Origin of the sequence: Corynebacterium sp. BF-R-2, from assembly GCF_024586525.1 — a bacterium.
Lineage (GTDB): Bacteria > Actinomycetota > Actinomycetes > Mycobacteriales > Mycobacteriaceae > Corynebacterium > Corynebacterium singulare.
On the sequence record NZ_JAMFTP010000012.1, the window covers coordinates 57,672 to 115,342 of the forward strand.

Consider the following 57,671-nt stretch of genomic DNA (forward strand, 5'->3'; position numbering starts at 1 on the left):
TACGTTCGCGACTGGTTGCCCGTGAGGGCAGAGAGCTCGAGTGGTTCCATATCCCTATCAGTAAACCATTAGGAGCGGTCCACGACCCAAGCCACGGGCAGTTCCTCACCCACAGAAGCCACCCGCTTCAGCAGAACCGGCCGGGTAATCGTTAGCGTATAGCCCTCTGGGCCATAGGACACTTCAAGCCCTGTCTCCTCTGAGACCGCGACCGCGCGGGCACGGAGGAAGGCGTGGTCGGAGGGATCGACGAGGACGTCGTCAAGCGCAATGTGGCAACGCTCACCGTCGTTAAGCTCGGCAATGCGGGACGCCAGGAACCGTGCGGGTACCGTTTCGGAGCGGTGTGGGGTCTGCTCAAAAGGATTATCGCCGCGCGGGGCAGTGGTGAGGTGGCGCTCCGCCTCAGCGCGGGCACGCTGCAAAATAGGGGAAAGCGGTGCGTTGGACTCCAACTTATCGGCGATGAGCAGTGCTTCCTTCCACGCCATCGCATCGAGGGCACCCGTAAGAAGCGCGGCGAGCAACTCTGAGGCCGGGTATCGCGGCAAGGATGCGATTGCGCTGCTGATCAGAAAACGTCTGGCTCCACCAGGGCAGGAGGCCATAGGCCTTGAGAAGAGAGAACATGTCCGCGAGTTTACTGTGCGGCTGTAACGCTGGGCACCGAACCGTCACATACCCAGTGAGCCCATCAGTAATCTGGAGTTTTAGTGACTGTTTTTTCTTTGCCTGGTTCGCGGAAGCGGGAATTCTCCCGGCTGTTCCGTGAGCATTACCCGGCGGTGCTGGCCTACCTTCGCCGCCGCGTTCCACCAAGCCATGCCGAAGAGCTGGCTGCTGACGTCTTTGAGCGGGCCTGGACCGGCTTCGACTCGCTGCGTGGCACGCCGCTGCCCTGGTTGTATGGCATCGCCCGCAACGTCATGCGCGAGTTCTACCGAACGCGCCGCGAGACGGAGAACCTCGACGACCACGAGCTGGAGTCCTACGCCGGCTACGACGCCGTCGACTTAAGCCTCGATATCAGTGAGGCCTTCCTGCGCTTGCCCTCCGCCGAGCAGGAAATACTGACCCTCCATGCGTGGGAGGGGCTCGACCACCCGGAAATAGCCGAAGTTCTGGGCATTTCCCGCACCAACGTCCGCGTGCGTCTACACCGCGCCCGTACTCATCTATCCGAACTCACAGGAGAATCCGATGTCTAACTCTCTCGACCGGCTCCGTGCGGCGAACCCCGTACCGGACGCCTCGCTTTCCGACGATTCCCTCAAGCACTCCGAAGCCACCCTCGCCCGCATCACGAAGGGGCGTCCGACGTGGACCTATGCCGCAGCCGGCGTAGCGGTCCTGGCGCTGGTGGGCGGCGCGATTCCGCTGCTCAATAACTCGGAGCCGGTGGCCTCCGCCTCGGAGATCCTGACCCAAGCCGGCGAGGCGGCTGGCGCTCAGCCTGATGCTCTGGATAAAGGCGTCACGGCGAAGGAGTACATGAAGCGAGTGGACACGGTGGGCGATGCCATGGCGGTAACCGAATATTCGGTGGACGCGGGTGGTGCCGTTGAGGTGTCCTCGCAAGGCGAGGTCCCCGGCTTTGACCCGCAGCCTTCGGTGGACCCGGAAGATCTGGTCATCGCGACTGACCGCGCCGGGTTGGAAAAGCTGGCTGATACCTTCCCCAACCGTGCGCTCGGTGCGCTGGAGCTCCTGCTCCAACCCGGTCTGACCAGCGATCAGCAGAAGATCACCTACGAGATCCTCGCGGATACTGACGGCAACGACGTCGGTAGCGTCGAAGGCGAGGGGGAGGACGAGCTGGTCACCGTGATTCGCGATTCCGACCATGTCAGCTTCTCCGTCCTCCCAGCCACCGGACAGCTCGTGCGCGTTGTTGGCCTCGTGGGCCCAGACGTGGAAACCACCGTCGATGCCACCGCCATCCTGGACTGCGTCTCCGTGACGGGCCTCGACGGGCCCGAACGAATCTCGCTAGCGTGCGCCGACAACAACTACTTGGTCAACCAGCTGAAGTGGTCAAACTGGGGTGCAGAAACTGCGGAGGCGGATGGTGTGGCCATCGAGAATGACTGTGACCCGAACTGCGCGGAGGGAACGTTTAAGGAAGAGAAGGTTAAGGTGGTCGTCGATAAGCGCGAGGCGTGCGGCTACCACGCTGAGGTGTACTCCCGTGTCCGAGTGCAGTACGAGGATGGGCGCGAAGAGGAGCAGGCCATCGGCTGCGCGCCTTAGGTGAGCTGGCGCAGGGCGAACTGGCCATACATCTCGCCCAATTCCTCGGCGGTGAGATCACCGTCGGGGGAGAACCATTGGGCTACGCCGATGCCCATATCGATGAGTGCCCAGCAGGCGATTTTGAGGCTTTCGGCATGGAAATCGCCCTCGTTGACCACGGCCATCCAGCGTGCCACATAGTCGCGGCGTAGCTGGAGGACCACCGACTTATGGGGCTCTTCGAGGTTAGTGAGCTCGTTGTTGACCACGCGGACGCGCCGGGCATGGGTGGCGTGGTAGACAACGTGCGCTTTCATCGTGGCGACGAGCTTTTCGCGCGGTTCTTTCAGTCCCGCCAGCCCGGCAGCGTTGGCGCGGAGGAGATCCTCCATGGCGGTGATGGTGACCTCGGCGAGAAGCTCCTGCTTTGAGGAAAAGTGGTTATAAAGGCTGGAGGCGCGCATGCCGACGGCCTTGGCGATGTCCTCCATGCCGGTGGCGTGGTAGCCGCGTTGGTCGAAGAGGTCGAGCGCGGCGGCGGCGATCTGGTCGCGGCGTTTCTGGTTGGCCATTGTGGCGTCCTCCTCTTTGTGGCTAATGGTGGTTAGTGTACAGGGCAGCTGCTTGACAGGGGGGCGAGAGTCAGGTCACAATTGAGGCTAATAGTCATTCGTATTACCTGGAGAAGCAACCATGTCCCACAACCTCTTCGAGCGCACCACCGACTTCCTCGGCGTCTTCGACGATCTGTCCTCGTCCGACGCCGAGGGCTGGGAGCGCGCGGCTCAGTTCCGCGAGTACTCCGACCCGGTGATCAACAAGCACTGGCAAGCCTCCGAGTACCCGCTGGACCTGGTCTCACGCTTGGGTTCTCTGGACGTGATGACGGATGGGCTGGCTGTCGACGGCCACAAGAAGATGTCCACCCTCGAGGCAGGATTGACGCTCATGGAAATTACCCGCGCAGACGCCTCGATGGGAACGGTCATCGCAGTTCAAGCAGGTTTGGCCATGCGCTCGATTGCGATGCTGGGCTCGGAGGAGCAGAAATCTGAGTATTTGCCGCAGATGGCCTCGTGCTCTCTGCTCGGTGCTTTTGGCCTCACCGAACCGGACCACGGTTCGGATTCCATCGCCTTGGAAACCACCGCGGTTCGTGATGGCGACGAGTGGGTCCTCAACGGCGAAAAGAAGTGGATTGGCAACGGCGCTTCCGGCGGAATCACCATCATCTACGCCCGCATGGAAGACGGCAACGTCAGCGGTTTCATCGTCCCACAGGAGACTCCCGGCTACTCCGCCACCGTGATTGAGGGCAAGCTTTCTCTTCGCGCCATCCACCAGGCACACATCACGCTAAAGGATTGCCGCATCCCCGCCGCCAACCAGCTTCCAGGTTGTCGCAGCTTCAAGGATGTTTCTCGCGTGCTCACCGCTACCCGCATCGGTGTGTCCTGGATGGCGCTCGGCTCCGCCGTCGCCTGCTACGAGATTGCCCGCTCCTACGTACTCGAACGCGTCCAGTTCGGCCGCGAGCTGGCCAAGGCGCAGATTATTCAGCAGCGCTTGGCCAACATGGTCCTCGATCTCAGCCAGATGATGCTCACCTGCCGCGAGGTCTCCCAGCGCGAGGATGCTGGCACCTTGGCCCCGGAGCAAGCCTCGGCGGCTAAGCTTCACAACACCCGCGCGGCCCGCCGCATCGCCGCTGATGCCCGCGACATGCTCGGTGGAGTGGGCATCCTGCTGGAAAACGACATCGCCCGCCACTTCGCGGACATCGAGGCCATGCACACCTATGAAGGCACCGATACCGTGCAGTCCCTCATCATGGGCAAGAAGATTACGGGCTTCTCGGCGTATAAGTAGCCCAGCGTGCGCGGGGGAAGGCTCGCTTGGTGGCCCCTCTGGTTTGGTCCTCTTACTTTGGTCCCTTTGCTTGGTAAAGGGACCATTTGGCTGAGTATCTATGGTCGTAGATGGTCCCTTTTCGGAGTTAAGGGACCAAACTAAAGAGACCACCGAAGAGGGACCTTATAGCCCGTTATGTTGATACGGTCAACCAGTTATCCACAGGTTTTGGAGGAGGCTCTGGATGGACGGAGGCTGCTCGTCTAACAGTTGAGATATGACAGACTTAGCTCAACTCATTTACCTTCGAACTCTTCCCCAGCATGATCCGACGTGGCAGAAGATTGCCACGGGTGACCTCGTCCGAATTACTACGTGGTTTGCCTATCCCGCCGAAAAGTATAAACAGCTACCTTCTTTTCGCAGGAAGGTGGTAGACATAACTGCCATAGCGCGAGGAACATCTAAGGCCGTGGTTGCCGGAAAATCAGCAGCAAGGCTGCTTGGACTTTGGGTCCTGCCGCCGAAGAACGAATCCATCACGCTGGTGAGGAAATCAAAGTCTCTTCCCACAAAAGCTGCCCAGGATCCGCGAGTCCGCTACAGGAAAATGTGGCTGCCGGCAGAACACATCGTGGACGTTGATGGTGTGAGGAGTACCAACGTCGCGCGGACGTGCGTTGACATCGCGCGAATGGTGTCCTTGGAAGAAGGAATCATGGCGATGGACTCAGCGCTGGTGCACAAGCTGGTGACCCACGATGAGCTAAGCGGCATGGTGCTGCAGCTAAGCCGTGCCAAGGGAATAGCACGGGCGAGGTTGGCAGTTCAGTTCGCATCTGCGCTGGCTGAGTCGCCTTATGAGTCGTACGCTCGCGGAATTCTCATAGCTGAAGGGCTAGGAAGCAAGATCATTGCTCAGTATTCTTTTGCGAACGGGTACAGGGTGGACCTATGTATCGATGATGCCGTTGTCATTGAGATTGATGGGCATGTGAAATATGACGGAACCACGTACGGCAAACCGGTGGACGAGGTCATCCGAGCGGAGCGGCAGCGTGAAAAGCACATCCAGAATCTAGGCTTTGTTGTCTTGCGGTATTCCCCGAGCGAATTGCTTTATGAAAGGCCTCGAGTGGTCAGTGAGGTGCGGGCAGCGCTCAAGGCTGTGAGGTTGCGCCGCAGCGCATAGTGGTTGGGGTGGAAAGCGAGCCTCATCAAGCACTGAGTTTAGATGGTCCTTCTACTTTGGTTTCTTAGCGCTGATAAGGGACCATCTCCACACCAAAAACCTCATACAAATGGTCCCTTTGCTGAGTAAAGGGACCAGAGTAAGGGGACCATTTGCGATGAGGTTGGCGCAGGCTAGTTGTTGAGCGGCTTGCGGGTCGCGGCCATGTGCTTGGCGCGCTCGACATTGGCTGGCAGCATGACGAGCGGCACGTCGTACTCGACTTCGCGGTCGCAGAACTCGGTGAAGCTCAGCGAGCCGGAGCCGGTGTACATCTCGGCGAGCTTGGCCACGATGACGTGGTCGTTCTCGGTGGTGCCCTCGATTGGCCAGTCACGGTCGAGGGCAGGGTCGCCGGAGTACATGTCGATCTGCTCATCGGCCGGTGGGGTGTACGAGCCTGCCAGGTTGCCGGCCTCCTGCAGAGCGCGGGCCAGAACGTGGTCGTAGGACATGAGAACGACATCATCCGAAGAAAGGAACCCTGCCTTCTGGGCCTCGAAAGCGGAGGAGAAGTTGCGGGCCGAGGCGATGAAGTCGAAGGCCTTCTGGTGGTAGTCTTCAACGCCGGCTGCTTTGAGACGCTCCAGCGAGGAGATGGTGCCGGTCCAGCCGGGGTAGAGGCCCACCGTGCGCTCCGGGAAACCGAGGCGAGTATCGGCGTGGGCCACGATGCGGTCGCAGGCCAGGGCGGTTTCGAAGCCGCCGCCCAGGGCCACGCCACGCACAGCAGCCACGACCGGAACCGGGGCGAACTTGAGTGCACGCAGGGTCTTCGAGCCATCCGCGATGAGTTCTTCAACACGTGCAGCAGAACCGGATTCGCCGGCGGCAGCGATGGATCCAAGGTCGGCGCCCGCGCAAAAGACCGGCTTATCGTTGCCGATGACCAGCGCGACGAGATTCTCCGAGGTTACAGCGCCAAGAGCGGCGCGGATGACCTCGAGGGCGGGCGTCGGCATGGAGTTCATCGGGGTGTGTAGGTCGATGATGCCGATGCGCCCGGCCGGCGTGGAGACCGCATGGACAGCACCCGCGTCCAGGGAAACGATGGTCTCCGCATCCAGCGAAGCCAAGGTCACGACACCCTCACGCGGCGCGAGCTCCTGGCGTTCTCCGGTAGAGGAGAGCACCGAACCCTTGCCGTAGAAACCGCCTGCCGAGGCAGCGGCGGAGACCAAGGCAGGAACGTCGGAGCCGTAGGCGGAGGCGACCCAGTCGATGCCGATGGCGTCGGCAAGCGCGAAGATGCCCTTCTTCCAACCGAAGCCCAAGGTCAGGCCTTCGTCGATGAGGCCCACGTGGTCAGCGATATCAGGTGCGACCTCGCAGCAGTATGCCAGGGTGTCGAGGAACACGGCGCGGGCGAAGCGGCCGCCCGGCGAATCGGTCTCCATGACCTCGCGCGGATCCTTGAGGCCCACGACCGGGTCAGTCGGCTGCGTGCGCGGCACGTATTCATAAGACTCGTTGATGACCTCGTCACGGCCGCGGTAGAAGCCACCGTCACCGGTGCGGCCTGTGAGGCCACGCTCTACCAGGCCGGCGATGAACTCGTCATCGCCAAGCGGTACTGAGAGGAGCGGATCGCCTGCGGGCAGGGCTGTCTCCAAAGACGTCCAAATCGGCTTGACCAGCTGGAGACCGATGTAGTCGAGCAGGCCGAAAATGCCGGTGCGGGGGATGCCGAAGGCCCGGCCGAAGGAGGCGTCGGCAAGCTCGTAGCTCACCTCGAACTCGCGGGCGCGGGCCACGCCGGCGGCCATCCAGTAGCAGCCCACGCGGTTGGCAATGAAGCCCGGGGTGTCGCGGCACTCGAGCGCAATCTTGCCCAGGGTCTGTTCGATGGTCGTGCGCAGCGTGTCTTCCGTCGAGCCGGAGGCGATGAGCTCCACCAGACGCATAATCTTCGGCGGGTTGAAGAAGTGAGTAATGGCGAACTTATCGCGGCGAGTCTCCGCGACGCCCTCGAGGAGGGATTCGAGCGGCAGGGTAGAGGTGTTCGAGCTCAGGATGGCGTCCTCGGACAGGTGTGGCTCGATGGCCTCGTAGAGGGAGTGCTTCGCGCCGAGGTCCTCGAAGATGGCCTCGATGACCCACTCGCGGTCCTCCAGCAGCGCGTAGTCATCGCTGGCGGTGACGCGCTCTGCAAACTCCGGCAGGTGGAAGCCCTTGCGCTTGAGCTGGATATCGACACCGCGCTGGGCGCCTTCTGCGTTCTGATCAAGCAGGACAACGTCCATGCCGGCGGACGCGCAGAGCGCGGCGATGCCGGAACCCATCGAACCTGCGCCGATGACGGCTACCTTGGTGATGCTCATTTACTTTGCTCCATTCTCAATAATCATGGCGATTCCCTGACCGCCGCCGATGCACATGGTGACCAGGCCGTAGCGCTTGTCCTGGTGGCGCAGTGCGTACGCCAGCTTGGTGAGCAGGATGACGCCGGTGGCACCCACCGGGTGGCCGTGCGCAACCGCGCCGCCGTAGACGTTGGTCTTGGCCGGGTCGAAACCGAGTTCGTCCTGCACGGCGATAGCCTGGGCGGCGAAGGCCTCGTTAGATTCGATGAGGTCAATGTCTTCCAGCTTCAGACCGGCCTTCTCCAGGGCCTTTGGCACGGCGGCGATAGGGCCGATGCCCATGCGAGTCGGGTCCACGCCCGCGATGGACCAGGACACAATCTTCGCCAGCGGGTCGAGGCCGCGCTTCTCAACTTCCTCTTCGGTGGCCAGCACGGCGGCGGCCGCACCATCGTTGATGCCGGAGGCATTGCCGGCGGTGACGGTGCCGTCCTTGACAAAGACAGGCTTGAGCTTTGCCAGCTTATCGACGTTCGTCTCCCGCACTCCCTCATCAAAGTCCAGTTCGCCGACCGGGACGATCTCCTCTGCATGCACGCCTTCCTCGCGGGCCTTGGCGGCGCGCTCTTGGGACTCGGCGGAGAATTCGTCCTGGCGCTCACGGGAAATGTTGTTATCCGCAGCAACGTTTTCTGCGGTCACGCCCATGTGGCCGGTGCCGAAGGGGCAGGAGAGTGCGCCGGTGAGCCAGTCATAGAGCTTGCCGTCACCCATGCGTTTGCCAAAGCGGGCGCCTTCGACGGAATAGGGCGCGTTGCTCATGGATTCCGCGCCAACGGCGAGTGCGAGGGTGCCGTCGCCGGACTGCAGCAGCTGGGCCGCGCTGATGACGGCCTGGACACCGGAGCCGCAGAGGCGGTTGACGCCCATGGCGGTGGAGGAGTCCGGCATGCCGACATTCTTGGCGATAGTCCGTGACAGGTACAGATCCTTCGGGACGACGGGCATGACGTTGGAGGCTACCGCCGTGTCGAGGTCGGCGCCGCTAAGCCCCGAACGCTCAATAGCCGCTTCGGCGGCGAGCGAGCCGAGTTCCGTGAGGGAGAGGCGGGCGAGGCTTCCACCGAATTTGCCGATGGGCAAGCGTGCAGCGCCCGCGATGTAGATGTCCTGAGTCATGGGATCCTCCGTGGGTTATACGAATGACTATTAGTTAACTCCGTATCCTAGGTCACTTTTCCGTTCCGTGCAATGTCCCGTCACGTCCGGGGTGCGGGTGCACCCGACCTCCGCGCTATTTACAGATTGTTGAACAACCTCTATGCTTTCACCATTCAGCAATGCGACCTGCGTCACGAAAGGTTCTCTCTAGTGAGCTCTGAATCAACTAACGCCTCTGCGGTTCCAGCTTCCGGCCAGGAGACCCAGCAGGCGAAGCCGCCCAAGGGGATCGGTGCCATGGCGGGCGCCATGTTCCTCATGGCCACCTCCGCCATCGGCCCAGGCTTCCTTACCCAGACTTCGGTCTTTACCGTCAAGATGGGTGCGGCGCTGGCCTTCGCTATCGTGCTGTCGATCATCGTGGACATCGCTATCCAGCTCAACGTCTGGCGCGTCCTCGCTATCTCCGGCATGCGCGCCAACGAACTGGGCAACACCGTCCTCCCCGGCCTGGGCTGGTTCATGGCCATCATGGTCTTTATTGGTGGCATGGTCTTCAATATCGGCAACATCGCCGGTTCCGGCCTCGGCCTCAACGCACTGCTCGGCATCGAAGCACGCTGGGGCGGCGTCATCGCCGCAGCCATTGCGGTCTTCATCTTCCTGTCCAAGCGCGCCGGTGTGGCGCTGGACCGCATCGTCGCGGCTCTTGGCGCGGTGATGATCCTGCTGATGCTTTACGTTGCCATCGTCTCCCAGCCGCCGGTGGGTGAGGCCCTGAAGAACACCGTCATGCCGGAGTCCGTGGACTTTTTCGTTATCACCACGCTGATTGGCGGTACCGTCGGCGGCTACATCACCTTTGCCGGTGCGCACCGCCTTATTGATTCTGGTCTCTCTGGCCCCGAGAACGTCGGCGCGATTACGCGAACCTCCGTGCTGGGCATCATCGTCACCGGCATCATGCGCGTGCTGCTCTTCCTTGCCGTCCTCGGCGTCGTCGCCACCGGCGTGGCCCTGTCTGAAGACAACACGGCTGCCGATGCCTTCTACAACGCCGCCGGCGAGTTTGGCCTCCGCGCCTTCGGTGTGGTCCTCTTCGCTGCTGGTCTGTCCTCCGTTATCGGCGCCTCCTACACCTCAATTACCTTCGTGACCACCCAGAAGGTCTCCCCGCGTACCCGCAACTTCCTCACCGTTGGCTTCATCGTTGTCTGCACCATCCTCTTCGTGCTGCTTAACTCCGCCCCGCAAAAGCTGCTGATCTTCGCCGGCGCCTTCAACGGCATCATCCTGCCCATTGCCTTCGCCATGGTCATGTGGGTCGCCTTCTGCCGCCATGACCTGACCCACGGCGTCAAACAGCCGCTGTGGCTGCTCATTCTGGGCGTGCTGGCCCTGGGGCTGGAAATTGTTATCGGCGTTAGGTCGTTTTCTGGAATCGTTGAACTGTGGGCATAATGCAGAACCCGGCCGAGGTGCGTACCTTTGCCCGCACGCACGCCATGGCCACCACCGCGGGCCATGCGCGCGGCTTCATGCAGGCCAACCTTATCGCCCTGCCCCGCGAGTACGCTTTCGACTTCCTCCTTTTTGCCCAGCGCAATCCCAAGCCGTGCCCCATCGTTGGCGTGCTGGAAGCAGGGGAGTTCACCTCGGACCTCATTCCAGGTGGGGACATCCGCACCGACATTCCCGCGTACAACATCTACGAGGACGGAAAGCTCACGCATACGCTTGCCGACGCCACCCCCTTCTACTCCCCAGACATCATCTCCTTCCTCATCGGCTGCTCGTTCACTTTTGAGAACGCCCTTCTGGAGAACGGCATCTCTATCGCTCACATCGACCAAGGCCGCAACGTGCCGATGTATCGCACCACCATTGCCACGACTCCCGCCGGGATTTTCTCTGGACCGATGGTGGTGTCCATGCGCCCCATTCCCGCGAGCCAGGTGTCCGATGCCGTGCGCATCACCTCCCGCTACCCCGCCGTGCATGGAGCGCCTGTCCATGTGGGCGACCCGGCAGCCATTGGCATCGAAGACCTCTCTCAGCCTGATTTCGGCGAGGCCATCGACATCCCAGAGGGCACCATCCCCGTCTTCTGGGCCTGTGGCGTGACCCCGCAAGCCATTGTCATGAACTCGCGGCCTAGCCTCGCCATCACACATGCGCCGGGCAAGATGCTGGTCACTGATATCCCGGACCGCGACTACCTCATCCCCTAAACACCGCCCATTCGGGTGTTGGGCGAAAGGGCTAGGCGGCCCCGACACTGTGGTGCCCTTAGTTTGGTCCCTTTAGTTTGGTCCCTTGTCGCTGTAAAGGGACCACTTGGGGGCCAAAAATCCGGGATACATGGTCCCTTTTCGCTGCAAAGGGACCGGAGTAAAGGGACCTTGTGGAAATGCTGTGCGGCGGGAAGCAACGGCAAGCAACGGGACGGCTGATATGGCCTTCGACGAGGCTAGAGCACGCGGAGAATGGAGTCCATCGCTCGCATGAGGTCGGCGCGGCAGGCGTCGGCGGCGGCATCGCGCTCGCCTTGGGCAATGAGGTGCGCTAAGTCGACATTGGATTGCACATGCTCATCGTGGATATGCGGGTTGCGCTCTAGCGTCAGCAAGAAGGTCACGCGCATGCGGGCCAGCAGGTGGGACATCGTGCGGTTGAGGGTGACAGAGCCGAGGCCCGCAACCAGCTGCTGGTGGAAGCGCTGGTTGAGAAGGGGACGGGGTGCGCCGGCTTGCACGGCGGATTCGGTGAGGCGGATGAGCTCGCCCGGGTCTGGGAACGTGCCATACCGGGCCGCAGCAGGCTCGATGGCGGCGCGGGCGAGGTAGAGGTCGCGCACGAAATCCTCGTCTGGGGTCGCGATGAAGACACCGCGGTGGGGGATGCGCTCAACGATGCGTTCCGCCGCGAGCATGGCGAAGGACTCCCGCAGCGTATTGCGAGAGCACTCGAAGCGCTCGGCCGCGCGGACCTCGTTGAGCTGTTGGCCGGGCATGTAGTCGCCCTCGGAGATGGCAGCGCGGAGCGCGGATGCGACGGAATCTGCAAGCATGCGACTCACAGTAGCCTGCTGGCTAATTGATAGTGGCGATCACCGCGCCTGGTTCCAAGCGGTCGCCTTCCTTGGCCACGAGGGATACCTTGCCCGCGGCCGGAGCCTTGACTGAGGATTCCATCTTCATTGCCTCGATGGTGGCGATGGGCTGGCCTTCCTCAACCGTCTCGCCATCGGACACGTTCCATGCCACGAGGTTGGCCTCGTAGGGGCAGGTCACGTCGCCGGCACCGCCACTCGCGCTTGCCGACGCCCCCTTCGCCCCCGCAGCCCCCGCCGCCAAGAGGTCGGCTGGGAAGCCCACGCTGACCAGCTTGCCGTCGATTTCGAGGGCAACGCGGGTGCGCTTGGCATAAATGGCTTCCACCGGGGCAACGGCGCTCGTGGCCTGTGCGGACGGGCGGTAGTTGTGGTCGAGCCAATCGGTATAAATGCCGGCCTCGGCAGAAGAATCGCCGTGGTCGACGAGGACCTGGGAGGCCACCATGTCGCGGTGGAAAGGCAGCACGGTGCGCACGCCCTCGATGTCGAATTCTTCGAGGGCCTGCTTCGCGCGGTTCAGCGCGATCTCACGGGTCGGCCCCCAAACCAACAGCTTGGCCACGAGCGAGTCATAGTACGGCGGCACGATGGAGCCCGAGCGCACTCCTGAATCCACGCGGATACCTGGGCCGGTCGGTGGTTCGAAGCGCACGACGGTGCCCGGGCACGGCGCGAAGCCGTTGAGGATGTCCTCGGCGTTGATGCGGAACTCGAAGGCGTGGCCGTTGGCCTCGGGGTCCGATGCTTTCGCATCGGACGAAGATGAGGAATCAGACGGGGAATCTGACGCGGGAGCGTCAGATAGGAAAGACAAGGGTTCACCGGAGGCGATGCGGAACTGCTCCGCGATGATGTCCACGCCGGTCACAACCTCGGTGACGGGGTGCTCGACCTGGACACGGGTGTTGACCTCGAGGAAGGAAATCGTGCCGTCCTCGGAGACGATGTACTCCACGGTTCCGGCACCGGTGTAGCCCACCTTCGCGCAGATGGCGCGGGCACCTTCATGGATGCCGTGGCGCTGGTCGTCGCTAAGCGCAGGCGCCGGTGCTTCCTCAATGAGCTTCTGGAAGCGGCGCTGGGTGGAGCAATCGCGGGTGCCGAGGACAGCGACGTTGCCATGGGTATCGGCAAGAATCTGGGCCTCAACGTGGCGCGGGTGGGTCAGGAACTTCTCCACGTAGCACTCCGCGCGGCCGAAGGCCTCCTTGGCTTCGCGGCCAGCGGAGTTGAAGGCAGCCTCGATGTCCTCGAGGTTTTCCACCACCTTGAGGCCGCGGCCACCGCCGCCGTAGGCAGCTTTGATGGCGATGGGCAGGCCATGCTCCTCCGCGAAGGCGCGGGCCTCCTGCCAGTCATCGATGGGATCGGAGGTGCCCGGGGCCAGCGGGGCGCCGACCTCCTCGGCTACGCGGCGCGCAGCAATCTTGTCACCGAGCAGCTCGATGGATTCCGGGGAGGGGCCAATCCAGGTCAGGCCGGCGTCGGCCACTGTACGGGCAAAGTCAGCGTTCTCGGAGAGAAAGCCGTAGCCTGGGTGGATGGCGTCGGCGCCGGCGCGCACGGCGATATCCAGAATCGCGGGAACGTTCATGTAGGTATCCGCCGCGGAGTTTCCGGGCAGCGCATAGGCTTCATCAGCCACCTGGGTGTGCAGGGCGCCGGCATCGGCCTCCGAGTAGATAGCGATAGAGCGGATGCCCAGGTCACGTGCGGTACGGGCGATGCGTACGGCGATCTCGCCGCGGTTAGCAATAAGGACTGCAGAAATCATGGTTAACCTTCAGAGTGTTTAAGCGAGTTCGAAACGGACCGTGGCTCCCGGCGGGAGCTGCGCGGCAATGTCAATATCTTCTTCGAGAACAGTGGCGATGACGGGATAGCCGCCGGTAACAGCGTGGTCACGGAGGAAAATGACCGGCTCACCGCTGGGCGGGACCTGGACCGAGCCGGCCACCATGCCCTCGGAGGGCAGCTCGCCCTCGCGGGAACGGCTCAGGCCCGTGTCCTCCGAGGGGCCAAGCAGTCGCACGCCCACTCGGTTGGACTGCGGGGTGACCGTCCACTCGGTCGCCAGGAAGACATTGAGGCTATCCGGGGTGAACCAGTCATCACGCGGTCCCAGTACGCAGCGCAGAACGCCGTGCGTTTGGCCGTGTGCTCCTTCGCTGACGCGCAGCGGGTTGGACAACTGGCCGTCGGTCATGGCGGTGGAGCGGGGGAGGACACCGATGACGTCGCCAAGCCGCACCGGTGAGGGCCCCAACCCGGAGAGCACGTCCGTGGACGCCGAGCCCAGCTCCGCATCCGCCACGATGCCGCCGCGGATGGCAATGTAATTGCGCAGGCCCACCGTTGCAGGCTCGACCGTTACCGTTGAGCCCGCGGTAACCAACACGGGACGAGCCAGTGCCACGGGCATATCTTCCAACAAGACGCGGGACTGGGCGCCGGTGACGCACATGACGGCGTCGGTCAGCGCGCGCAGGCGAATGCCGCCGATGTTTTCCAGCACCGTGGCGCCACGCGGGTTACCCACGGCGACGTTCGCCGTGGCCGCCGCCGCAAGGTCCGCTGCGCCCGAAGGGGTGACACCCAGGTTGCCGCGGCCGGGGCGGCCCTGATCCTGGAATAGAGTAAGCAGACCGGCATCGAGGACCTCCATGCGCGGCAGGCGCGCCGGGGTGCGGCGGCCAAATGGCGTGGTGGAGACGAAATCGGGAAGCGAACTCACCGCGCGGTAGCGCACGCGGTCACCCGGCTGCACCAGCGCGGGCGGCTGGGCATCCGACTCCCACATTGGCGTGCTCGTCGTGCCCAGCAGCTGCCAGCCGCCGGGCGACACCCGCGGATACACCGCAGAAAAACCACCGGCGATACCAACCGCGCCCGCCGGAACGGCGGTACGTGGCGTGGCTCGGCGTTCGATGTCGAAATTGTGCGCAGGGTCCGCCGGAGTGCAATAGGTAAAGCCGGGAGCGAAGCCACCGAACGCCGCGAGCCACTCCGTTGACGTGTGCCAATCAATCAGACCCTCACGAGACATGTCCATCAATTCGGCAGCCTCATCCAGATCCTCGCCGTCATACAGCACATCAATCTCCACCAAGCGCGGATCCTCGCCCGCATGCGCAGTGGGGCGGAAATCCTGCAGCCTCTCGGCGGCCGCCGCGGCCGAGTTCGGGGTGGCAAACGTCAGAAGCAGCGTGGTGGCCGCTGCGATGGCGTCGACTTGGTCTTTGAGCGGCTGGGCATCGAGCGCCGCATGCCACGCCATGACCTGGGACAAATCCTCCAGTTCAATGAGTAGCGCGCGGGTTCCCACAGGGTGGATATGCATTAGACAACGCTCCGAATCTCAATACCGCGCGCCTTAAGCTCATCGACCACGCCGCGCAGGAGCGCAACCGCGCCGGGCGAATCGCCATGCGTGCATACCGACTGCGCATCGACGTTGAGCACGGTTCCATCGATGGCGGTGATGGAGCCGGTTTCGGCAACGTCGAGCACGCGCTTGACGACGTCCCCCTCATCACCCATCACTGCATTCGCTTCTCGCCGCGACACCAGGGTTCCATCGGGGTTGTAATTGCGGTCTGCGAAGGCCTCACGGATAACGGTCAGCCCCTTCTTCTCTGCGATATCGACGGCCACGCCGCCCGGCAGAAGCATGACCGGCAGATCGCCGAAGGCTTTGATCCCGTCGATGACAGCGTGTGCTTGGGCCTCATGGTGGACGATGGCGTTGTACATCGCGCCATGTGGCTTAACGTAGGCGACCTTCGTGCCATTGGCCTGCGCCAATGCCTGCAGAGCGCCGATTTGGTAGGTGACCTCGTCTGCCAGCTCAGCGGCGTTGTAATCAATAAAACGGCGGCCGAAGGCTGCCGGATCGTTATAGCCCACGTGCGCGCCCACCGTCACACCAGCCTCCGCGGCTGCCTTCAGCGTGCCCGCGATGGAGTGCGGGTCACCCGCATGGAAGCCAGTGGCCACGTTGGCGGAAGAGACAAGCTGGAGCATGGCCGCATCGTCGGCGACGGGGTTGCCCGCGGTGGTCTCGCCGAGGTCGGCGTTGAGGTCTATGTGCAGCGCGCTCATGATTCTCCCTACATCCCGAATTGTTGAACAATCTTAGGGTGTTTAGTGTAGCCCGCGTCACGTGCATTTGTGAAGTGTGTCCCTCATTTGCGTGAGGATGGGGGAGTGATCTGTTCCGTCCGGGCCGCCAAAGGCACGAGCGGTGGTGTTTCGTCGAGAGATGTGCCAGTGGTGACGCCGACGTTTCGCTGATGGTTCTCATCACAACGGTTCACCCATCGGGTTTGCTTGGCCCACATTGACCGTATGCCTCAAACCGGATGTTCTCCATCGTTGCCATGTCGAGAGAGGAAAACACCCGCTCCGCACGACGGTGCGCGGAGCGGGCGTGGTAGTGTCAGCCGTTACTTCTTAAAAAGGAAGCTTGATGTTGAGAGCGTCCTTGACGAACGGGAAGGCAGCTGCGATGGCAGCAAGTACGCCACCGACGATTGCAACGATGCCCAGCGTGGAGGGCTTGCCGTCCTCGGAAGACAGTGCGTCCTTAAAGGAGCTCTTCTTGTCCTTGTTCTGGTCGTCGCCGCCCTTGCCAGCATCAGCGTCGTCGCCGCCCTTGCCAGCATCAGCATCGTCGCCGCCCTTGCCAGCATCAGCGTCATCGCCGCCCTTGCCAGCATCAGCGTCATCATCCTCGTGCTCGTTATCGTTGGAACCGCTGTCGCTGTTGCCGGTTCCCCAATCGCCGATGTCGATAGGCTCAGAAGAGCACACGTCCGCCCCCTCCTTAGCCATCTGGAAAATCTCAGCGCGGTTTAGCGTGACGTCTTCATCGTCGGTGGCCTGCCAAAGAAACTCGCTGACTTTCTTGAAAGTGTGCTCTTTGCCATCAACGGAGGCAGTGAACTCAGCAGACGGGGAGCCGCAGTCAGCGGCGGAAGCGACGGTGGTGCCGGAAAGGGCGAGGGAACCAGTCAGGGTGGCGGCAAGCAGGCCGCGTGAAAGGGTAGACATAAAAACTCCGGGGGATAGGTAGTAAGTGAAAAAGATCGTGAAAGGTGGATTAAACCTTTCCGTTAACCGATATCGGTTGGGTTCGGAGTGTAACCCAGATCCCACGGCTGTGATTGGTGTTAGGTTAAAAACCGCGATTTTCGGGAATACTCCCCATGAACTCACAAAGGCACCCCCAATCCACGCGATGGTGGTGGGGGTGCCTGCGCGCTTATAGACGTCCCTTAGGACGTTCAAGCCTCAGTAATTAGAACGGAAGCTTGATGTTCAGGGCCTGAGCAGCAGCCGGAACAACAGCGGCGATTGCGGCGAGAACGCCAGCAACGATGCCTGCGATACCCAGCTTGGTCGGCTTGCCATCCTCGGAAGACAGCTTGGCCTTGAAGTCGTCGAAGGAGCTCTTCTCCTTGTTGTCATCGCCTTCGCCCGGCTTCTTGTTGTCGCCTTCGCCCGGCTTCTTGTTGTCGCCTTCGCCCGGCTTCTTGTTGTCGCCTTCGCCCGGCTTCTTGTTGTCGCCTTCGTCCGGCTTCTTGTTGTCGCCTTCGTCCGGCTTCTTGTTGTCGCCTTCGCCCGGCTTCTTGTTGTCGCCTTCGCCCGGCTTGTTCTCGTCCTTGCCTGGCTTGTTCTCGCCCGGCTTCTTGTTGTCGCCTTCACCTGGCTTGTTCTCGTCGCCCGGCTTCTCATCGTCGCCCGGGGTGCCCGGCTTCTCGTCGTCGCCTGGGGTGCCCTCACCATCGGTATTGTCGCCGGTCTCGGTTCCGTCGGTGTTGTCGTCAGGTGCAGAGATCGGGATGATCTTGTCGTTGCCTGCAGTGTTGTCGGTCTCCTCAGCGGAAGCGGCAGCAACGCCGGCCATGGTCAGGGAGCTGGCCAGAGCGGCAGCAGTGAGGTTGCGGGAAATGCGCTTCATATTTCTTCTCCTAGGGAATTCGGGGACGTTGTATGAAAAGTCAATGTCGACATCAGTAGCGTGACCGCGTATTGAAATCGACTTCACACATGCTAACGAAAGTCGGCAAAGGATTGGCCAAGCTGTGAATAGTTATATGGGTATTCCACGGCAGCTATCAAGGGCTTGTCAGTGAGCGGTAATGTTCGCTGTCGCCGCTATGGTGCTACGAAAAAGCAAAAAGGTCTGCAAGGTGGTGGTGCAGTCGGGGAGAAGTCGTGGGGTAGATGCCGAGGGTGTTGACAGGCTTTACATAGGGAACATGCGAAAGGTTTTGACGGTGAGGGGTCCGACTATCGCGTGAAGTGCAACATATTGACGCATGGTTATGAGACAATTCACACACCTGCAACCCCCTAAGGAGAACTCATGCAATGGACAAGAGTGGGCGCGAGCCTCGCCGCCGTTATCGCAGCAGCGGGCCTGACCGCATGCGGAGGAGACGGATCGGGTGATATGTCGGATGTTGATTTCATCAGTACTAACTCCACCGAACCTCAAAAGCCGCTCATCCCTGCTGACACCAGCGATGTGCCGGGAGCAACGCTCATTGATCTCATCTACTCGGGGCTCGTCTACTTCGATGAGAACGGTGAGGTTCACAATGACCAAGCAGAAAGTATCGAGAAGACCGATGATGTGACGTACACGGTCACGATCAAGGAAGACGCGGTCTTCTCCGATGGTTCCCCGGTACGTGCGCAGGACTACGTCGATACGTGGAATAACGCGGTAGAAAACAGCATGATCTCTGCTTACTTCTTCGAGCCCATCAAAGGTTATGAAGAAGGAGCAGAAAGCATGGAAGGGCTCACGGTCGTCGATGAGAAGACGTTCACCATTGAGCTCGATGAGCCTACAGCTGATTTCGAAACGCGCTTAGGCTATTCCGTCTTCTTCCCGATGCACGAATCGGCCTTCGAGGACATCGCCGCTTACGGCCAGAACCCAGTGGGAAGTGGCCCGTATAAATTGCAGGAATGGAATCACAATCAGAACGCGATTCTCGTTCCTAATGAGAAGTATGAAGGTGATCGTAAGGCGCAGAATGATGGTCTGAACTTTGTCTTCTACGCCGATGCCAGCGCAGCTTATGCGGATTTACTTTCGGGAAATCTTGATGTTTTGGAATCGATTCCGTCCTCGGCAATGGCCAACTTCGAAACGGACCTCGGCGAGCGTGCAGTGAATGAACCCGCCGCTATCTTCCAGTCCATCACTATTCCCGCGGGGGATGAGAACTTTAGCGGGGAGGCGGGAGCGTTGCGTCGACAAGCACTGTCCATGGCCATTGACCGCGAAGAGATTACCCAGACCATTTTCCAAGGGACGAACACTCCGGCGGTGGACTTCACGTCGCCTGTGCTTAACGACGGCGCCACGGACATCCCTGGCAACGACGTCCTGACCTATAACCCGGACAAGGCGCGCGAGTTGTGGGCCAAGGCGGAAGAGATGAAACCGTTTGAGGGGCCGTTTACCGTGGCGTATAACTCCGATGGCAGCCACAAGGAGTGGGTCGATGCCGTCGTGAACTTTATTCGGAACACCCTTAAAATTGATGCGCAGCCAGCACCCTATCCGGATTTCAAATCGCTGCGCGATGAGGTCACCAACAAGACGATCGAGGGTGCATTCCGCACCGGCTGGCAGTCGGTGTACCCGTCGCCGTCGAGTTTCTTAGAGCCGCTGTATGCCACAGGTGCTGCGACTAACGACGCCGACTATTCCAACCCAGAGTTCGATTCGCTCCTGAAGAAGGCTGCTGCGGCATCCAACGGCCAGGAGAGCGTTGAGCGTGTCAATGACGCCCAGGCGGTACTCATGAAGGACCTTCCGGCAATCCCGCTGTGGTACACCAACTCCACCGGTGGCTACTCCGAGCGTGTTGATAATGTGATCTTCACGTGGAAGTCGAAGCCGCTGTATTACAAGGTGACTCTGAAGTAGAAGGTTTCACGTCCTGCTACATGAAAGCGCTCCGCCACGATTTGTGGTGAGGAGCGCTTTTGGGAGAATTCGAAGCTGTTAGAACGGCAGCTTGATGCCCAGGGACTTAGCCACGCTCGGAGCGACGGCGGCGATAGCACCCACAACACCGAGGACAGCCGCGATGATGGCGGCAATACCCAGATCGGTCGGCTCACCGTCTTCGGAGCTCAGTGACTCATCAAAGGAGCTGGACTCGGCAGTCGGGGTCTCACTCTGAGTTGGGGTCTCGGACGTCGTGGAAGGAGTTTCAGAGGCCGGGGTCTCCGACGTCGGGGTCTCCGAAGTCGTGGTGGTGGACGTAGCGGTGGTGGACGTCGGCGGGTTGTTGATGATGGATTCCTGGATCTTCGCCGCATCCTCATCCTGTTCGCCGCAGGCCTGAGTGTCGGCCTTAGCAATCTCCATGACCTCAGCGCGGTTGAGCGTCAGGTCCTCGTTGTCAGCAGCGCGCCATAGGCCGAAGGATTCCTGCTTAAAGGTGTGCTCTTTTTCGTCGACAGTGGTGGTGAACTCCGCGGCCGGTGCCCAGCAGATATTGATCTTGGTGTCGTGCTCCTGAGTAGCCTCTTCATCGGCGGAAGCGATGGTGGTGCCGGCCAAGACGAGGCAACCAGTCAGAGCGGTGGTGGCGAGAGTGAGCGAAGTCTTCTTCATATTCTTCTCCTAGGAAAATCAGCGATAGACGCAGGGAAAACGAGACGATTTTAGATTAGCGGATATGGATGTGAATGGTGTGCTCAACGGCGGCTTGTTGTGCTCTGAGCTCCGAGGTGTCATCAAAGACACACAAACCGCATGCCATCACTCGCGAATAAGGGGGATGGCATGCGGTACTCCCGCGGCTTAGTGCGGAAATTGGTGCGTCAGTGTTTTAGATGAAGAGCTTGCGGCGAGCAACGAAGGCGCCGGCAGCAATCATGGCTGCGATAGCCAGTGCAGCGAGGCCGCGGGCCACGGTGTTGGAGCCGGTCTCGGCGGAGATACCACGGGACTGAGCCTGGGTCTTCTCAGCGGTACTCTCGGCAACCTTGCCGCCCTGGGCGATGACCTCGTCCTTGTTCTCCTTGAGCATCTGCTCAGAAGCTGCCTTCTCCTCAGCGGAAGGAGTGTCCTTCTGAGCAGCCTCTTCGGTCTTAACGTAGGTCTTGCCGTCCTTAGCCAGGTACCAGGTCACGCCACCGATGATGAGGGCAGCCGGGAGTGCCAGCCATGCCAGCTGTTTAGTGTCGAAGTCAGCATCATCTGCAGGGGTGGAAGGGGCCTGGGAGCCACCCGTCGGTGCTGTCTCGGTACCGGAAGGCTTAGCAGGTTCTTCCTTGCCAGCCTCCGGCTTTTCCGAGCCCGGGGTTTCAGGTTTTTCAGAGCCAGGAGCCTCCGGCTTTGCGGAACCCTGCTCGGATCCGCCAGTGCCGTTGTCGATCGGGGTATCAACCTTGGACGGGCCAGCCGGAGCCGGATCCGGGTTTTCCGGTGCCGGTGCCGGGGCTTCCTCTTCGTCGCCGAGCTGAATGGTGGTCGTGGGGCCTTCATCGTGATTGTCTGCAGGAGCTTCCTTCTCCTGCAGACGCTCCCAAGCGACCTGGGCCTGCTCAGCGGTGAGGGACGTGGAGCCCAGCTCGTTGGTGCTCTTGTAGGATCCGTCAGGCTGACGCTGGTAGGTGGTGCCATCGAGCTCGAACACGGCCGGGGCCGGGATCTGCGCAGAGGCAACGGCGGTGCCGCCCAGTGCGAGGGAACCAGCCAGGACAGCTGCGGTCAGAGTGCGGTTGATGCGCTTTATGTGTTTCTCCTTGTGGGATTGTGAGAGGGATTCACCCGACTTGAACCACAATAGTCACAGATTTCACATTAGTCACAGGGGTTACGGTGTGACTTCCCGTAACTTTTTAGGTATATGCGGAGTCATGTACGCAGCGTGTTCGATGCGGTGAAGCTTTCGGATAGGGCACAAATAATCCGCTTACACTGCGGGAATGTGGCAGTGTTTGAAACCATGACCTGCGAAAATGTTCGACAAAGGCCCCTGGAAGTCGGGATCCCCCTGCATGGGGGGATGGCCGAGGGGGAGCTTAGCTCTGATCGGCGGCAGTTTCTGGTGCTGCAGTTACGCCTTCAAACTGCCAGCCCACGACCGCATTGCGTACGGCGGAAGCGAGCGGATTGGCCGGCTGGATACAGCTGATGGTGAGCAGGCGGCCAGGTTTGGCATCGGTGCCCCAGATGCTTTCATCCTGCTCAAGGCCTTCCTTGGACGGGTCATGCAGATCGGTAGCGGTGTATACCAGCCACTGTTCGCCGGAGTTCTGCGTGCGCAAGAACAACTTGTCGCCCACGGAGGCCTTGTGTGTATCGGCGCGACCGTCGTAGAGGTTATTGAACACTGCTGGTACACCCGCGCCGGTATGCCCGGCAATGACCACGATGTCTGGCGAGTCCGTGCCGGGAAGCGCATAAGGTTTATCGTCCGCAGTGTAGGTGCAGGCCTTATTCATCGAATCCGGGTTGATTTTATTGTCCTTGACCCGGCAGGAACCTTCCTCGAATTCTGCGCGCACATCAATCGCTGGGATGTACATTTCCACTGCGGGGGAGGGCTCGATGACGGCGGCGGGCTCCGCCACCACCTCTGTTGGCTGAGGCGCCGGTGCATCTGAATCCTGATTGAGGTTGAGCGCGGCAATGATACCGACGAACACCAGCGCCAGAATAAGGAGCATCCCCATCCCGCGGCGACTGCTGGGCTTGCGGTGACGCGCTGCTTGGCGACGTCCCCCGGTTCCACTCCTCACCCCGCCTGACACCGTACGGGCGGGCGCCTTCCGAGCGGACGCCGAAAGGGAAGCGGACCTCCGGGATGGGGTCGGCGTGGTCAGGGTAGAAGGGGAAGAAGCTATGCGCGTGTGGTCGGGACGCCGACGCGGCCGGAAGGGTGCGCGCTCCGTGGCAGAGCCCTCGTGGGCTTGGGAAGAGCGGGCGCGACGGCGGGCGCGTTCTTTCTGAAGATCAATGCGGATCCCCTCTTCCGGCAGGCGGTAGTCGTCGCGCCGCGCCGAGTAGCGAGAATCCATGGGCAAGCTCCTGATAGTGAGGTGATTAAAGAAATAGGGTACTACTTCGTAGCAAGCTGATAACGCAGCGCATACGTGATGAGCCAGTGGGTAGACATGAAGTCGCCCTCGATAAGCTGAGGCGCCGTACTAGCCGCCAGCGCCTGGGCGCGCGGTAGGGCGGAATCATCGAAATGCTCGGCGAGTTCAACAAGCATCCACGCCCTCGACAGGGCTAGACCGTAGAGGTGAGCCAGGCGGCCATCGGTGGGGTCGAGGACCTCCGGGATCTTTGTCAGAAAGTCCATTGCTTCGGCGCGGTGAGGAAGGAAGCCATCGAACCACTCGTCGAAATCCGGTAACACGCGGGACATGAGTAGCGCTTCTGATAACCCGTTGGATAAGAAGTCGTGTCCGGAAAGCTCCCACTCGAGCGGATAGTCACGGTCATTACCGAACAATCGAACGGCAGCTTCGCGCACTGAAGCTGCTAGGGAATTTAGCTGGAGTTTCTCTGCTGCTTCGAGGATGAGGAAGAGGTTGAATGCGGTATTGGAATGCATGCCGTGGCGCACCGGTTGGTTCAACGAGGCAAGCCAGCTTTGGCAATGCTGGGCGGTCAGCTCAGCTAGAGCCAGCAGTGGTTCGGTGGGCCGAACCGACGCCAACTGGAGCAGCCAGGCACGCCCATAAGGCATTTCATAGCCCGGATGCAGCGTAAGGTACTCATGTTCCACGGCGAGGGCTTTGGGGCTGAGGCGTTCGTCGAGAAGCGCAGCAAGTTCAGTCGGGGACTCTGGGCCGAGAGCTGCGTCCAGAAGCACCCCTGAATATTGCATATGGACACTGGAATGCCAGTCGAAACACCCGTAGAAACTCGGGTGCAGCTCCCGCGGGCGCACGTGGCAATCATCAGCGGACGCGCTCGTATGGTGCATGGCGGCGGGAAACTCGCGCTCGAGGACGCCCACAATCCCACTCGCCCATGCGCTAGCCATGGTCTCAAACTCTGTCATGAATCAAGTATGACAGAGGCCCCGGACATCTATTGTGACCTGTAGTTTCGTGGTTGTTCGCTACAGGGAAAGAGCAGCCTTCAACTGCGGGAGGAAAAACTCTGCTGCCTTAACAAGCCCAGCCACCGCCGCGGTGGCGAGAGCAACGACGCCACCGGCTGCGAGCAAGGAGAGGCGCTTTTCCTTCGCATCAATCTGTTCAAGCTCGCGCTCGTGCTCGTCGCGCAGCGCGTCTTTGACGTTGATATCCATGCTGAACTCGCCCCACGCCTGGGAGGCGAGCCGGTATTCCTCTTCGGCAGCTTTTATCTCTTCCGCTGAAGCGCCGGAATTCTTCAATTCTTCTAGCTTGAGGCGGGCGTCTTCAGCGTCCTGCCACATCTCTTTAGCCCGGGCTTCATCTTCTTCAGATGGCTTGTACTCTTCGGTCTCGTCTGCCTTGCTGCTAAAAGCGCTGAAGCAGTCTTCGCGCAAGCACCGAGAGGATTCCACGTTGAGCTCCTGTGCTGTCGCAGTAGGAACCGCTACGAGGCCTGCGGCGATGACTGTCGCCATTCCAAGGCAGGACCGACGATGCCACGAAATCATAGAAGTCTCCTTTAATAGGGAAAGTAGGGAAGTGGCTTTACTGTATCGCGGGACGCGTCCGAGCGCTGAAAAGTGGGAGGGTTCTGTTGGTCAATATGCCAGTCTTTCCTATCCGTATAGCCAGTATTCGTGTGATATCTATCGGCTTAATCGCACATGTGAGCGAGTATGTGAGTTATTGTCTTAGCTTCTTTCTAATGTGTAAAGCAGACATCTGAAGCGTTGGGGAATCGGTTCATTGTGGGACGCAAGGGTGTCTACAGCGCAGGATGCAGTTCACAGAAACGGACTGCTGCACAACTCACGAGGGGGAGCCATGAGGTTCTTAGAACAAAAGCCGACAACTTTTAGTAAAGGGCAGATACATCGAATAGGCAGTGCGCTGCGCGCTGGGAAAGAGATCGATGAGGGGCTATACCGGCTCATATTGGTTCAACAGTCTGCCCTATGCGACCATCTTGAGTCCTTGGCCGTGTCAGCGTTGGGCGAATCGGGCGTGCCACTGGAGCGTTCGACAAATGCCGTTGTGGAGCCGGATTCGAATCGTTTCTTCATAGGCTCGAGGGTTAAGACCCGACCAGTGCTTGTTGAGAAACTAAGGAGAATGCCGAGCTTTCCCCTGGAGAGCATCCAGGATTTTTCGGGAGTGCGAATGGACTTTGATGTCTCGCTTTCGGAGCAAACAAAAGTCGCTGAATTACTTGCCCAATACCTTGAAGAGCAAGGCGCTGCTCGCGTCAAAATTCAGGATATGAGAGAAAAGCCGCACTCTGGGTATCGGGCGATTCATCTGCACATTTATTCTCCGGCAGGCCGTGCCGAGTTCCAACTACGTACAGCACTCCAATCACGTTGGGCCAACCTCTACGAACTGGCTGGTGACTTATACGGTCGTGGCATTCGGTACTTGGAGTTTGGTGAGCAAGTACCGCGGCAATTCAATACCCAGGTCCGCTCACTCCATGAGCTTTCAGACGTTGTGTATAAAGTGGAGAGGTATTTCGATGTGCTTTCCCCTCCGTTTGCCGAGCATATCGTCGAAACAGTAGAGCTGCGTGAAGCCCGTTTATTGCGACAAAAGACTTCTACGATGTTGGATAGACTCATTAGTGAGCTCGACAAGCGACGGGCAGACAATGAGTCGGAAAGGAGCGAATAAAATGCCGGCTTTTCTCATCAAGTATCACCGCCCGACGGGTGCATTGAATGTCACCGAGTTTGAAACCTTGACTGAGGCAACCCTTGCCCGCCATGACCTCGATCAAATCAACGATGACCCCGATGTTGAACTCGTTGCTATTGGTGCTAAGAACTTGGAATCCGTCCGGCACACGCATGCGCGTTACTTCTTCCGTGAGAAAACCGCGCCGCCGTACCCTTTCGTGGCTTAAGTCCGGAGGCTCTGAATAGCGCAGCGAGAAGAGTTTAGCTGCGCAGTATCTTCTCCATGGCCTTGCCTTTGGCGAGCTCGTCAACGAGCTTGTCCATGTATCGGATGTTTTGCATCAGCGGGTCCTCGATGTCCTGCACCTTGTATCCGCAAATCCTCCCGGTGATAAGTGAGCGGGACGGGTTGAGATGTGGTGCCTGTTCGAAGAATTCCTCGAGGGTGACCTTCTCCTCTCGCGCCCGCTCTAAGCCCTCAACTGAGTAGCCAGTGAGCCAGGAGATAACTTTGTGGAGCTCGCTGACAGTTCTACCTTTGCGCTCTACCTTGTTGACGTAGTGCGGGTAGATGTCAGCGAAGGGTACGGAAAAGATCCGGTGGGACATGTGGCGCAGTGTATCGATATCGGTTGCCACTGATTCAACCGTGCCACAGCGTGGAAATGGGCATTGCCCATAGGTTCTTGCCCATTGGTAGGACGTCTTTGCCCGTATATAGGACGATTCCTGCGCGGAAGGAAGCGCCTGCAACCTGCTGAAGGTAGCGCAGTCCGGCAAAGTCTTTTGGCTGGATCGACATTGCGGCTTTGACCTCCACACCAACAATGTCCCGGGATCGCGATTCCAACACGAGGTCCACTTCTTTGCCAGTGGACGTACGAAAGTGGAAGAGGCGATAGTCAATCGAAGACCAGGCCTTCTGCTTCAAGAGCTCGTTGGCGACGAAAGCTTCGCAGATACCTCCAGTAATCGTGCTGGAGATATTCATCTCCAAAGCCTCTGGATCGAGTCCTGCAAGGCTTGTAGCAAGTGCGGTATCCGAAAGAAAGACCTTGGGCTTAGAAATAGCCCGCTTCTCTAGATTGGTTCCCCAAGACGGCAACTGGTTGATCAAGAAGACATCACTCAATGCAGTCACATAGGTAGGGACCGAGCGTTGAGGAATATCGAGCGCGCGCCCAATGTGTGCCGCTACAAGCTCGGCAGTTCCCTGTGCTGCCAATTTGTTGAGAAGATTGCTCAAACGGTCGGGGAATTGAATACCGTAGAGCTCAGCAGCATCCTTCGACAGTACTCGTTCAATGTAGGCGTCGAACCAGCGGTGCTGTCGCCGCCGGCTAGCATCTCTAAGTCCTGGGAAACTTGGTGTGCAGAAGAGTTGAAAGTAGTCACTCCGGGAAGGGGTAAAGGCGGGATTCAGCCCTGAATCCCCTAATGACCACACCCGTCCGGCAAAGTCATCGTAGATGCCCAAGCGTTCACCCACGCTAAGGCCGTGAAGACGAATTGTTTCTGCACGGCCAGCGAGAGACTCTTCAGCTCCTGTGAGACTGAGGAGATTGGAGGAACCAGTGAGGACAAAGCGCCCGGGTCGTCGATCTTCCTCTAGTGCGCCTTTGATGGCACGAAAGAGCTCGGGCGCGCGTTGAATTTCATCAATGGCTAGTGTCCCCTCGGGGAACTGCCTGACAAACCCGTCTGGGTCCTCTTGTGCAGATGCCAGCGAAGCGCTCTCATCAAGGTTAAAGAATCTATGCTCTCTATCTTCGAGCAATTGATGAACGAGGGTGCTCTTTCCCACCTGGCGTGCGCCAGAAATAGTCAGCACAGGCGTATCCGACAGGATTTCCTCCGCCAGATCTTGTGCGTTTCTATGTAGAAAAGAATCAGTCATGACACTCAATCTACCTGCGATATTGCGGTTCTGCAATGCCTGTGTTGCCGTTCTGCAAGGGTTCCGTTGCCGTTCTGCAAGGGTTCCGTTGCCGTTCTGCAATGCTCTCGTTGCCGTTTGATCACGCCTTAAAACGCCAAAAAGAGGGCACCCGCGGCCGTCGTAAAGGAGCGCGAGGGTGCCCTCTGTGGTGGGGCTCAGGGAGGTGAGCTAGTTCAGTTAGTTCCAGACGGGAGCGTCACCAAGCTGCAGCTCGGAGTAGCGCGCCTCCGGAACCGTGGCGGAGTAGGGCTTGCCCACGGGCTCCCATTCTTGGTCGGAGTTGCAGCGCACGTCCTGGCCGTCCGTGTCGAGCATGGTGAAGCCCCACACCAGCTTGCCCTGGGAGTTGGCCGGCAGCTCATAGGGGCCGACCTCTTGGTTGAGCTTCCAGTGCTGCTCATTGACGTAGTGGAAGCCGTAGGTCTGGGTGAGCACCTTGGCGAGCTCGCCCTCGCCCTTCATAGACCCAGAAACCTCGATGGTCTGGGTGCGGGCCTGGGTGACGGTGTGGCTGACCGGAACGGACTCATCGTTGCGGTTGGCCACGCTCGTGGCGTCGGTCTGCTTGAACCAGCGGCGGGTAGCGGTGACATAGGTGCCGTTCTCACCGGGCGTCGAGCAGCTAGAGCCGGGCTCGTAGTCAGTGTTCCAGCGCTGGGGCAGCTCGAAGTCCCCGCCGAAGTCGGCGGCGTGGGCAACAGGAGCGGCCGCCAGCAGGCTCAGTGCGGCAAAGGTGCTCGCGATGGACTTCTTCAGCACGCTTTAGCCCCAATCGTTGTTATCGCGGGTGGAGACCTCGATGTGGCGCTCCTTCGGCAGGGTAGCGGTGAAGGTGCCGCCGTTGGGCTGCCAGGTGTTATCGGAACCGCAGATGGTCTTCTGGCCCTCGAAGTCGGAGACTACCCAGCCGGCGCGCAGCACGGCGGTCTTGCCCGGAGCGATGTTGTACGGACCAACCTGCTCACCAACCTCGTAGGACTGGGAATCGGTGTAGCTGGAGGAGAAGGTGAAGTTGATGAGGTCCATCAGCTTGAAGTCAACGCCAGCGGACACGTTCCAGGTCTTGGTCTTGGTCTCCGTGATGGAGCGGGTAACCGGCAGCGGCTCGTCGTTGTAGTTGGACACGGTCCAGGAGCCAGCGGAGCCGTCGAAGTAGGTGCGCTTGATCTCTACGGTCTGGCCGGTATCACCCGGGTTGGTGCAGTGCTCGCCGATGGTGGTCGGGTTCGCCGGACCCAGGTCACGTGCCGGCAGGGCGTTGGCGGCCGGTGCGAGGAGGATGCCGGAGGCGACGGCCAGGGCAGCAGTGGTGGAAGCAATCTTGGTCTTGAACATGGTGTGGTCTCCTTGGTGGATGTGAGGGGTGAATGTGAGCGGGGGATTAGTAGACAGTCTGGGTCACCACGGGCAGGTCGCGGTACTCGTCCGGGGTGATGTCCTCGGTGCGAGTGGAGCCGTCCTTACCCGTGATGGTGGCCTCAGCCCAGAAACCGCTAGGAGCGGAGGTCTGCTTGTAGTTGGAGGTCAGGCTGTACTTTCCGTCCTTGCCGCAGTGAATCTCGCGGTAGTTGATGCGGGTCATGGTGGTGCCGTACTCCACGCGGACGCGCTCACCCGGGGCAAGGTCGATGTGCTTGAGCTCCGTACCGACTGGCATGTAGGCGCGCTTGACCGCACCAACGGACTCCAGCCAGCCCTTCGGAATGTCGCCGCGGTTGCCCTGCCAGTTGGTGTACGGCGAGTGCTCAGCGCCCACGACGAAGTCCGTGACCGGCGCATACTCGTAGTCACCCTTGGACCAGTTGAGGAAGTCCGTGGAGTAACCCGGCTTGCGGTAGGTCGGTGTGACGGCAGTGATGTCCAGCGGGTACCAGGAGCTGTCGCCGCCCTCACAGGTCTCGCCTTCCTTAGGCCAGGAGGGATCGCGCTGAAGCTCCTCGGAAGGCTGCATGATTTCATCCTTCTTCGGGTCCGCAATCTTTTCCAGGCTCGGGCCGGAAACGGAGGTGTAGTTGCCCTCGATCGGCTTGGAGTTGGCGCCCGGGGAGCGGGTGGGAATCTCCATGGCGAGGTCCGAAATCGACCCATCGGCCTTGATGATGTAGGCAAAGGCATAGCGCTCGGCCGGGCCCTTGCCGCGAATGACGTTGGCGCCTGGGATGTTCTCCAAGCGGTCATCGTTGCAGCCGACGAACATGGAGATGAAGTCCTTCTCTACCACGCCGTACTCCACGCGGAAAGACTCGCCCGGCTTGAGCTTAATAGGGCCGAAGGTTTCCTTCTCCTGCCAACCGTTGGTCATCTTGAGGCCGATATCGGACTTAGCAGTCGTGTCCCATCCGGAAGGCATGGCTGCCTTGGAGTTGGCCTCAATCTTGTGATTGGTGCCAGTCTCCACCTCAGCGGTGTAGGGCACCTCCTGATCAGTGGTGTTCTTAAACTGCAGCGTGCCATCGCTCAAGTAGCGACGGCCCGTCTCTGCAAAGCGCCATTCGCGCTCGGCGTTGTCACCGGCCGCGTTACAGCTCTTGTAGAGGTTCGTGATTGGGTAGGCCTGCGGCATGGGCGGAATGTCAGCCGCCTGTGCCACGGGCGCGATAAATGCGGCCGCCGCAGCCGCCGTGGCCGCTAGCGGCGCGAGCGCGCGCAGTCCCTTGATGTGCACCTGGATACCGTCCTTAAAGAAAGTTAAAGAATAAAAGCAAGCTTCTTGAAGTCCCGCACAATCCTAGGTTCTGCACAGCGCACTCTCAACGGCGTAAAAAATATTTTCCAACTTTGCAAGAAAGTTAGGGTTGTTAAGCTTCCGTTTACCAGCGATGATGCGTTCTCACCTGTTGGAACAATTTACCCCCATCTGGGGCTGTTTTGGTTCTGTGTCAAAGTTAACGACGCTGGCAGAAAGCTTAAAGGCGCATGTATGTCGCTCCCAGACTTTGGTTCGCCCTCAGCGTTTCCTGTCTGCAAAATCTAGCCCTTAGGCCCTGTGGTGGGGGCGTCGAGTAGCAATGTGGGCGTGTGGGGGCAATGCTTGGCGACGTCTCCCCCCTCCCAATCCCGAGCGAGAAAGTCACGAACATGCGTGCGTCATCACGGGAGGCCTCGGTCTGGGGCGCAGGTGAAAGGGCGTGATGCTGATGGCCTAGAAGAGATCCCAGATGGTGATTCCGAGGATGATGGAGCCGAGGGTGAAGACGAAGTAATTCCACGGATCACCACGGAACTTCTTGTATTCCTTGACCTTGTAGAACATATAGACCGGCAAAAGGAAAATGAGGATGGCATCGAAGACGCCGCCCACCAGGTAAATGAGGTCAAGGATCGGGGGATTGAACACGGAGACCAACGTGCCGGACATGAAGATGACGATGTAGACGATGGTCAGCAGGCTGCGGCGGTTCAGCCGGTTCGCCGTACGCGGTGCTAGGAGGCGAACCATGTAGGCGGTTCCTTCTTCAGCGCCGAGCATGGTGCCGAAGTAGGACGTGATGACAGCGAAGATAACGATCAACGGTGCCAGCAGGGCAAGAACCTGCATGCCGGTGACGTTGGCGAAATAGGACAGAACCGGAAGGTTCTGCTCAGAGGCTTCGCGCATACCCTCAGCGCCCAGTGCGAGCACGCATGACCAGACGAAGAACATGGTGAAAACAACCAGCAACGCGGCGGTGTAGAGCTCAATGCGGGAGACGCGCTTTTCGGTGTTCTCTCCGTAGGTTGGCTGCATGTCCACCGACATCTGTGACAGCGCAGCCATGTGGGAAAAGGAAAACGCAAGCACGGGCAGGATGAGTACTGCACCAAGCAAAATATGGGGCCAGCTGCCGCCCTGGTATTTCACCTCCACGAAGGACTGGAAGTCCCATTGTGGAATGAGATAAATCGACGTCGCCGCAAGGGAGAAGATCAGGGGATAGACCAATGCCTGCGCCAGCCACAGCATGGGTTTGCGCCCAAAGGCGAACACGCCGGTCAGAGTACCCACGCACACCACGGAGAGCACCCAGCGGTTAATGGACGGGCCGTGGAGCTGATTAACAATGAAACTATCGATGGCGTTGGTCAACGAGATGGCGTAGATGAACACCGTGGGCACGTTGGCCAGGGAATACATCAACGCCACAAAGAGGCCAGTGTTGCGCCCCAGGTATTTGCGCACCAGCTCCAAAATATCCAAGCCATAATCCTGGGAGGGTGCGCCAGCAACAATGCGGGCGTAGGTGCGGTGGGAGAAATACACCAGAGGAAAGATGATCACCGTGGCAAAGGCCAGTGGCCAGAATCCGAAGGAGCCCGCCTGTAGAGGCAGGAACAGGATGCCGGCACCCATTGCCGTCCCAAACAGCGCCAGCACCCAGCTCAAGGCGGTGCCTTCGGATTTGCGTGCGTCACCGTTCATCAGAGAGGAGTAGGGTACAGCGTTGCAGCTGCCCGTCACGAGAGGCTTGGAATTAGTCATCACCTCTACTTTCTAATATTCGATGGCCTCGCGGATAATCGGGCAGGTCATGCAGTGGCCGCCGCCGCGGCCGCGGCCAAGTTCAGCCGAGCCAATCTCTACTACTTCTATGCCCGCGGCTCTCAATTTCTTATTGGTGTGCTTGTTGCGGTCATAAGCCACCACCACGCCGGGTTCGATGGCCACGACATTGTTGGCATCGTCCCACTGCTCGCGGGCGGCAGTGTAAGAATCGCCGCCGGTTTCGATGACGTCGAAGGCGCCAATGCCCAGTGCCTTGGCGACGACCTCAAGGAAGGGTGCGGTGGGCAGTTCGACGTCGAACGGCGCCGTGCTTGTTGAAGGATGCAGAACTATCGGCCGGATAGTGTCTATCACCTTGGGGTAGGCGGTGACCTTGTCGGCGTCAAGGAAAGTAAAGACCGTGTCGAGGTGCATGGAGGCACGGTCCTTAGCCATGGCCGCAATGATGACCTTAGTGGCTGCGCCTTCCTCAAACAGCCGCATGGCTAGTTGGCTTACTCCTTGCCAGGTGGTGCGCTCACCCATGCCTACCAGCACGATGCCCTTGCCAATCGGCATGATGTCACCGCCTTCGAGTGCCGCAAGCCCCGGATCCTCGTCAGTGTTGCCGTACCAGAATGTGAAGTCTGCCTGCGCAAACCGTGGGTGGTAGTTGTAGATCGCGCGGGTCAGCAGCGTTTCCTGGTGGCGCGCCGGCATCCGCATGGGGTTAAGTGATACTCCGCCATAAATCCATGCGGAATTATCCCGCGCGTACTGGGTATTGGGCAGCGGGCGCAGCGCAAACGCGGACGGGCCGTAGACCTCACGCATGGCATCGATGGTGCCGTGGCCCAGGCCTTGGGGAACTTCGGCGAAGGGCAGTCCGCCAATGAGCACTTCCGCAAGCCGTGCGGCGGGCATCTCGTTGAACAAGTGGCGCAGCTCGCCGCCGATGCCGACGCCGACGTTCTTATCCAAAAGCTTGAAATCGAGGATGAAATCCCGCCCGTCCGGGGTATCCAGGGTCTCCTCTAGCAGTGTGTGCATCTCCAGTACGTCAACGCCGTAGCCACGCAGCTGGGCTACGAACTCCGCATGGTGCTTCTTGGCTTCATCGACCCACAGGACGTCGTCGAAAAGCAGCTCCGCACAGTTGCTGGGAGTGAGCCGCTCGTGCGCGAGTCCGGGCGCACACACCATGACCTGGTGAAGCTTGCCTACCTCGGACCAAACGCCCAGCGGGGGAGTAGTCATGTGCGTGAGCCTTTCTTGGCGCTGGTACGGCGCCATCGTGCACCGTGGTGAATTGAACCACCAGAATTACTGGATTGTGAACTACGTGACAAGTTTATGGAAGGCGAGCATTTTTTCAAGTCTCCGTGGGTGGCAGAAAGCCCATGTAGGTGCAGGTTTTGCGACATCATGCATAATATCATTCACTTTTATTCATGTATCTACGATGAGGGAAGTGGGCACTCTGCTGCCGTGCTTGCCGACGCCCCATCCCTCCACCACTGCGAGGACCCCACGGTGGTGGACACCGCAGCCCGACGGTGAACCGGGTGCATAACTTTGGGTGGGGTGGAAACTCTGCGCGAATATTAGGGATCAGGGTGCGGGGGTAGGTGTGGAGTGCAGCGTACGGGAGAGTAGGGCGTTCCCGCTACTGAGAATCGAAGTCCTCAACGATGAGGCTTGCTGCATGTTCGCGGAGGTAGTCGCGCATGTATGGCAAAGCGAAGTCGACTTCGCCGTGGCCGGTGGTGGTGATCATTTCGGCGTCGAGAAGTCGGCGGCGATAGTTGCCCACGTAGGAATCAGTCTGTTTAAAACGGGCTTTGATGTCCGACATTTTGGTAGGGCCATCATTCTGGGCCATGTAAACTAAGAAGCTTCGGTCAATGGTCGAGAGGTCCGACAGTGCCGGCTCGTGGACAAGTTGGCCGAGCTTGCGCTGCGCAGTTGTGACTCCTCGCTGTGCAGCGTCGACGGAGATTTCGGCGCCTCCATCCGAAGCACGTTCCCTTTCCCTAAATGAGCATTGACCTACGAGTTGAATCATGAATGGGTAACCATGACATGCCTCCACTGCAGTGTCCAAAGCGTCTTTCGACCACGCGGTTGCAGCGGTGTGGAGGGGCTCTTCCAATGCTTTGCGAACATCCGAATCAGAGACTCTACCCAGCTCAATGCGGTTTGCGCGGCGAAGGAAAGTGACTGGATTGGCATCGCCGTGGCTGTTTAGCTTCCCGGAAAGCAGTGGCCTGATTGAGGTTGGGATTCCCGCCATGACTACGGAAATGTCTTCCCCCTCACGGACCAGGTGTTGGATTGTAGCGCCGAACTCTATGAGCTCCTGGCTGCGTTGGTGGTGCATCTCATCCAGCGTGACGAGCACTCCGCCAGGCTCCTGGTGGGCCTTCCGGTCCAGTTCGCGTTTGTAAGCCAGCAGATCCTTAAGCGCATTGCGCAGCGAGTATGTTGATTCCGCGATAGCGCGGGTATCCCAATTCAGTCCGCCGCCAATGCTAAGGATGGAGACGTTGAGCCCCTTGAGCTGCTTCCTGTCCTGGGATAGACGTTGGATAATGCTGCTGCGCAAGCGCTCAACAAAACCGGTTGTTGCGGTATCGCTGAGCGTGAGCCAACCGCGCGCGAGCGCCTCGTCTTCGAAAGCGTTGAGTAGGACCGTTTTCCCGATGCCGCGGGGGCCAATGATGAGAGAGATTCTCTCATGGGCGCCGGGGCCCTCATCGAGTGCAAAACCAAAATCACGAATGGCATCACTGCGGCCAACCAGCAACGGGGGAGTGGCGCCAAGGGTAGCCGTAAAGGGATTGGTGTGCTTCGGTTTCATGCTCTCACTATAATCCACAAGGCTTTTGAAGTCTTGTGAAGTTTATGAAGTTTTTGAATTCTTTGAAGTTTATGAAGAGCTTTGAAATTTGAAAGAGGGGCCGCGCCGCTAAGCAATGGGAAGTGGCGGCGCGACCCCAGAGTGATAGGGAAGAAGGGCGGATTCCCAGCCTTCTGTGTAGGGGCATCTTTGACATTAGGGATGGTGATGGACATCGCTGCGATTGATTCGAACACGGGGCTCGAACAGCCCGCTCGGGATAAAGAGTGAACGGTTGTTGAGGATTAGGTCAGCGCTACTCGGCTGGTTAGGAAGAGGAGGTGCTAGTAAACATGTGGACCTCGAAAGTTCATCTCGATTTCCCTTCTATGTCTACAATCCTCCAACCAGACAAGGCACAATTTCTCTATGCGAAATCGTCACACCATTCTTGCTTTGACCTGCCTCTTCTCACTTAACGCAGCAAGCGCCGTCGCAGCTGAATCTGTTCCCACTGAACCGGCTGTGGCTTCTGGAGACGTTGTCTACTTCCAAGACATGAAGGAGTTTGAGCCTCGTACGTGGGATGATGGCAGCCAGCAGGGTGGTATCGCCTACTTGGCAACCGCTATCAAAACGCTCCGTGAGGAAGAAGGCGACCCCATCGTCGCATTTGGTGGCGAACTTGCAGCCGGCAGCTTGTTCGGGTCCGTCTTCCGTGGTGAGCCATTTGTAGAGGCCTTTAATGAACTTGGTGTGGATGTTGGTAACTTTGGCAACCACGACTTTGATTACGGCTTGGACCACACCCGCAGCCTTATTGAGAAGGCTGAGTTTCCGTGGATTTCCAGCAATCTGACTACTGAGAATGGTGAGCCGATCAGTGAGGATGGGACTACGTTCACTGCGAAATCCGGTGAACTCACCGTCGGTTTTGTGTCCCTCACGGCGGATCTTGATCGCACTGTAGCTGCTAAGGATGTTGTGATGGGGGATTTCGTCGATTCCGCACGCGCCGGGGTCAAAAAGCTGCAAGAAGAAGACGTGGATGCAATTGTGCTGCTGAGCCAGATTTCAAAGGAAGACACTACGCGGGTGATGGAAGAGGTTCCTGAGCTCGCAGTGGCGTTGCGTGAAGAAAACGAGGCGCAGTCACCGGAAGAAATTACCTACACCGTCGATGATCGACCTATTGTCGCACCGCGCGCTGATTACGGAACGTTGGTCCACCTCGACATTACAGTTGACCGTTCCACACAAAAGCAGACAGTGAAGGTGGTGAATCATCCGGTCAACCCATCGCTCACCGCTAGTGACGAGTGGAAGAAGCGCTCAGAACAACTCTACGGTGAATTAGACCGCCAGCTCGCTGAGGAACTTGGTACTGCGACGCAGCCTTTATCAAAGGCTGAGCTGGGACCCTTAGTAGCGGATTCCTATCGCGAACACTTTGATACTCAGCTCGGATGGCAGAACGGTGGTGGTCAGCGAGCTGACATTAAAGAAGGAACCCTGACCCGTCGTGATGCGCAGTCGGTACTTCCTTTTGGTAACTCACCAATCTCAATTCAAGCGACCGGCGCGCAGATCAAGGACGCGCTGGAAAAAGGGATTGAATCGAACCCAGACGGCGGAAACGGCTTTCCACGGACTGCTGGATTCACCTTTGAGTACGACATTTCTGCACCCTCTGGTGAACGTGTCACGGATATAAGACTGGATGACGGTACTTCTATGGACATGGAGTCCACCTACTCGCTCGCTATTAGCAATTATGTTGTGAATGGTGGCGACAAGGTTGATTCATTCACCGATGCACCTGTCATATCTACCGGCACGGCAATTGACGTCGATGTCTTTGCCGAATACATCAAACGGCATCGTGAGCTTTCACCTTTGAAGATTCCTGAAAAGTCAAACAGCCCAGCACATGGTGGAAAGGCAGGAGAATCGTCGGTTGGTTCTTCGCATGGGGCAGCCATTGCCTTTGGGGTGATTGCTGCATTGGCGGGAGCCTTCATCGCGTTGACCCCTAAGTCTGTACTCGATGGGATGGTTCGCTACCTGAGGACCTTCGTGCCGGGCTCCTAGCGCAACACCTAGCAACGAGATTCCCGGTGGGGCTGATTCCTTTTGCACGCAATGCGTTCTGTCCCGTTGCTGCCGACGAAGCCCACCGGCTCAGTGTTGTGGATTGTTGTGAGTTCCGTGCGACTAACGAACAGCTGTTTGGCGCAACTTTTCTCTTGTCCGAAGACTCCGATAAGTTAGCTTCTGTTGAATCTCTCTTAGACTCTCTCACTCTCTCGGAGGAATCGTGGCAATCACGCTAACTGAAGAGTTTCGTTATGCTCTTGGTTTAATCGGCGCAGGACGAAACGTTCTCATCTCAGGTAAAGCCGGAACCGGTAAGTCCACGCTGTTGCGGGAATTCCTTGAAAACACGGGTCACAAGGAAGTGCTCGTTACCGCACCCACCGGTGTTGCTGCGTTGAACATCGAGGGCTTCACCATCCACCGAGCTTTTGGTTTTCGGCCATCGATGGTCCTTAGTGATCTAGAAAAGGGCGGCTCGTGGCATCCATCCACCCTGACATGGAATGTGCTTAAGAAGACCGACATTCTCGTCGTGGACGAGATCTCGATGGTTCGTTCCGATCTATTCGACATGATGGACCATGCTCTTCGCCGCATCCGCGGGAATGGGAAGCCCTTTGGTGGTGTGCAGCTTGTTCTCGTCGGTGACCTGCTGCAGTTGCCGCCTGTCGTTACTCCGAATGAGGCCGAGCTTTTCAACTCAGTGTGGGAGAGTCCCTATTTCTTCTCCGCCCAGGTGTACACGCAGCTGGACCTAGAAGAAGTGAACCTAACGCAGGTCTGGCGTCAGGCTGACCCAACGTTTATTGATCTTCTCAACGAGGTGCGTGAGGGAAGTGTCGGTGAAGAATCACTGGAAATTCTGAACCAACTGGTAGTTCCTGACTTCGATGCGCCCGATGACTGGGTGACGTTGACGTCGCGAAAGTCGACGGTGGCAAGGATTAACCGGCAAAAGCTAGCTAACCTTCCTACAGAAAAATTCGTATCGGTTGCGGAAGGAACCGGAGAACTTCCAGCCAATTCCTTCAGCGGTGAGGATGAACTTCACTATGCCGAGGGCGCACGCGTGATGACTGTGATTAATGATCCACAGGGCCGATTCGTCAACGGTAGTTTTGGCCAGATCGTGCGGGCAACTGAACGCGAGATCGATGTGCGGATTGATGCAACGGGTGAAGTAGTCACCCTGACTCCGCACACGTGGGAAATTAACCGGCCGGGCGTTGACGGATCGCGCTTGGTTAGCCAGACAATTGGAACGATTAAGCAGTTCCCAGTCATCTTGGCTTGGGCCATTACCATCCATAAGAGCCAAGGCAAGACAATCCCAAAGCTCTATATTGACCTTGCCGGCGGTACTGCCACCGATGGGCAGTTCTATGTTGCACTATCACGTGCAGTTGATGTGGAACACCTGCGCTTTTCTACTCCGGTGGAGCCTCGTCATATACGTGCCAACAACGCCCTTGTCCGTCGTGTCAGACGAGAAGTAAGTAGCGGCGTCAATACCGACCGTGTGGTGCTCGTGGCATTCAACGGCGTGAACTTTGGCATGAGTGAACACATCGCACGAATTCATGCGATTGTGTATCACAACGGTGCTCGGGTAGCGAGCTTTGGATCGTGGATTAATCCGATGGCTGACCTTGGGGAATTTGGACAACGGTATAAAATTCCGGTCGGTGGGCTCGCTATGGCGCCGACGTTAGGAGATTTCTGGCCACTTTTCCTCCGTCAGGCACAAGGAGGCATCGTCGTTGGTGACCGCCTAGCCATGCTCGAGCGTGCCGTACGCCATCAAGAAAAAGGCATGGATATCGCCCTCGGCATTGGGTACGAGGTGGGGGACTTTAGCTTTGAGCCAGAGGGCGATGATGTAGTCAGCCGGTGTGAGTCGATGGCGGTTGCCTATGAAAATGGCACGATTGCCCCGTCACGTGGGCAACTAGTTCCTCCCGCGGAACGGGAGACCGAAGGCGCAGTACTTATTCCATCCTGGGCACCGGAAACATCGATGATCCTAGACCAGTCACAGGCAACGGATTCAGATAATGCGTGGGCAGCGATGTCTGGTGGGACCGTGATGCCGCGCTCATTCGCTGAAGTAGAAGAGTGTGCCGAGCTTCTCTCTGCATGGGCGGTATCGCGGGGCTTGTGGACGCAGGAGCTTTACGACGACATCCTGTCCCGTGTTGCACGCATCGATACCCGCACCGTGGAGCTGCCAGCAGTCGAAAATGCCAGTGTGGATGTCCCCAGTCTCCTTGTTCCGGGGACGCGTGTCGCTTTTACCGGGCGTAACGAGCTCCTCGGCGGTCCCGCCGACGACGAGCGTCTCGACCGCATCTGCCGTATCCGCCGCCTTGAGTACAAGAAGGGAATGTCGAAGACACGGTGCGATGTCCTCGTCGCTCGCGATGTGTCGTCGATGTCCCGCAAAGCTCAAGCAGCTCGTGACTACGGAAAACCGATCATTTCTCAGGCTGACTTTGAATACTGGTACGAACACGGTCCGTTCCTCGAAGCGCCCGCCCCCGAAGCGGACGCAGGCACAGCGGATGCCGGCGCAGTCGCGGAGGAACCAGCTACTGTTCCAGTCAAGGAAACTGAGGCTGCTCTGGGAGTCGCGGCTGCCGGCTCAAACGTTGTACAGGCAGCGCAGAATGTCGCGCGGGCCGCAGACATCCTGACCCCAGGTACCCGCGTAGCATTCCGTGGTTCCACCATCATTGACAATCAGCTGTATCCACAAGGGCCGGTGCTTCAAGAATTCTGTGCGGGGTTAGGCTTGGTGTACAAGCAGTCCGTAACGAAGACGCGGTGTGATGTCCTCGTAACGGATGACCTCACAGCCCAGGACGGCAAAGCAAGTCTTGCGGTGCGTTATAACAAACCACAGGTGAAGCGGGAAGACTTCGCCGCGTGGGCGCAGGAGAAGCTGCGCCAGGAAGAGGAAGAAGCGGACATTATCGCAGCCGTGACAGCCTCAGACCTGCAGGCAAAGAATCCATTCATCGTGGACGATGAGCCGACAACCACTACGGACGCAGCACGTCCGGGCACTAACACGGATCCTGAGCTTGAGGATGCCGCCGACTCCCTTTCTCCGATCCAAAGCTGGAGCCCGTCTCATGCACCAGGGGAGCCAACACAGCAGGCTCAGCAAGAACCGTCGCCTGAGCAGCAACCATCACCGTGGACAGACACGCCACAGCAGTCCGAGAAGAACAAACAGGATGAATCCTTTTCTTGGTTTGCGGAACCGACCCCGAAGCAAGAATCTCCTTTTTCGCCGGCACCATCAGTAGGGCCAGCTCAGCCGACCCCTGCCGCAGCGTTTCCGGTGCCTGAACCTGCTGCAAAGCCAGTCCCAGAAGCCTCTCAGCCTCACAAGGAGAGAAAGTCCCCACGCTGGTTCAAACGCTCGGCTCTGGGACTACTCGCATTGACTATCGCAATAATCGTGGGAGCAGCTGCTGGTGCCTCAGATGTGGTTCTTGGGCTCATGATGCTCGCATGGATGGTTGCGGCCTTCGGCACCGTCCTCTTTGGCGCAGTTGCCCTTGTTACGTGGAAGCGATAGGTAAGAACCGTTTCGATGAGACGGTTCTTTATCAGTCGAGGCGGTACACCTCGTAGTCATTCGGCTCACCTGCGCCGGGGACGCGCTGCAGACCGAGTTTCAAGGCTAGGGCAATCGACGCTTCATTGGTGGGATCGATGATGGCGACGACGGGAAGCTGCGGGAAACGCTCGCGTGCACTGGCAATCGCAGCGGCTGCGGCCTCCTTCGCATAGCCTTGCCCTTGCGATTCTGGTGCGAAGCGGTAGTAGAGGTTGAGTACTTCTTTACCGGCCTCTTCGCTATGGCGCACACCAGTGAACCCAATAGTGGTGCCATCAAGCGTGGATACCACGTAGTAGCCCAGCTGGTTCTCACGCCAATTGGCTTGCCACGCGCGAGCTAACTCCACAGCTTCTTCTCTAGTCTTCATGGCAAGTTCAGGGCGGTGCTCGTACGTACGGGCATCCGAGTGAATGGCAAAGATGGCATCAATGTCGGTATCCGTAGGCACCGACAATGAAAGCCGCTGGGTATGGAGGGCGTAATCGTGATTCATAGGGAGTCCTGCCATTGATATCTACAGTGCTCCCAGGCTATCCAATTTGCACGCGTGTGGTGCAATCAATCTTGGCGTAGGGGCGTCCCTTATTGTCTACGCTGGTCATTGCGTAGTTGCCACCGTAGGCGCGGCAACCGGTGTAGTTGTCCACCGGATTGCTGGGTGCCGGTGCAGCTGGCGCTTGGTAGCCGGGTACAGCCTGCTCGGCTTCCTGCTCCGCGCGACGGGCAGCCTCCGCGGCCTCTTGCTCCGCACGGCGAGCTGCTTCTTCTGCTTCACGTTGCGCGGCCTCCGCAGCCTCGCGCGCAGCTTCTTCCTCGGCATGCTTCTTCTCGCGTTCCTCATCGGCAGAGGAAATCTCGTCATCCAAAGATTCTTGTCGCTCAGTGGCGTCCTTCTTCAGCTCGTCGAGAAGCTTTGCTTGTTCCTTGCCAAACGCTTCTTTCTGGAATTCAGACTGCTCCGCCATGGCCTTCTCCAACTTGGTTACGGCCAACTTGGCGATGGCTAGGCGGGAGGCATGGCTACGAGCTTTGTCGAGCTGTTCGTCATTCCACATGTCATCGAAGCGGAACTGCTGCGCCTCATCCACAGCGGAGCGTGCGTCCTGGTAGGCCTGGTAGGCGCTGCCATCGCCGAAGGCGCATTCCAGGCCGGCCGAGTTGATTCCCTTGCCTGCAGCACGGGCTCGGTCGGCAGCGGCTGAGACCTCCGAGAAGAAACGAGTGTTGCCACCTACCTTGATTGGAACAGCGAAACCTTCCTCAGCAACCGAGGCGTTGACCAGCGAGCCTTCCTTGAATACACCGGCCAACGTGCGGCCATAGTTGTCCTCGCGTTCGGCGTCATACTCCAGTGTCACTATCGTGCCCACCGGCAGTAGACCTTCCAAGTACTGCTTGGCTTCCTCGGCCAAGCACTCTTTGCCCATCTCCGGGGTATCGATATTGAGCAGGCGAATGCGTGTGGTCTCACCGTCCTGCACTACATCGATGGTGTCGCCATCGATGATGCTTTGGACCGTAATGGTGTCTTCGGAAGAGTCTGGCCCCAGTACGGTATAAGCGCCGTAGCCCACTCCACCGGCGGCTAACAGCCCAGCAACAACCTTGAAGAATCCCATATCAGCAACCCCACGAGAGAAAGAGAGTAACAAGAACAACAGGAGTATATACGGCGCGTATGAAAATAGGGTACGGGAACCAAACAGAGGGAATTCACCAGACTAAGCAGTCCTTGGCCGTTGCCCTGTGTAAACCGTTGAGGGATCCGTGATTTCTTAGACCTCCGGTACCGGGTCGGTGACCTCTTGGCCTGGTTCCTCAAGGGCTTCTTCCTCGAAGAATGACGAGTCTTCCACTGCGTTTCCTTCGCTGACGTCGCGTTGAACCGTCTTCTTCAGAGCACCCTCAATAAGCGTGCAGAGTGATTCCCTTCGGAGTTCGAAGAACGCATCAAAGTTGTCCTGTCGCAGTGCTTCGGGCGAAATGAGGTGGCCTCGGAGGACACGGTCCACGCCGTCGGCATCGAAGCCCGATTCGCTCTCAACCTTGGTCAAGTAAGCCGATGGGGCAACGCCACCGATAACACGGTTGGTACGTGCGCTTAGTGTCGTTTTGTTGACGATGGATTCGCGACGCTCGTCATCAATTCCGTTCTTCTTGCACCAGTCCTTGGGGAAAATGTGGTGAATATCCACGGCCATGTCTCGGTACTGGAATGCGCCGAATTGTTTGCCTTCTACCCAATCCGTGGAGCCTTGCGCCATAATGAGTGCAGCAATGCCCTTGTACGCAGCAGCGTTGCGGGTGCGCAACGAGTGAAGGCGCGATTCAGCAAAGATAGCATCTTGCACGGTGCGTGGGGCGGTAGGTTCTTCATCTATCGCCCAAGCGGGCACCCCTTCAAGGTCACGTACGAAGCGCGTTTCGATGGCAGCGCCGTAGAGCTCGCCAAAGACTCCGCTCCAGAACCACTGTGTGATCTTTTCTTTGACGTGGTGTTTGTCTGCTTCTTTGCCAAGTACAACGGCGATGGCAGCCAGTGGAACCAATTGCTTTGGGTAGGGGACATCCCTGAATCGGTAAATGTGCAGATCCGCAAGGAAGCCGGCCACCCAGATGAAACCTTCCCGCAGGGCATCCCGCCATGTGAGGTAGTCATTTAGCTCAAGTTTGAGAACGTCTTCTCTCTTGGCAGACAAACCGACTTTACGGCTTCCCGAGGAATCCTTGCTGCGTTGAAGCGTGGTTAGCATAGTGATTGCTTGGAGAAAGTCAGTGTTCTCCACCTTGCGGAGGACATCATGTTCTTTCCACAGCTCCTGAGTTTCAGTCCAGTCGTCGTTAAGACGGAAGTCATGTTGGTACTTTTCGTAGTATTCCGCATCGCCCGCAAACACTGCTGTGAGGAGCTCAAACACGTTGAGTGGGAGTCCGCCAACATTTACTTTTTCGAAGACGGTAGCCACTGCTGCTTTGTCGGTCTGCTTGTCTAGCTCAATTGCGGGAATCTTGTATTCGTTTACTTGGCGGATAATTCCATCGCTGAACGCGGTCATGAGTTCGGTGTCGCCTAGCTTGCCGAACCATTCGAAGAGCCCCATCTGATCGAGCAACAGCGAAACAGGGATGTAGCCAGCTTCGTGTTGTTTCTCCATGCTGCTGAGGTCGAGAACGATGTCACGATTGAAGTTGGTTCGAATAACACCATCGGCAGGCACGGAAATCACAGCTTCGTCTAGTTCGAAGGGATCCTCAATAGACCTCTGGATATTGATAAAGTACCTGCGATCGAGGCGCTTGCCGCGTGAGTCTTTGGTGTGAACAACACCGTCACCTTTGAGGGCTTGGGTGAGCGACGTCAGTCTCTGCTGGCCATCGAGAAGCAAGAACTTGGCCTCGGAACGAGCCGTGGCTTCCGTGCTTTCGATGGGGCGTGGTTTGAACCTGACGGAGGAGTTCCCTGTCTCCAGCAGCATGATGATGCCCAGCGGATGTCCACGGAAAATGGTGATGAGGAGTTGGCGAACGCGCTCGTCTTCCCACTTATATTTCCGCTGGAAATCGGGGAGCTGAATCTCCCCGTTTTCGGTATTGCGCATCAGCGCTGAAAGTTGGTGCATGTTGGTGTTGAAACCCACCGGTGTCTCCTTTGTGGCGAATAGTTCGTTTCCAGCATGCCGGAAAAGCTCAAAGGAGGAGGAGAAATAGGAGCAAATCTTGCGAAACTAGCTTCCATTTAAGCGTTCCCGCACTAGTGGAAGCTTCCATATTGGCTGCTTGTAGCAAGCCTAGTAATAAAGAGAGCTGGGCTTGGCCTCCAATCGTGTTTTCGGTCGGGGCCCGGTTTTGGGATGGGTTAACGGGAATCTGCGTATCGGTATTTCCTACATCTGCTGCATTGCGCTCGGTGTCTACACGCTTTGACGTAGAACTCATTGATACGCTCACAGCACCATTTGCCACCGCGGCGTGGGTCCACGTACCTACGGAACATCAAAAGACTCGGCGCGTGCTGGTGTGGTCCGTGCACTTGGTGCCGTGGGACTATGGCCCCTACGCTGCGTTGAACGGCGAAGACCCAGCAGTAATCAATGCCCAGCCGGAGGAGCGTCAGCGTCAAGAACAGATTGCTCAGATACTTGAACTCACAGCGCAGCTGACTGAGCCCGAAGAGCCTGTCATCATTGCGGGTGACTTCAACAGTCCTGCCACCCTTGATTGGACGCAGCGCAGCGACCTCCCGGATTACCAGTGGCTTCCTACGGATGCACCGTTGGAAGCTGGTTTCACCGATGCTTTCCGTGCTATCTATCCCGATGCCGCCGCAGTGTGGGGTGATACGTGGTCTCCTATTGAGCCTTTGGATAAAGAGCCTCGTGACCGAATTGATTTTGTCTTCATTAAAAATCTGGATGTACATACGGCGCTGACCCGTGGCGCTCATGTCGTAGGAGAGAAGGGGTATGCGGCACCGGAGCTTGGCGGTACTTCGCCAGCCTTCACTCCCATTGGCTCATCTGCAAGTCTTATCCCGGACCAAGCAGGAAACGAGTATCCGAGTGATCACAACATTGTTGAAGTGCAACTCATGTTTCGGGATTAGTGTTTAGACACATCTGATAGGCGCCTTCCTCTCTGCGTAGGGGAAGGCGCCTTCAATATGGCGCCTACTGAAGTAGCCCCGGCGTAGAGTTCTACGATTCCCGTTCAGCAAGAATGTACGAAGCGAGTCGATGCGGTTCGATCTGGGAGGGCCACGCGGGTAGCGCCCCAGTGGGGGACCACGCAACGACCCAGGATTCGCGCTCTCGTTCTGAGCTTCCGCCGTGACCGCCCTCATCGATGTGACCGTGATCGGTAGTGACGATGATGAGCCAATCTTCATTGTGTTCGTTGGCGCGCTTATTTACAGCTTCCACAAGACGCTCGACATGTTGATCAACAGACCTAATGGCGACACGGTATTCATCTCCCATGAGACCATATACATGTCCGGCATCATCAACGCTGCAGCAGTACGTGAAACCAACGTCAAAGCTTCCACCATGGATTGCGGCGAGGGTGAAATCCGTGATTTCGGCATCGACCCGTTCGTAGCCGTAGGTCTCTCCATCACGGACGATGACACGGTGAAGTCCGGCGTATTGTTGCTCGATTCGAGGATGAATAATGGGCCCAAGCCCACTGGGGTCTACGAGGACTGGCCAGCCTGCTGCGGCAAAGGTCCGGGTTGACTGGTCTTGGTAGAAGGCTTGTGAAAGGAAATCAGGACGGTTCCACGTCCTTCCACCTACGCAGCTGTTATCCCGAAGCCCGTGCTGTTCATGGGTGGAGCCGGTGAGGATACTTCCCCAGCCCGGTGCGGAAATTGTCGGGACTTCCATCTGCATTGAATGCCAGCTTCCCTCGTCAGCGAGTTTCTGAAGGGTTGGGCCGACTTCAGGTTCGGCAGCAATGTCCCAGCGAACGCCATCCAAACCAATAAGTAGGATCCGACGACTCGAATCTACGGGTTTGGGTGTTGCGGTGTTGCCCGGGTTACGCATTAGCGCTCCTTTGCTTGTTGAAGGATTGTGCCTCAGATACTTCGTCAGTGGTTGCGCTATCGACCACAGCGTCATGACGCAAAGTTTCCAGGCTAACCTGGCTTCCAGTGGGGAATTCGCTTGCTTCGCGGTCGGACATATCGACACGAATCACAGCGCTGCCAGGACCGGCAAGCATAACTGAGGTGAAAATGCCGCGGAGCTGCTTGTTAAGTACGTGGTACTGGCCTTTGGGATCGGAGGTGATGCGAAGATCTTCGGGACGAATGAGGCAGGCCAAGATATCTCCGTCTTGCGCGTCTATTTCTGGATTGACAACATCGACGCGGGTGCCAAGTACATTGACAGAGCCAGCGTTGTACTCACCACAAATGCGATTGGCGACGCCGACGAATTGAGAAATGAACGGCGAACGAGGGTGGTGGTAAAGCTCTGAGGGCGAGCCGATCTGCTCAATGATGCCGTTATTCATCACACCAATTCGGTCAGCCATCACGAGGGCTTCTTCCTGGTCGTGAGTGACCAAGAGGGTGGAGATGCCCTCTGAGAGCTGGATACGTCGAATTTCATCACGCAATTGGGTGCGTACTTTCGCATCGAGAGCTGACAGGGGCTCGTCGAGAAGCAAAAGCTGCGGTTCAATCGCTAGCGCTCGGGCAAGCGCAACACGCTGTTGCTGGCCGCCTGACATTTGGCCCGGGAACTTAGCCGTATGCTCCGACAACCCAACGAGCTCCAATAGCTCACCGGCACGGTTGCGGCGATCGCTCTTGTTTTTCCCTTTAATCTTGAGACCATAAGCGACATTGTCAATTGCATCGAGGTGCGGAAACAGCGAATAAGCCTGGAAAACAATGCCCATGTTGCGCCGACGAGTAGGCAAATAAGAAATCTCATCGCCATCAATGCACACGGAACCTTCGTTGGCATTCTCGAGGCCGGCGAGAATCTTCAGTGTCGTTGATTTACCGCAACCAGAAGGGCCTAGGAGAGCCACGAGCTCAGCCTTGCCGATCTCCAAATTAAGATTATCGAGAACAGTTTTGGAACCGTACCGTTTGGTGATGTTCTTGAGTTCTACGTGAGAAGAATTCACGTTAGTTTTCCTTTCGCGAGGAATCGATTTTTGCAATTGCGGAGATGGATGCCATCAATGCCCAGGTGATGAGAATCGTGATGAAGGAAAGGGCTGCAATACCACGCGGATTGCCTCTGGATACCTCAACGATGAAGACTGGGAAGGTGTAGTGCAGGAGTAGCGATGCGATTGCGAACTCACCCAAAGTCATCGCGATGGACAGAAGCGAAGCCGAAAGCATGGATACCCGAAGGTTCGGCAGTACGACGTTAAGCAAGGTCTGCGTTGATGTAGCGCCGAGCGACGAGGATGCCGCAAACATGGTCTTAAGGTCCAAAGCTTTAACTCCGGCATCAATTGCTCGATAACACAGCGGAAGCGCCACGATGACGTAAAGCGGAACCAACGACCACTTCGACACGAGGAATGACGGGGCTACCGCTCGGTAGAATTCCGATACTCCGGATACCAATGCAACAGCGGGAATAACCAGCGGAAGTACTGACAGTAGCTCGGCAATGCGTGCGAGTTTCGGTGACTTGAGGTTAAGGAAGACGATGGTCGGTACTAGAAGAACGAGCATCAACAGTGTGGTTGCGAGTGCCAGCAACAAGGTGTCAATGACTGCCGACATCGCGCGCGGGTTTTCAAATGCCGATAGCAGGGGCTCGAAAGTGAAACCATCACCAGGACGCGTGAAACCGAAGACTGCGGCAGCAACCCAAGGAGCAAAAAAGAAAATGAGCGCAATGACGAAGATCGTGGTGACAACCCAGTTCGTCTTCCCCTCTTTGGATTGTGATGCCTTAGGAGCCGAGGTGGTAGTGGAGGATGATGGAACGGTAGCTAGTTGCTGAGCCATTTGTCACTCCTTCGGGTCAATACGAGGCGCAGGCCCATAGCTACAAGAATGATGATCATCATCCACGTCACGAGGGCAGCCGCAAGACCAGGGTTAAGCAGGACGTTTCCGCTGATGAGGAATCCGATGACAATCGGAATGAGGTTGAGCGAACCGCCAGCAAGGGCATACGCGGTGGCGTAAGCCGCGAAGGCGTTTGCAAACAGCAGGAGTAGCGAACCGACAATGGGTGGCCATAGGACCGGTAGAGCCACGTCTCGTAGGTACTGGCCTTTCGTAGCCCCCAAAGATGAAGCTGCGTCGTACCACTCTTTCTTCAGAGCGCTCATTGAAGGAAGCATGAGGACAGTCATGAGCGGGACTTGGAAGTAGAGGTAGACCAACGAGACGCCAGCGAAATCAGTGATGGAGAAAACCTCACCGAAATTTGGGTATACCTTCTTGATAACTCCAGTAAGAAGTCCCTGGGTACCCAGCAAAGCGATGAACGCATATGCCAATTGGACACCGCCGGATTGTGCCGCTAGAGCTGAGAAGCTGTTTACGAGGTTGGATAGCCATTTGGGTCCTGACTTTTTAGTTGTCAACGCCCAGGCGATGATGACGCCAAAAAATCCGCCGATAACAGTTGTTAGCAATGAAAGATTGAACGTCAGAAGAAACGCTTCGCGGTAAGCCTGCCCCATTGCCTCGGCCATTGTTTCTGTCGAAGGTTGGCCGGTTGCATCCTGGAAGGCTGTGACGACGTTAGCGATAATGGGAATAATCAGAAAAGCCGCGACAAATGCGAAATAGGGGAGCGCACCCAGAAACGGCACGAAGTGATTACCCCTGTGATTTTGCTCCCTTGTCTTCTTGATTTGCGGACTTCGTTCCTGCGAGGATTTGGTCTTCAAGGTCATTAGTACTTGACCTTCTGAGCCCACTGGGTTGCAATAACTGAATTTGCCTTGTCGCCTTGGTCAGAGTTTGGAAGCTTCACTTTCTCAACGATCTTCGGATCCGGAAGGGTATCGAGTGCTTCATCGGAAAGCTTCCCTGCGTCAGCAAGCTCGGTGAAACGTGCAGGAACGGCGCCACCCAGTGCATACTGTTCAGACCCTTCATCGGAGGTGAGCCAATCAATCCACAGGCGTGCAGCATTCGCGTGCGGGGACTCAATGGTGCACGGCTGAGCGTAGTAATTACCAAACACACCGTCTTCGAGAACTGTCATCTCAAAGTCGACGCCATCTTTGACCAGCTGATCCTGGACGCCCACCCAGTTGTAGTTCCAGTCGAAGACAACCGAAGCTTCTCCAGTGGTCATGCCAGAAGACGGATCAGGGATTGGGACAAGGTGTCCCATGTCTGCGAGTTCGGCGAAGAAGTCGATACCAGGCTGGATGTCGTCCAAAGAACCACCATTGGCAAGCGCCGCAGCAAAGACAGTGGCGATGGCGGACGCACCTTGACGCGGATCACCAGGAAGAGCGATCTTTCCCTTGTACTGAGGATCCTTAAGATCCTGGAATGTAGTCGGGATATCGACATCGGCCTTGTTTACGCCCACGGCCAGAACACCGTAGTAGGCACCTACCCACATGCCGTCTTTATCCTTAAGATTCTCCGGGACGGCATCCCAGTTCGACGGCTTGTATGGCTCGATGAGCTTCTGGTTAATCGCCGGAGTGGTGAACGAGTAGCCAATGTCCAAAACATCGGGCTGCGTTTCTTGGCCACGGAGGTTTTTAACCGCCTCAAGTTCTTCAGCCGATGACGCATCCGGTGAGTCAACCTTGATCTTCACCCCGTACTTTTCTTCAAACTTCTGGAAATGTCCCTTGTAGTTTGCCCATGTCTCGGGATACGCGATGAGTCGAACCTCACCTTCTTCCTTGGCAAGTTTGATGATTTCATCGATATTCTGACCGACATTACGGTTTGCGGAGGAAGTGGAACCATTTCCACCGCAAGCAGCAAGGGTTGTGCCTGTCGCGGCAAGCCCCGCGCCGAGGCCGAGTGCTTGGAGGATAGTGCGGCGTGACAGAGTGTGGGACATCTGGGAATCCTTTCGAGTCTGGATTGAGATGGAGGGTCATTTTCTCGACAGTGGAAATTTTGGCACCACATTATTTCCCTTAGGTTCCGTCAAGGTTAACTCTGGTGGAAGATAATTTAATACCTTTAGCCTAGTGTTCCTGTCCTTTAAAAACCTCGCTTATTCTGACTAAGCGAATGGCACAATTGATGATCGATAGGAGTCCATATGCCCTTTGAAGAGCGGATACGGAAAGCCGAAGGCGTAATTTTCGATTTCAACGGAACTATGAGCAATGATGAAGCGGTATTGGAAGAATCCTATGATATCGCTCTCAAGAGCTTGAATCTTGAACCATTATTCGAAGGCGAATACGAAGCTCTCCTTGGTCTTAGTGACCTAGATATTTCGCACAACTTGCTGTCAACACGCAGTGCAGTGGGAAGGGTCGAAGAATTGCTCGAAGAGTTGGCCAGTGCGTACCTCAATTTGAGTCGCGGGGCTTCCTTAATTGGTCACCGAACTGTTGAGTTGGTGAACGAGCTTCATCACCAAGGAAAGATGGTTGGAGTTGTAACCGGAACCTTTAGGAGCCTCTTGGAACCCGTCTTACTGGAAAATCACCTGGACAGCCTTGTTCCCTTTACTGTGACCGTTGAAGATGTCAGTAGAGGTAAACCATCTCCCGAAGGTTTTCTGAAGGGGGCCGATGCCCTGGGGATAGTGCCACGTGGTGTATTGGTCTTTGAGGATTCTGAATCCGGTGTTAAAGCCGCCCGTGCTGCGGGAATGAGTACCGTTGCTGTCGGTACGAATAAGAAAGCGACAAACTTGGCGGAATACTCGTTTGTCTCGATGGAAAGCGCAGCTCAAGCAGCGTTGCATGCTCTATAAGGGGTTTGTAACAACTTCTACCTGAGCTAGGTCGCATCTAAGGACGTCGAGTGAGAATTCAATCGGAGTGTCGTTTCCTCCGAAGGTTGTCCTTTTTACTCTGAGGATTGGTTGATTGGGACGCAATTGCAACTTCTTCTGCTCCCACGAAGTGGGGATCTCAGGAGAAATGATTTCTCTCTTGTGTGCGGGCTTTACGTTGTAGCGTCTGGTGAGAAGTTCGTATAGTGACCCCGTTAGGTCTTGGTCGAGCAAATCTGGGGCGACACTAATTGGAAAAAATGAGTCTTCAATTAGCATCGGTACCCCGCTAACTTTCCGCAATCTCACTAGGCGAAAGACTTGGGACCGTGGTTCAAGCTGTAATTCATCGGCAATTTCGTTATGCGCAGAGACTAAGTTCGTTACGAGGACCTGCGACTCAACAGTTCTCCCGCGCGCTCTCAACTGAGGGAGAAAGCCTTCCATCCTATTGAGCTCGACAGTAGGCGGTGTGGATTTAATGAAGGTTCCGCCACCGCGGCCGCGCCGGCGTTCAATGAGGTCTTCTTCTCCGAGAATATCGAGGGCTCGTCGAACTGTGATACGTGATGCTTCAAACTGTTCGGACAGTGCACGTTCTGACGGAAGCGAATTTCCTGGACGCAATTCGCCGTTAGTAATTCGAGAACGTAGCTCATCGGCGATATGGAGATAGAGATGCGTCTGGCGGTCAAGGCTGTACACAGCGACCACCTTACCGGCTGGATTAAATCTGCAACTGTATGAGGAGGGGCGCCTTTAGCATATGCAAGTCGCGGACTGCTGCTCACCATCCATCACTTTGGCTTATGCGCTGGGCGAGCATGCTGTGTCGGGGCCGAAACAAGTTCAGCGAAGCAATTAATAAAAGTTTAGATAAATTGCAGGGTTGAGCTGTGGGTGTTGCAAAAAAGCCCCCGAAAATCCGCCCCCTGGTTGACATATCATCCAATATTTCGAAAATTATACATACTCTGAGGGTATAGAAACCATTTATGAAAAACGATCTGACCTGGTAAAATGGGGAAAATTACCCCCGATCGGCCCACCCGATCGAATGAATAAATATACGGGCTAAAAAGTTGTGCAAAGAATTTTGTCTCTATTTCTTGGACGGTAGTGAATGAAAAGCGCAGCTGGCGCCGCGTTTCGTGCGAAAATTCCGTGAACACTCTGTAAGTGTGCCCGTCAAGCTGTGTTAAACCTTGGAATATAGCGATTGACTGTGTATATACCCCTCGGTACGTTCAGCACTATCTCAGGGAGCTATCAGGCCCTGGGAGCCTGCACTAGCAAGTTAGTGTCCCTTACTTATCGTCGCCACCGACTCCACACACTTACCGGCGCGATAAGACTGACCAGGGACTGACGGAAAGAGGAAATGTGAACAAGTTCAAGAAGGCGCTCGTTGCAGCAGTTGCAACGGGCCTCGTGATCTCTGGTCCGGGCATCGGCGCTGCCGTTGCTCAGGACACATCCAAGGGCGGCGGAACCTCGGAGACCACCACCCCGGATACACCGGATACCCCGGATACACCGGATACCCCGGATACCCCGGATACACCGGGCACCATCGACAAGAACAAGAAGTCCACGCTGACCATCCACAAGTTCTCCAACAATGAGCCGGGCGAGAAAGGCAACGGCCTGAAGCGCGAGAACACCGAAGGTCTGGGAGCTGCACTGGAAGGCGCTACGTTTGAGATCAAGCGCGTTCAGGGCTTTGACCTGACCACCAACAAGGGCTGGGAGGACCTGTCCAAGGTCACCACCAATGACGAGAAGATCGCCGAGCTCGGCGCTGCTGCAACCTCCGTCACAACCGGTGAGACTGACGCCAACGGTGTCCTGGCATTCGAGAACCTCGAGGTCGGTGTGTACTACGTCGAGGAGACCGCTGCCCCGACTGGCCACGAGATTTCCACCAAGCCGTTCCTGGTGACCGTGCCGATGACCAACCCGGACAGCCTGAACGAGTGGAACTATGATGTCCACGTCTACCCGAAGAACAAGAAGGTTGACGAGCCGAACAAGCCGTCCAAGAAGGTCAACGACGAAAAGGCGCCGAAGGTCGGCGACACCGTTTCCTACGAGGCAACCTCCCCGGTCCAGAAGTTTGAGAACCTGACCCGTTTCAAGATCCGCGACTTCTACCCGGCAGATCGCCTCGAGCCAGACGCAATCGAGCCGATTAAGTCTGTGACCATCACAGGTAACAAGAACGGCGTTGCGACTACTGAGACTCTGGACTTCGGCGACTACGCCGTTAACAACAGCGTTTCCGGACAGACCGATATTCTGCTCAACGCACAGGGTATTGAGAAGGTCAACGCTTTCGACGCGGATGACGACCGCAAGGTTGTTGTCAACCTCGACTTCACCGTTATCGAGCCAGCTGAGACTGTTGATACGACCGCTCCTATCGTCAACAAGCTTGGCGTGAAGCAGACCAATAGTGGCACTCCGGGCGAGGATCCGGGCGATCCGGAGGAGCCGGGCAACCCCGGTGACACTCCCGAAGAGCCGGGTGATCCGGACGAGTGGCCGAAGTCCTACTACGGCGACGTCCAGATCAAGAAGACCGGTAACGAGGGCAAGGCCCTAGAGAACGTTGTATTCGACGTCTACCAGTGCAACAGCAAAGAGGACCTCTCCGCTGAGGCTCTGATCAAGGATGCTGCTCAGACCGATGCTAGCGGTGTTGCCACCATCAAGGGTCTGCGTGCTAACAACTGGGTCAACAACCAGGCATGGCCGCTCGACAACAAGGACCAGGACGGCGACCCGCGCGCTTACCTCGGCTACTGCCTTGTAGAGACCCAGACTGGCAAGGACCACGAGCTCCTTGCTGAGCCGGTCTTCTTCCAGATCGAGGCTGCCAACGACACGGTTGAGCTCACGTCCCTTGACGTCACCAACTCCCCGCACAACGGTGGTTTCAACCTGCCGCTCACTGGTGGCCAGGGTGTTCTCTACCTGCTGGCCGGCGGTGTGATCCTGCTCGTGCTTTCTGGTGGTGCAACCTACGTGCTGCGTCGTCGCCAAGCATAGGCGCAGTAAAGACGCAGTAGGGCGCTGAGTTTGTAGGGAGACTCAGCGTCTTAGCTAAGGAGAGGGAGAGAATCTTATGGCAGTGACCGAACAATCGGGTGCAGTGCGTACTCAGCGCGAGCCTCGGAAGAATCGGCAGCTCATTAAGCTCATACCTCTCCTTTTGGCGCTTGCCGGAATTGTGCTGTTGCTCTACCCGGTGGTGGGAACGCTGCTGAAGAACCACAGCCAGACAGGTCAAGCACAGGTCTACACCAACCAAATCACTGGTGAAGCCACGCAGGAGGAACGTGAAAAAGCAATCGCTGACGCGCATGCGTGGAACGACGAACATCAGGGCATGCCCATCTTGGACCCGTGGCTCGCACGTGTCACCAAGGACAACCCTGATTACGACACTTACCTTAAACAATTAAATATCGCTGACGCGATGGGACGCATTGTTATCCCAAGCGTCAGTTCCGATCTTCCGATTTATCACGGAACTCGTGAGGACACGCTCACCAGGGGAATTGGCCACCTGTATGGATCCTCGCTGCCCGTAGGCGGTGAAGGAACCCACTCGATTCTCACCGGCCACACGGGGCTTCCGGGCGCCACGATGTGGGACAACCTCAAAGAGCTTGTCACTGGTGACGCCGTCTATATGGACGTTGCCGGTCAAAAGATGAAGTACGAGGTAACCAACATTGATGTCGTCCTTCCGGACAAGACCTCAACGCTGGAACCCGTGGCAGGTAAGGATCAGATCACCCTCATTACGTGTACTCCGTATGGCGTCAACTCCCACCGCCTCCTCATCACGGCACAACGCGTGCCCTTGGATGAGAAAGACAACGAGGTCTTTTCACAAACCTATAGCCCGTGGCAGTGGTGGATGACGGCAGCACTGAGCATTGTCGCCGCGGTTATCCTCATCATTTTCCTGGTGTGGATGAGCGCACGAAAGAGGAGGAGAAAAGGGGACCTAGCGGATGCCTAATATTCGAGACAACGCACGGTATTTGTGTGTACTCGCGATTGTTCTTCTGGCTGGAATGATGTGCGTCGCGTTGCCCACAGCCCGGGCTGTAGGTGACGTTGCCCTTATCAACCCGAGCGCGCGCGGCTCACTGACCGTGGTCAAGTCCTCCGGTGATCCTTTCTCTCAGTACGGCACCCCACAGCGTGCGGGACGGCCTGAGCCGGTCAAGCCAATCGAAGGATTGGTCTTTAAGGCCCACAAGGTCGGCGGCATTGATCTCACCACCAATGAGGGCTGGCAGCAAGCTACTGATCTCAACATTGGTGATGTGGTTCCGACGGGTCCCGAGCACCACCGCCTTGATGATGGCATCGAAGCTACAACGGACGCATCTGGCAGTGCCTTCTTCACGGATCTTGATCTTGGCCTGTACTACGTCACCGAGCTGCCCGGCCCAGCACAAGAGCAGGGCTTCACCACAATCGCTCCTTTCCTTGTTGCTGTTCCGTCCACGAGCGATGACGGAACCTCATGGAATTACGATGTGAGTGTCAACGCCAAGGATGAGAAGCTTGTTGGTTCTAAGGCTGCGGCGAAGAAGTGCCTGGATGTTGGAGAGGATGTTCAGTTCGGCATAAGTGGAACCCTTCCTGCTCCGACACGTGAGGGCACCATCGCACGCTACGAGATCGTTGACCCGCTCGCGCCGGAACTTGAATACGCTGGTGCGGACGAGGCTTTCCTTACCGATGTTGCGGCTGGTGACGTCACTACGCAGCTTGACGACGCCGACTTCACCACCCACATAGACGGTTCCATCGTTCGCTTTTCGCTGACCGAATCAGGCTTGGCTAAGGCTACGACGATGCGACAGAGCAACCCAGAGGTTCTTGTCACCTGGCGCTTTATGGTGAAGGTTAATGCGCAGCCGAAGGATGGCAAGGTTCTTAACAAGGGCTACATCCTTCCACAGGGCTTCCCTGAGTTTGACCTAGAAACCACTCCAGGTATTCCGACCAACGAGGTAACTGTTCACGTTGGCGAGTGCGGCGAGACTCCTGGAACCACCCCGGCCCCGGGAACTGGAAAGCCGGGGATCACGCCGAATGACACTCCTACCACGGGGAAGATCCTTGAGGAAACTCCGGGAAAGACTCCCGACAACACTCCGCAAGAGACTCCGGCCGACACCCCAGACTCGACTCCGGATGAGGGAACTCCGGACAGGGGACCAGGTGAGACCGAGACCTCTACAACTACGAACCGCTTCGGCATTCCGCTGATTATCCCAGTACCGCTGGTTCTGGTTCCGGTTCCTGGCCCCGGTATCCCTGGGCACCCGGAAGAGTTCGATCCGCGTGAGCCGGTCGTCCTTGAGGGGACTCCACCGGAGGACACTGTTGTATCGGAAACTCCGCGCGACTCTCACTTGGCAATGACCGGTGCGAATGTTCTCCGTTTGACCGGTGCCGGCCTTCTCCTTCTGATTGCCGGAGGCTACCTGGCTACCCGAACCACACGTGAGGGTGAGCAGTGATGATTCGACCTCAGCTTTTCACTAACCATAAAATTTCGAAAGGTGTAACCCCGGTGCGGCGTACAGGTAACTTCCTCAAACTCGCCTCGGTTGCGGCCGTTGGTGCTTTGTCCTTTGGCGTCACTCCGTTCGCGTCCGCGCAAGAAGCCGACGTTGCGACTGGCTCTCCAGTTGAGTCTGCTTCCATGCGTGAGCTTGCCGAGGACTCTACTGTGCTTGACGTTGCTCCCGTGGATGAAGCTCAGCCGAAGACTGCGAGTGCAACGGCACAGCCCACAGCTGAGCCTCAGCAATCCGACCTAACTAAGGCGTCCCCGGCGGCCACTACGGCACCTGTGCCCCTGACGGCTGCGCCGTCTTCTTCGTCAGCCGCTCCTTCGTTCAGTGCTGCTACGTCCAGCACTGCTACGTCCTCGTCGGCCGCACCACAGAAGAACAACTCCCCGGTCCACGAGGACTCTGTAAAGGTTGCCTCGTTGGGCAGCGGAATGTTCAAAGTTACGCTCAAGACTAATGAACGAACGGCCGGCGGCGACGTAGCTGTTCCGCCAGTTACCCTGTCTCATGAGAACACCAATCGAGCAACGGTTACTGCGTACCCTGCGCTGGTAAACAATGAAAAGATCGATACGGCCTTCGCCAGCGCAGAGAAGCTGAAGAAGGATTACGATCTCCTCTCCTTCGACCTGTACGAGGTTGCGACCGCGGCTGATGGAGAAGTCAGCTTCATCTACGAAGTAGCCGGCGCTACTGTCGACGAGAAAGCAGAGCAGACAGCCTGGAAGGTAGCAGGCGAGGATCAAAAGTCCGCATTCGTTCTTGGTGACGTCCTTGATACCAAGGTCCGAACCTTGGAAGTGGGAACGCGATCTGCTGCAGGAGCTACCACGTCGACGGCTCCGAAGATATCGGAGGGCCCAGCGACGATTGCACCTAGCATCCCAGAAATCTCAAGTGCTGTGGACTTCGTCGACCGCTACCCGGGCGCTACGACAAACAACACGCACTACTACGGTCCGCTCAAGGACA

Annotated in this window: 51 protein-coding genes (2 of these 51 cut by a window edge); 18 read left to right on the plus strand and 33 right to left on the minus strand. The window is 57.9% G+C overall.

Annotation, left to right across the window (positions count from 1 at the left end; genetic code table 11):
• Together M5J09_RS09825 and M5J09_RS09830 are read right to left on the minus strand one after the other, a co-directional pair.
• A protein-coding gene (locus M5J09_RS09825) for a ribonuclease HI (RefSeq protein ID WP_042529599.1) crosses the window boundary here: on the minus strand, positions 1–50 show its 5' portion. It extends 991 nt beyond the left edge of the window; the window shows 50 of its 1,041 coding nt (coding positions 1–50); the start codon lies at positions 48–50; its stop codon lies beyond the left edge, outside the window.
• Between the two features lie 18 nt (positions 51–68).
• Positions 69–551, minus strand: a complete 483-nt coding sequence (locus M5J09_RS09830) for a hypothetical protein (RefSeq protein ID WP_257157720.1) — start codon at positions 549–551, stop codon at positions 69–71.
• A gap of 162 nt (positions 552–713) precedes the next feature.
• Between M5J09_RS09830 and M5J09_RS09835 the strand changes: the two genes are divergently transcribed.
• Both M5J09_RS09835 and M5J09_RS09840 read left to right on the plus strand, forming a co-directional pair.
• Positions 714–1,208, plus strand: a complete 495-nt coding sequence (locus M5J09_RS09835; protein ID WP_239180066.1) for a sigma-70 family RNA polymerase sigma factor — start codon at positions 714–716, stop codon at positions 1,206–1,208.
• Positions 1,201–2,250 carry a hypothetical protein gene (locus M5J09_RS09840; RefSeq protein WP_257157721.1) on the plus strand — a complete coding sequence of 350 codons (1,050 nt, stop codon included), beginning with the start codon at positions 1,201–1,203 and terminating at the stop codon, positions 2,248–2,250. Before M5J09_RS09835 ends, M5J09_RS09840 begins: the two co-directional genes overlap by 8 nt.
• On the opposite strand, the gene M5J09_RS09845 is transcribed toward M5J09_RS09840, so the two are convergent.
• Positions 2,247–2,804, minus strand: a complete 558-nt coding sequence (locus M5J09_RS09845) for a TetR/AcrR family transcriptional regulator (RefSeq protein ID WP_042529608.1) — start codon at positions 2,802–2,804, stop codon at positions 2,247–2,249. The two genes, M5J09_RS09840 and M5J09_RS09845, sit on opposite strands and share 4 nt — an antisense overlap.
• A gap of 121 nt (positions 2,805–2,925) precedes the next feature.
• Here M5J09_RS09845 and M5J09_RS09850 point away from each other — a divergent pair, with 121 nt between their 5' ends.
• Both M5J09_RS09850 and M5J09_RS09855 read left to right on the plus strand, forming a co-directional pair.
• On the plus strand, positions 2,926–4,101 hold the full coding sequence (locus tag M5J09_RS09850) for an acyl-CoA dehydrogenase family protein (protein ID WP_257157722.1): 1,176 nt from the start codon (positions 2,926–2,928) through the stop codon (positions 4,099–4,101).
• A 259-nt stretch (positions 4,102–4,360) separates the two neighbouring features.
• A complete protein-coding gene (locus M5J09_RS09855) occupies positions 4,361–5,275 on the plus strand; it encodes a DUF559 domain-containing protein (RefSeq protein WP_042529611.1) in 915 nt (304 codons plus the stop codon).
• 173 nt (positions 5,276–5,448) lie between these two features.
• Here the strand turns inward: M5J09_RS09855 and M5J09_RS13205 are convergent, their stop codons facing one another.
• Positions 5,449–7,635, minus strand: a complete 2,187-nt coding sequence (locus M5J09_RS13205) for a 3-hydroxyacyl-CoA dehydrogenase/enoyl-CoA hydratase family protein (RefSeq protein WP_306558222.1) — start codon at positions 7,633–7,635, stop codon at positions 5,449–5,451.
• The gene (locus M5J09_RS09870; protein WP_257157723.1) at positions 7,636–8,796 is read right to left on the minus strand and encodes an acetyl-CoA C-acyltransferase; all 1,161 of its coding nucleotides are present in this window, start codon (positions 8,794–8,796) and stop codon (positions 7,636–7,638) included.
• A gap of 279 nt (positions 8,797–9,075) precedes the next feature.
• Between M5J09_RS09870 and M5J09_RS09875 the strand changes: the two genes are divergently transcribed.
• Together M5J09_RS09875 and M5J09_RS09880 are read left to right on the plus strand one after the other, a co-directional pair.
• Complete coding sequence (locus tag M5J09_RS09875) at positions 9,076–10,239, plus strand: NRAMP family divalent metal transporter (RefSeq protein WP_201773980.1); 1,164 nt, start codon at positions 9,076–9,078, stop codon at positions 10,237–10,239.
• Entirely contained in the window at positions 10,239–11,009 is a 771-nt protein-coding gene (locus M5J09_RS09880) for a putative hydro-lyase (protein ID WP_042529618.1), read from the plus strand. The genes M5J09_RS09875 and M5J09_RS09880 overlap by 1 nt, the downstream gene beginning before the upstream one ends.
• Before the next feature lie 239 nt (positions 11,010–11,248).
• On the opposite strand, the gene M5J09_RS09885 is transcribed toward M5J09_RS09880, so the two are convergent.
• From M5J09_RS09885 to M5J09_RS13210, 6 genes are all read right to left on the minus strand, one after another.
• Positions 11,249–11,848, minus strand: coding sequence for a GntR family transcriptional regulator (locus M5J09_RS09885; RefSeq protein WP_042529619.1), 600 nt, complete (start codon positions 11,846–11,848; stop codon positions 11,249–11,251).
• 22 nt (positions 11,849–11,870) lie between these two features.
• Complete coding sequence (locus M5J09_RS09890; RefSeq protein ID WP_257157724.1) at positions 11,871–13,667, minus strand: biotin carboxylase N-terminal domain-containing protein; 1,797 nt, start codon at positions 13,665–13,667, stop codon at positions 11,871–11,873.
• A gap of 18 nt (positions 13,668–13,685) precedes the next feature.
• Entirely contained in the window at positions 13,686–15,233 is a 1,548-nt protein-coding gene (locus tag M5J09_RS09895) for an urea amidolyase family protein (protein WP_257157725.1), read from the minus strand.
• Positions 15,233–15,994, minus strand: coding sequence for a 5-oxoprolinase subunit PxpA (locus tag M5J09_RS09900; RefSeq protein WP_070537543.1), 762 nt, complete (start codon positions 15,992–15,994; stop codon positions 15,233–15,235). The genes M5J09_RS09895 and M5J09_RS09900 overlap by 1 nt, the downstream gene beginning before the upstream one ends.
• Positions 15,995–16,345: 351 nt before the next feature.
• Positions 16,346–16,945 (minus strand): hypothetical protein, encoded by a 600-nt coding sequence (locus tag M5J09_RS09905; protein ID WP_257157726.1) that lies wholly within the window; start codon positions 16,943–16,945, stop codon positions 16,346–16,348.
• 247 nt (positions 16,946–17,192) lie between these two features.
• Complete coding sequence (locus M5J09_RS13210) at positions 17,193–17,855, minus strand: hypothetical protein (RefSeq protein ID WP_306558223.1); 663 nt, start codon at positions 17,853–17,855, stop codon at positions 17,193–17,195.
• A gap of 408 nt (positions 17,856–18,263) precedes the next feature.
• Here M5J09_RS13210 and M5J09_RS09915 point away from each other — a divergent pair, with 408 nt between their 5' ends.
• The gene (locus tag M5J09_RS09915; protein WP_257157727.1) at positions 18,264–19,844 is read left to right on the plus strand and encodes an ABC transporter substrate-binding protein; all 1,581 of its coding nucleotides are present in this window, start codon (positions 18,264–18,266) and stop codon (positions 19,842–19,844) included.
• A gap of 78 nt (positions 19,845–19,922) precedes the next feature.
• Here M5J09_RS09915 and M5J09_RS09920 read toward each other — a convergent pair whose 3' ends face one another.
• The 5 genes from M5J09_RS09920 to M5J09_RS09940 form a co-directional block, all read right to left on the minus strand.
• The gene (locus tag M5J09_RS09920) at positions 19,923–20,540 is read right to left on the minus strand and encodes a hypothetical protein (RefSeq protein ID WP_257157728.1); all 618 of its coding nucleotides are present in this window, start codon (positions 20,538–20,540) and stop codon (positions 19,923–19,925) included.
• 217 nt (positions 20,541–20,757) lie between these two features.
• A complete protein-coding gene (locus M5J09_RS09925; RefSeq protein ID WP_257157729.1) occupies positions 20,758–21,717 on the minus strand; it encodes a hypothetical protein in 960 nt (319 codons plus the stop codon).
• A 238-nt stretch (positions 21,718–21,955) separates the two neighbouring features.
• The gene (locus M5J09_RS09930) at positions 21,956–22,954 is read right to left on the minus strand and encodes a hypothetical protein (RefSeq protein WP_257157730.1); all 999 of its coding nucleotides are present in this window, start codon (positions 22,952–22,954) and stop codon (positions 21,956–21,958) included.
• A 41-nt stretch (positions 22,955–22,995) separates the two neighbouring features.
• Positions 22,996–23,949 carry a DUF2891 domain-containing protein gene (locus tag M5J09_RS09935; protein ID WP_257157731.1) on the minus strand — a complete coding sequence of 318 codons (954 nt, stop codon included), beginning with the start codon at positions 23,947–23,949 and terminating at the stop codon, positions 22,996–22,998.
• Positions 23,950–24,009: 60 nt separating this feature from the next.
• Entirely contained in the window at positions 24,010–24,537 is a 528-nt protein-coding gene (locus tag M5J09_RS09940) for a hypothetical protein (protein WP_144793890.1), read from the minus strand.
• Between the two features lie 316 nt (positions 24,538–24,853).
• Between M5J09_RS09940 and M5J09_RS09945 the strand changes: the two genes are divergently transcribed.
• A complete protein-coding gene (locus M5J09_RS09945; RefSeq protein WP_239181053.1) occupies positions 24,854–25,696 on the plus strand; it encodes a hypothetical protein in 843 nt (280 codons plus the stop codon).
• Between the two features lies 1 nt (position 25,697).
• Positions 25,698–25,928: a hypothetical protein gene (locus M5J09_RS09950; RefSeq protein WP_039674063.1), complete on the plus strand. Its 231-nt coding sequence runs from the start codon at positions 25,698–25,700 to the stop codon at positions 25,926–25,928.
• 34 nt (positions 25,929–25,962) lie between these two features.
• On the opposite strand, the gene M5J09_RS09955 is transcribed toward M5J09_RS09950, so the two are convergent.
• The 7 genes from M5J09_RS09955 to M5J09_RS09985 form a co-directional block, all read right to left on the minus strand.
• The gene (locus M5J09_RS09955; RefSeq protein ID WP_257157732.1) at positions 25,963–26,310 is read right to left on the minus strand and encodes a DUF2200 domain-containing protein; all 348 of its coding nucleotides are present in this window, start codon (positions 26,308–26,310) and stop codon (positions 25,963–25,965) included.
• A 34-nt stretch (positions 26,311–26,344) separates the two neighbouring features.
• Positions 26,345–27,598 (minus strand): ATP-binding protein, encoded by a 1,254-nt coding sequence (locus tag M5J09_RS09960; protein WP_070535536.1) that lies wholly within the window; start codon positions 27,596–27,598, stop codon positions 26,345–26,347.
• A 219-nt stretch (positions 27,599–27,817) separates the two neighbouring features.
• Positions 27,818–28,399 (minus strand): hypothetical protein, encoded by a 582-nt coding sequence (locus tag M5J09_RS09965; protein ID WP_257157733.1) that lies wholly within the window; start codon positions 28,397–28,399, stop codon positions 27,818–27,820.
• 3 nt (positions 28,400–28,402) lie between these two features.
• Positions 28,403–28,975, minus strand: a complete 573-nt coding sequence (locus M5J09_RS09970) for a hypothetical protein (RefSeq protein ID WP_257157734.1) — start codon at positions 28,973–28,975, stop codon at positions 28,403–28,405.
• A gap of 46 nt (positions 28,976–29,021) precedes the next feature.
• Positions 29,022–30,305, minus strand: a complete 1,284-nt coding sequence (locus M5J09_RS09975) for a hypothetical protein (protein WP_257157735.1) — start codon at positions 30,303–30,305, stop codon at positions 29,022–29,024.
• Positions 30,306–30,782: 477 nt separating this feature from the next.
• Positions 30,783–32,039: an amino acid permease gene (locus tag M5J09_RS09980; RefSeq protein ID WP_257157772.1), complete on the minus strand. Its 1,257-nt coding sequence runs from the start codon at positions 32,037–32,039 to the stop codon at positions 30,783–30,785.
• 72 nt (positions 32,040–32,111) lie between these two features.
• Entirely contained in the window at positions 32,112–33,359 is a 1,248-nt protein-coding gene (locus M5J09_RS09985) for an arginine deiminase (RefSeq protein WP_257157736.1), read from the minus strand.
• Between the two features lie 168 nt (positions 33,360–33,527).
• Here M5J09_RS09985 and M5J09_RS09990 point away from each other — a divergent pair, with 168 nt between their 5' ends.
• A complete protein-coding gene (locus M5J09_RS09990; RefSeq protein WP_257157737.1) occupies positions 33,528–33,662 on the plus strand; it encodes a hypothetical protein in 135 nt (44 codons plus the stop codon).
• Between the two features lie 106 nt (positions 33,663–33,768).
• On the opposite strand, the gene M5J09_RS09995 is transcribed toward M5J09_RS09990, so the two are convergent.
• On the minus strand, positions 33,769–34,962 hold the full coding sequence (locus M5J09_RS09995) for an ATP-binding protein (protein WP_257157738.1): 1,194 nt from the start codon (positions 34,960–34,962) through the stop codon (positions 33,769–33,771).
• A 408-nt stretch (positions 34,963–35,370) separates the two neighbouring features.
• On the opposite strand from M5J09_RS09995, the gene M5J09_RS10000 reads away from it, so the two are divergent.
• Entirely contained in the window at positions 35,371–37,032 is a 1,662-nt protein-coding gene (locus tag M5J09_RS10000; RefSeq protein ID WP_257157739.1) for a bifunctional UDP-sugar hydrolase/5'-nucleotidase, read from the plus strand.
• A 226-nt stretch (positions 37,033–37,258) separates the two neighbouring features.
• A complete protein-coding gene (locus tag M5J09_RS10005; RefSeq protein WP_257157740.1) occupies positions 37,259–40,624 on the plus strand; it encodes an ATP-dependent RecD-like DNA helicase in 3,366 nt (1,121 codons plus the stop codon).
• A 31-nt stretch (positions 40,625–40,655) separates the two neighbouring features.
• Here the strand turns inward: M5J09_RS10005 and M5J09_RS10010 are convergent, their stop codons facing one another.
• From M5J09_RS10010 to M5J09_RS10020, 3 genes are all read right to left on the minus strand, one after another.
• A complete protein-coding gene (locus M5J09_RS10010; RefSeq protein ID WP_257157741.1) occupies positions 40,656–41,177 on the minus strand; it encodes a GNAT family N-acetyltransferase in 522 nt (173 codons plus the stop codon).
• Between the two features lie 22 nt (positions 41,178–41,199).
• Positions 41,200–42,288: a thermonuclease family protein gene (locus tag M5J09_RS10015; RefSeq protein WP_257157742.1), complete on the minus strand. Its 1,089-nt coding sequence runs from the start codon at positions 42,286–42,288 to the stop codon at positions 41,200–41,202.
• 156 nt (positions 42,289–42,444) lie between these two features.
• Positions 42,445–44,289, minus strand: coding sequence for a DUF262 domain-containing protein (locus M5J09_RS10020; RefSeq protein ID WP_257157743.1), 1,845 nt, complete (start codon positions 44,287–44,289; stop codon positions 42,445–42,447).
• A gap of 287 nt (positions 44,290–44,576) precedes the next feature.
• On the opposite strand from M5J09_RS10020, the gene M5J09_RS10025 reads away from it, so the two are divergent.
• Positions 44,577–45,272 carry an endonuclease/exonuclease/phosphatase family protein gene (locus M5J09_RS10025; RefSeq protein WP_257157744.1) on the plus strand — a complete coding sequence of 232 codons (696 nt, stop codon included), beginning with the start codon at positions 44,577–44,579 and terminating at the stop codon, positions 45,270–45,272.
• A 91-nt stretch (positions 45,273–45,363) separates the two neighbouring features.
• Here the strand turns inward: M5J09_RS10025 and M5J09_RS10030 are convergent, their stop codons facing one another.
• From M5J09_RS10030 to M5J09_RS10050, 5 genes are read right to left on the minus strand one after another with little or no spacing between them, the layout of a single operon-like run.
• Positions 45,364–46,290: an alkaline phosphatase family protein gene (locus tag M5J09_RS10030; RefSeq protein ID WP_306558224.1), complete on the minus strand. Its 927-nt coding sequence runs from the start codon at positions 46,288–46,290 to the stop codon at positions 45,364–45,366.
• Positions 46,208–47,311: an ABC transporter ATP-binding protein gene (locus M5J09_RS10035; protein ID WP_257157746.1), complete on the minus strand. Its 1,104-nt coding sequence runs from the start codon at positions 47,309–47,311 to the stop codon at positions 46,208–46,210. The genes M5J09_RS10030 and M5J09_RS10035 overlap by 83 nt, the downstream gene beginning before the upstream one ends.
• Before the next feature lies 1 nt (position 47,312).
• The gene (locus tag M5J09_RS10040) at positions 47,313–48,155 is read right to left on the minus strand and encodes an ABC transporter permease (protein ID WP_239181024.1); all 843 of its coding nucleotides are present in this window, start codon (positions 48,153–48,155) and stop codon (positions 47,313–47,315) included.
• A complete protein-coding gene (locus M5J09_RS10045) occupies positions 48,140–49,057 on the minus strand; it encodes an ABC transporter permease subunit (RefSeq protein WP_239181023.1) in 918 nt (305 codons plus the stop codon). Before M5J09_RS10045 ends, M5J09_RS10040 begins: the two co-directional genes overlap by 16 nt.
• Positions 49,057–50,196 (minus strand): ABC transporter substrate-binding protein, encoded by a 1,140-nt coding sequence (locus tag M5J09_RS10050; protein WP_239181022.1) that lies wholly within the window; start codon positions 50,194–50,196, stop codon positions 49,057–49,059. Before M5J09_RS10050 ends, M5J09_RS10045 begins: the two co-directional genes overlap by 1 nt.
• A gap of 207 nt (positions 50,197–50,403) precedes the next feature.
• Here M5J09_RS10050 and M5J09_RS10055 point away from each other — a divergent pair, with 207 nt between their 5' ends.
• On the plus strand, positions 50,404–51,069 hold the full coding sequence (locus M5J09_RS10055) for an HAD family phosphatase (RefSeq protein WP_257157747.1): 666 nt from the start codon (positions 50,404–50,406) through the stop codon (positions 51,067–51,069).
• Here M5J09_RS10055 and M5J09_RS13265 read toward each other — a convergent pair.
• Positions 51,064–51,795 (minus strand): GntR family transcriptional regulator, encoded by a 732-nt coding sequence (locus tag M5J09_RS13265; protein ID WP_239181020.1) that lies wholly within the window; start codon positions 51,793–51,795, stop codon positions 51,064–51,066. The genes M5J09_RS10055 and M5J09_RS13265 overlap by 6 nt on opposite strands.
• A gap of 678 nt (positions 51,796–52,473) precedes the next feature.
• Between M5J09_RS13265 and M5J09_RS10065 the strand changes: the two genes are divergently transcribed.
• The 4 genes from M5J09_RS10065 to M5J09_RS13270 form a co-directional block, all read left to right on the plus strand.
• Positions 52,474–54,141, plus strand: coding sequence for a SpaH/EbpB family LPXTG-anchored major pilin (locus M5J09_RS10065; protein ID WP_257157748.1), 1,668 nt, complete (start codon positions 52,474–52,476; stop codon positions 54,139–54,141).
• A 76-nt stretch (positions 54,142–54,217) separates the two neighbouring features.
• On the plus strand, positions 54,218–55,123 hold the full coding sequence (locus tag M5J09_RS10070; protein WP_257157749.1) for a class C sortase: 906 nt from the start codon (positions 54,218–54,220) through the stop codon (positions 55,121–55,123).
• Complete coding sequence (locus M5J09_RS10075) at positions 55,116–56,642, plus strand: SpaH/EbpB family LPXTG-anchored major pilin (RefSeq protein WP_257157750.1); 1,527 nt, start codon at positions 55,116–55,118, stop codon at positions 56,640–56,642. Before M5J09_RS10070 ends, M5J09_RS10075 begins: the two co-directional genes overlap by 8 nt.
• Before the next feature lie 53 nt (positions 56,643–56,695).
• A protein-coding gene (locus M5J09_RS13270; protein WP_257157751.1) for a SpaA isopeptide-forming pilin-related protein crosses the window boundary here: on the plus strand, positions 56,696–57,671 show its beginning. Its footprint extends 3,029 nt past the window's final position; only the first 976 of its 4,005 coding nucleotides appear in the window; the start codon lies at positions 56,696–56,698; the stop codon falls past the right edge of the window.

What these genes read in the sequence shown, in the direction of transcription:
- M5J09_RS09890 (WP_257157724.1), bottom strand. Translation starts at nt 13,667, where the DNA reads ATGATTTCTGCAGTCCTTATTGCTAACCGCGGCGAGATCGCCGTACGC.
- M5J09_RS10075 (WP_257157750.1), top strand. Translation starts at nt 55,116, where the DNA reads ATGCCTAATATTCGAGACAACGCACGGTATTTGTGTGTACTCGCGATT.
- M5J09_RS09970 (WP_257157734.1), bottom strand. Translation starts at nt 28,975, where the DNA reads ATGTTCAAGACCAAGATTGCTTCCACCACTGCTGCCCTGGCCGTCGCC.
- M5J09_RS09980 (WP_257157772.1), bottom strand. Translation starts at nt 32,039, where the DNA reads ATGAACGGTGACGCACGCAAATCCGAAGGCACCGCCTTGAGCTGGGTG.
- M5J09_RS09900 (WP_070537543.1), bottom strand. Translation starts at nt 15,994, where the DNA reads ATGAGCGCGCTGCACATAGACCTCAACGCCGACCTCGGCGAGACCACC.
- M5J09_RS09840 (WP_257157721.1), top strand. Translation starts at nt 1,201, where the DNA reads ATGTCTAACTCTCTCGACCGGCTCCGTGCGGCGAACCCCGTACCGGAC.
- M5J09_RS09950 (WP_039674063.1), top strand. Translation starts at nt 25,698, where the DNA reads ATGCCGGCTTTTCTCATCAAGTATCACCGCCCGACGGGTGCATTGAAT.
- M5J09_RS09935 (WP_257157731.1), bottom strand. Translation starts at nt 23,949, where the DNA reads ATGACAGAGTTTGAGACCATGGCTAGCGCATGGGCGAGTGGGATTGTG.
- M5J09_RS10000 (WP_257157739.1), top strand. Translation starts at nt 35,371, where the DNA reads ATGCGAAATCGTCACACCATTCTTGCTTTGACCTGCCTCTTCTCACTT.
- M5J09_RS09845 (WP_042529608.1), bottom strand. Translation starts at nt 2,804, where the DNA reads ATGGCCAACCAGAAACGCCGCGACCAGATCGCCGCCGCCGCGCTCGAC.
- M5J09_RS10050 (WP_239181022.1), bottom strand. Translation starts at nt 50,196, where the DNA reads ATGTCCCACACTCTGTCACGCCGCACTATCCTCCAAGCACTCGGCCTC.
- M5J09_RS10020 (WP_257157743.1), bottom strand. Translation starts at nt 44,289, where the DNA reads ATGCACCAACTTTCAGCGCTGATGCGCAATACCGAAAACGGGGAGATT.
- M5J09_RS10070 (WP_257157749.1), top strand. Translation starts at nt 54,218, where the DNA reads ATGGCAGTGACCGAACAATCGGGTGCAGTGCGTACTCAGCGCGAGCCT.
- M5J09_RS10010 (WP_257157741.1), bottom strand. Translation starts at nt 41,177, where the DNA reads ATGGCAGGACTCCCTATGAATCACGATTACGCCCTCCATACCCAGCGG.
- M5J09_RS09990 (WP_257157737.1), top strand. Translation starts at nt 33,528, where the DNA reads ATGCATAATATCATTCACTTTTATTCATGTATCTACGATGAGGGAAGT.
- M5J09_RS09985 (WP_257157736.1), bottom strand. Translation starts at nt 33,359, where the DNA reads ATGACTACTCCCCCGCTGGGCGTTTGGTCCGAGGTAGGCAAGCTTCAC.
- M5J09_RS09875 (WP_201773980.1), top strand. Translation starts at nt 9,076, where the DNA reads ATGGCGGGCGCCATGTTCCTCATGGCCACCTCCGCCATCGGCCCAGGC.
- M5J09_RS13205 (WP_306558222.1), bottom strand. Translation starts at nt 7,635, where the DNA reads ATGAGCATCACCAAGGTAGCCGTCATCGGCGCAGGTTCGATGGGTTCC.
- M5J09_RS09945 (WP_239181053.1), top strand. Translation starts at nt 24,854, where the DNA reads ATGAGGTTCTTAGAACAAAAGCCGACAACTTTTAGTAAAGGGCAGATA.
- M5J09_RS09920 (WP_257157728.1), bottom strand. Translation starts at nt 20,540, where the DNA reads ATGAAGAAGACTTCGCTCACTCTCGCCACCACCGCTCTGACTGGTTGC.
- M5J09_RS09915 (WP_257157727.1), top strand. Translation starts at nt 18,264, where the DNA reads ATGCAATGGACAAGAGTGGGCGCGAGCCTCGCCGCCGTTATCGCAGCA.
- M5J09_RS09855 (WP_042529611.1), top strand. Translation starts at nt 4,361, where the DNA reads ATGACAGACTTAGCTCAACTCATTTACCTTCGAACTCTTCCCCAGCAT.
- M5J09_RS09880 (WP_042529618.1), top strand. Translation starts at nt 10,239, where the DNA reads ATGCAGAACCCGGCCGAGGTGCGTACCTTTGCCCGCACGCACGCCATG.
- M5J09_RS10015 (WP_257157742.1), bottom strand. Translation starts at nt 42,288, where the DNA reads ATGGGATTCTTCAAGGTTGTTGCTGGGCTGTTAGCCGCCGGTGGAGTG.
- M5J09_RS10055 (WP_257157747.1), top strand. Translation starts at nt 50,404, where the DNA reads ATGCCCTTTGAAGAGCGGATACGGAAAGCCGAAGGCGTAATTTTCGAT.
- M5J09_RS09885 (WP_042529619.1), bottom strand. Translation starts at nt 11,848, where the DNA reads ATGCTTGCAGATTCCGTCGCATCCGCGCTCCGCGCTGCCATCTCCGAG.
- M5J09_RS10030 (WP_306558224.1), bottom strand. Translation starts at nt 46,290, where the DNA reads ATGACGCTGTGGTCGATAGCGCAACCACTGACGAAGTATCTGAGGCAC.
- M5J09_RS10040 (WP_239181024.1), bottom strand. Translation starts at nt 48,155, where the DNA reads ATGGCTCAGCAACTAGCTACCGTTCCATCATCCTCCACTACCACCTCG.
- M5J09_RS09940 (WP_144793890.1), bottom strand. Translation starts at nt 24,537, where the DNA reads ATGATTTCGTGGCATCGTCGGTCCTGCCTTGGAATGGCGACAGTCATC.
- M5J09_RS09895 (WP_257157725.1), bottom strand. Translation starts at nt 15,233, where the DNA reads ATGCATATCCACCCTGTGGGAACCCGCGCGCTACTCATTGAACTGGAG.
- M5J09_RS09930 (WP_257157730.1), bottom strand. Translation starts at nt 22,954, where the DNA reads ATGGATTCTCGCTACTCGGCGCGGCGCGACGACTACCGCCTGCCGGAA.
- M5J09_RS09870 (WP_257157723.1), bottom strand. Translation starts at nt 8,796, where the DNA reads ATGACTCAGGACATCTACATCGCGGGCGCTGCACGCTTGCCCATCGGC.
- M5J09_RS09955 (WP_257157732.1), bottom strand. Translation starts at nt 26,310, where the DNA reads ATGTCCCACCGGATCTTTTCCGTACCCTTCGCTGACATCTACCCGCAC.
- M5J09_RS10045 (WP_239181023.1), bottom strand. Translation starts at nt 49,057, where the DNA reads ATGACCTTGAAGACCAAATCCTCGCAGGAACGAAGTCCGCAAATCAAG.
- M5J09_RS09960 (WP_070535536.1), bottom strand. Translation starts at nt 27,598, where the DNA reads ATGACTGATTCTTTTCTACATAGAAACGCACAAGATCTGGCGGAGGAA.
- M5J09_RS09905 (WP_257157726.1), bottom strand. Translation starts at nt 16,945, where the DNA reads ATGTCTACCCTTTCACGCGGCCTGCTTGCCGCCACCCTGACTGGTTCC.
- M5J09_RS13210 (WP_306558223.1), bottom strand. Translation starts at nt 17,855, where the DNA reads ATGAAGCGCATTTCCCGCAACCTCACTGCTGCCGCTCTGGCCAGCTCC.
- M5J09_RS09995 (WP_257157738.1), bottom strand. Translation starts at nt 34,962, where the DNA reads ATGAAACCGAAGCACACCAATCCCTTTACGGCTACCCTTGGCGCCACT.
- M5J09_RS09850 (WP_257157722.1), top strand. Translation starts at nt 2,926, where the DNA reads ATGTCCCACAACCTCTTCGAGCGCACCACCGACTTCCTCGGCGTCTTC.